Origin of the sequence: Psychrobacter pocilloporae, assembly GCF_029872915.1 — a bacterium.
GTDB classification, from domain to species: Bacteria; Pseudomonadota; Gammaproteobacteria; order Pseudomonadales; family Moraxellaceae; genus Psychrobacter; species Psychrobacter pacificensis.
Genome location: NZ_PGFT01000001.1, coordinates 2,249,186 through 2,306,856 on the forward strand (window position 1 = coordinate 2,249,186; position 57,671 = coordinate 2,306,856).

Annotated in this window: 50 protein-coding genes, 3 tRNA genes, 1 other RNA gene and 1 pseudogene (2 of these 55 running past the window's edge); 22 read left to right on the top strand and 33 right to left on the bottom strand. The window is 44.0% G+C overall.

Annotation, left to right across the window (positions count from 1 at the left end; translation table 11 throughout):
- Positions 1-47: transfer RNA gene (locus tag CUR83_RS09565), tRNA-Asn, on the top strand (it extends 29 nt beyond the left edge of the window).
- Between the two features lie 131 nt (positions 48-178).
- Here the strand turns inward: CUR83_RS09565 and CUR83_RS09570 are convergent.
- The 9 genes from CUR83_RS09570 to msrB all read right to left on the bottom strand — a co-directional run bounded on the left by CUR83_RS09570 (position 179) and on the right by msrB (position 5,547).
- Positions 179-1,486 (bottom strand): arsenic transporter, encoded by a 1,308-nt coding sequence (locus CUR83_RS09570; protein ID WP_071001947.1) that lies wholly within the window; start codon positions 1,484-1,486, stop codon positions 179-181.
- Between the two features lie 68 nt (positions 1,487-1,554).
- A complete protein-coding gene (arsH, locus tag CUR83_RS09575; protein WP_223333026.1) occupies positions 1,555-2,328 on the bottom strand; it encodes an arsenical resistance protein ArsH in 774 nt (257 codons plus the stop codon).
- Complete coding sequence (gene arsC, locus CUR83_RS09580) at positions 2,315-2,722, bottom strand: arsenate reductase (glutaredoxin) (protein WP_093068772.1); 408 nt, start codon at positions 2,720-2,722, stop codon at positions 2,315-2,317. The genes arsH and arsC overlap by 14 nt, the downstream gene beginning before the upstream one ends.
- A 48-nt stretch (positions 2,723-2,770) precedes the next feature.
- Positions 2,771-3,133, bottom strand: a complete 363-nt coding sequence (locus CUR83_RS09585) for an ArsR/SmtB family transcription factor (RefSeq protein WP_093068769.1) — start codon at positions 3,131-3,133, stop codon at positions 2,771-2,773.
- Positions 3,134-3,355: 222 nt separating this feature from the next.
- The gene (locus CUR83_RS13465; RefSeq protein WP_197496725.1) at positions 3,356-3,511 is read right to left on the bottom strand and encodes a YrhK family protein; all 156 of its coding nucleotides are present in this window, start codon (positions 3,509-3,511) and stop codon (positions 3,356-3,358) included.
- Positions 3,512-3,971: 460 nt separating this feature from the next.
- Positions 3,972-4,048, bottom strand: a tRNA-Asp gene (locus tag CUR83_RS09590).
- Positions 4,049-4,100: 52 nt separating this feature from the next.
- Positions 4,101-4,176, bottom strand: a tRNA-Val gene (locus tag CUR83_RS09595).
- A 327-nt stretch (positions 4,177-4,503) separates the two neighbouring features.
- Positions 4,504-4,989 (bottom strand): glutathione peroxidase, encoded by a 486-nt coding sequence (locus tag CUR83_RS09600; RefSeq protein WP_277077698.1) that lies wholly within the window; start codon positions 4,987-4,989, stop codon positions 4,504-4,506.
- Positions 4,990-5,121: 132 nt separating this feature from the next.
- The gene (gene msrB / locus CUR83_RS09605) at positions 5,122-5,547 is read right to left on the bottom strand and encodes a peptide-methionine (R)-S-oxide reductase MsrB (RefSeq protein ID WP_058025889.1); all 426 of its coding nucleotides are present in this window, start codon (positions 5,545-5,547) and stop codon (positions 5,122-5,124) included.
- A 400-nt stretch (positions 5,548-5,947) separates the two neighbouring features.
- On the opposite strand from msrB, the gene CUR83_RS09610 reads away from it, so the two are divergent.
- The gene (locus tag CUR83_RS09610) at positions 5,948-7,591 is read left to right on the top strand and encodes an aminotransferase class I/II-fold pyridoxal phosphate-dependent enzyme (RefSeq protein ID WP_212564346.1); all 1,644 of its coding nucleotides are present in this window, start codon (positions 5,948-5,950) and stop codon (positions 7,589-7,591) included.
- A gap of 100 nt (positions 7,592-7,691) precedes the next feature.
- On the opposite strand, the gene CUR83_RS09615 is transcribed toward CUR83_RS09610, so the two are convergent.
- Positions 7,692-9,299 (bottom strand): inorganic phosphate transporter, encoded by a 1,608-nt coding sequence (locus CUR83_RS09615; protein WP_277077591.1) that lies wholly within the window; start codon positions 9,297-9,299, stop codon positions 7,692-7,694.
- Between the two features lie 640 nt (positions 9,300-9,939).
- Positions 9,940-11,628, bottom strand: coding sequence for an ATPase (locus tag CUR83_RS09620; protein WP_284719544.1), 1,689 nt, complete (start codon positions 11,626-11,628; stop codon positions 9,940-9,942).
- A gap of 338 nt (positions 11,629-11,966) precedes the next feature.
- Here CUR83_RS09620 and CUR83_RS09625 point away from each other — a divergent pair, with 338 nt between their 5' ends.
- The 5 genes and pseudogenes from CUR83_RS09625 to CUR83_RS09645 form a co-directional block, all read left to right on the top strand.
- Positions 11,967-12,671 (top strand): FFLEELY motif protein, encoded by a 705-nt coding sequence (locus tag CUR83_RS09625; protein ID WP_071001955.1) that lies wholly within the window; start codon positions 11,967-11,969, stop codon positions 12,669-12,671.
- Positions 12,672-12,755: 84 nt separating this feature from the next.
- A complete protein-coding gene (ubiE, locus tag CUR83_RS09630) occupies positions 12,756-13,805 on the top strand; it encodes a bifunctional demethylmenaquinone methyltransferase/2-methoxy-6-polyprenyl-1,4-benzoquinol methylase UbiE (protein WP_071001956.1) in 1,050 nt (349 codons plus the stop codon).
- Positions 13,806-13,885: 80 nt separating this feature from the next.
- Entirely contained in the window at positions 13,886-14,590 is a 705-nt protein-coding gene (locus tag CUR83_RS09635; protein WP_071001957.1) for a ubiquinone biosynthesis accessory factor UbiJ, read from the top strand.
- Positions 14,591-14,708: 118 nt separating this feature from the next.
- Complete coding sequence (locus CUR83_RS09640) at positions 14,709-16,367, top strand: ABC1 kinase family protein (RefSeq protein ID WP_284719545.1); 1,659 nt, start codon at positions 14,709-14,711, stop codon at positions 16,365-16,367.
- 93 nt (positions 16,368-16,460) lie between these two features.
- Positions 16,461-17,078: pseudogene (locus CUR83_RS09645) on the top strand (FAD-binding oxidoreductase); the annotation flags it as partial.
- 88 nt (positions 17,079-17,166) lie between these two features.
- Here the strand turns inward: CUR83_RS09645 and ruvB are convergent.
- From ruvB to CUR83_RS09670, 5 genes are all read right to left on the bottom strand, one after another.
- Positions 17,167-18,147 (bottom strand): Holliday junction branch migration DNA helicase RuvB, encoded by a 981-nt coding sequence (gene ruvB / locus CUR83_RS09650; RefSeq protein WP_058025939.1) that lies wholly within the window; start codon positions 18,145-18,147, stop codon positions 17,167-17,169.
- A gap of 173 nt (positions 18,148-18,320) precedes the next feature.
- Positions 18,321-18,941: a Holliday junction branch migration protein RuvA gene (gene ruvA / locus CUR83_RS09655; protein WP_277077588.1), complete on the bottom strand. Its 621-nt coding sequence runs from the start codon at positions 18,939-18,941 to the stop codon at positions 18,321-18,323.
- 99 nt (positions 18,942-19,040) lie between these two features.
- On the bottom strand, positions 19,041-20,078 hold the full coding sequence (gene fba / locus CUR83_RS09660; protein WP_212564345.1) for a class II fructose-bisphosphate aldolase: 1,038 nt from the start codon (positions 20,076-20,078) through the stop codon (positions 19,041-19,043).
- A 536-nt stretch (positions 20,079-20,614) separates the two neighbouring features.
- Positions 20,615-21,001 carry a hypothetical protein gene (locus CUR83_RS09665; RefSeq protein ID WP_093068760.1) on the bottom strand — a complete coding sequence of 129 codons (387 nt, stop codon included), beginning with the start codon at positions 20,999-21,001 and terminating at the stop codon, positions 20,615-20,617.
- Positions 21,002-21,255: 254 nt separating this feature from the next.
- Positions 21,256-22,470 carry a phosphoglycerate kinase gene (locus CUR83_RS09670; protein ID WP_277077454.1) on the bottom strand — a complete coding sequence of 405 codons (1,215 nt, stop codon included), beginning with the start codon at positions 22,468-22,470 and terminating at the stop codon, positions 21,256-21,258.
- A 441-nt stretch (positions 22,471-22,911) separates the two neighbouring features.
- Between CUR83_RS09670 and CUR83_RS09675 the strand changes: the two genes are divergently transcribed.
- Entirely contained in the window at positions 22,912-23,241 is a 330-nt protein-coding gene (locus CUR83_RS09675) for a TraR/DksA family transcriptional regulator (protein ID WP_284719547.1), read from the top strand.
- Positions 23,242-23,267: 26 nt separating this feature from the next.
- On the opposite strand, the gene CUR83_RS09680 is transcribed toward CUR83_RS09675, so the two are convergent.
- Positions 23,268-23,939, bottom strand: coding sequence for a thiamine phosphate synthase (locus CUR83_RS09680; protein WP_284719548.1), 672 nt, complete (start codon positions 23,937-23,939; stop codon positions 23,268-23,270).
- Positions 23,940-24,026: 87 nt separating this feature from the next.
- Positions 24,027-25,103: a serine hydrolase gene (locus CUR83_RS09685; RefSeq protein ID WP_284719549.1), complete on the bottom strand. Its 1,077-nt coding sequence runs from the start codon at positions 25,101-25,103 to the stop codon at positions 24,027-24,029.
- Between the two features lie 435 nt (positions 25,104-25,538).
- On the opposite strand from CUR83_RS09685, the gene CUR83_RS09690 reads away from it, so the two are divergent.
- From CUR83_RS09690 to CUR83_RS09700, 3 genes are all read left to right on the top strand, one after another.
- Positions 25,539-26,174, top strand: a complete 636-nt coding sequence (locus CUR83_RS09690) for a response regulator (protein ID WP_058025905.1) — start codon at positions 25,539-25,541, stop codon at positions 26,172-26,174.
- Positions 26,175-26,210: 36 nt separating this feature from the next.
- On the top strand, positions 26,211-27,959 hold the full coding sequence (locus CUR83_RS09695; RefSeq protein ID WP_284719550.1) for a sensor histidine kinase: 1,749 nt from the start codon (positions 26,211-26,213) through the stop codon (positions 27,957-27,959).
- 171 nt (positions 27,960-28,130) lie between these two features.
- Positions 28,131-29,837, top strand: coding sequence for a sigma-54-dependent transcriptional regulator (locus CUR83_RS09700; RefSeq protein ID WP_284719551.1), 1,707 nt, complete (start codon positions 28,131-28,133; stop codon positions 29,835-29,837).
- An 82-nt stretch (positions 29,838-29,919) separates the two neighbouring features.
- Here the strand turns inward: CUR83_RS09700 and CUR83_RS09705 are convergent, their stop codons facing one another.
- Positions 29,920-31,125, bottom strand: coding sequence for a S41 family peptidase (locus CUR83_RS09705; RefSeq protein ID WP_425301327.1), 1,206 nt, complete (start codon positions 31,123-31,125; stop codon positions 29,920-29,922).
- A 502-nt stretch (positions 31,126-31,627) separates the two neighbouring features.
- Positions 31,628-33,292, bottom strand: coding sequence for a 2,3-bisphosphoglycerate-independent phosphoglycerate mutase (gene gpmI, locus CUR83_RS09710; RefSeq protein ID WP_093068742.1), 1,665 nt, complete (start codon positions 33,290-33,292; stop codon positions 31,628-31,630).
- A gap of 233 nt (positions 33,293-33,525) precedes the next feature.
- Between gpmI and ssrS the strand changes: the two genes are divergently transcribed.
- A non-coding RNA gene (ssrS, locus tag CUR83_RS09715) (6S RNA) lies at positions 33,526-33,721 on the top strand.
- 113 nt (positions 33,722-33,834) lie between these two features.
- Here ssrS and CUR83_RS09720 read toward each other — a convergent pair.
- A complete protein-coding gene (locus tag CUR83_RS09720) occupies positions 33,835-34,392 on the bottom strand; it encodes an FxsA family protein (RefSeq protein WP_284719553.1) in 558 nt (185 codons plus the stop codon).
- A gap of 153 nt (positions 34,393-34,545) precedes the next feature.
- On the opposite strand from CUR83_RS09720, the gene ruvC reads away from it, so the two are divergent.
- A complete protein-coding gene (gene ruvC, locus CUR83_RS09725) occupies positions 34,546-35,130 on the top strand; it encodes a crossover junction endodeoxyribonuclease RuvC (RefSeq protein WP_093068736.1) in 585 nt (194 codons plus the stop codon).
- 142 nt (positions 35,131-35,272) lie between these two features.
- Here ruvC and CUR83_RS09730 read toward each other — a convergent pair whose 3' ends face one another.
- The 5 genes from CUR83_RS09730 to CUR83_RS09750 all read right to left on the bottom strand — a co-directional run bounded on the left by CUR83_RS09730 (position 35,273) and on the right by CUR83_RS09750 (position 40,942).
- Positions 35,273-36,211: an META domain-containing protein gene (locus CUR83_RS09730; RefSeq protein WP_223333048.1), complete on the bottom strand. Its 939-nt coding sequence runs from the start codon at positions 36,209-36,211 to the stop codon at positions 35,273-35,275.
- A 334-nt stretch (positions 36,212-36,545) separates the two neighbouring features.
- Positions 36,546-37,208, bottom strand: coding sequence for a glutathione S-transferase family protein (locus CUR83_RS09735; RefSeq protein WP_223333049.1), 663 nt, complete (start codon positions 37,206-37,208; stop codon positions 36,546-36,548).
- 223 nt (positions 37,209-37,431) lie between these two features.
- Complete coding sequence (locus tag CUR83_RS09740) at positions 37,432-38,070, bottom strand: peroxiredoxin (protein ID WP_223333050.1); 639 nt, start codon at positions 38,068-38,070, stop codon at positions 37,432-37,434.
- A gap of 226 nt (positions 38,071-38,296) precedes the next feature.
- Positions 38,297-39,040: a phospholipase D family protein gene (locus CUR83_RS09745; protein ID WP_223333051.1), complete on the bottom strand. Its 744-nt coding sequence runs from the start codon at positions 39,038-39,040 to the stop codon at positions 38,297-38,299.
- Between the two features lie 162 nt (positions 39,041-39,202).
- On the bottom strand, positions 39,203-40,942 hold the full coding sequence (locus CUR83_RS09750) for a glutamine--tRNA ligase/YqeY domain fusion protein (RefSeq protein ID WP_212564334.1): 1,740 nt from the start codon (positions 40,940-40,942) through the stop codon (positions 39,203-39,205).
- 314 nt (positions 40,943-41,256) lie between these two features.
- On the opposite strand from CUR83_RS09750, the gene CUR83_RS09755 reads away from it, so the two are divergent.
- Both CUR83_RS09755 and CUR83_RS09760 read left to right on the top strand, forming a co-directional pair.
- Positions 41,257-41,772, top strand: a complete 516-nt coding sequence (locus tag CUR83_RS09755; protein ID WP_071001973.1) for a peptidylprolyl isomerase — start codon at positions 41,257-41,259, stop codon at positions 41,770-41,772.
- A 57-nt stretch (positions 41,773-41,829) separates the two neighbouring features.
- Positions 41,830-42,717 (top strand): UDP-2,3-diacylglucosamine diphosphatase, encoded by an 888-nt coding sequence (locus CUR83_RS09760; protein ID WP_284719554.1) that lies wholly within the window; start codon positions 41,830-41,832, stop codon positions 42,715-42,717.
- Between the two features lie 103 nt (positions 42,718-42,820).
- Here CUR83_RS09760 and orn read toward each other — a convergent pair whose 3' ends face one another.
- Positions 42,821-43,423, bottom strand: a complete 603-nt coding sequence (gene orn / locus CUR83_RS09765; protein ID WP_212564332.1) for an oligoribonuclease — start codon at positions 43,421-43,423, stop codon at positions 42,821-42,823.
- A gap of 247 nt (positions 43,424-43,670) precedes the next feature.
- Between orn and rsgA the strand changes: the two genes are divergently transcribed.
- The 4 genes from rsgA (at position 43,671) to secB (ending at position 46,584) form a co-directional block, all read left to right on the top strand.
- Positions 43,671-44,774 (top strand): ribosome small subunit-dependent GTPase A, encoded by a 1,104-nt coding sequence (gene rsgA / locus CUR83_RS09770; RefSeq protein WP_284719555.1) that lies wholly within the window; start codon positions 43,671-43,673, stop codon positions 44,772-44,774.
- A 161-nt stretch (positions 44,775-44,935) separates the two neighbouring features.
- Positions 44,936-45,391 carry a rhodanese-like domain-containing protein gene (locus CUR83_RS09775; RefSeq protein ID WP_058025919.1) on the top strand — a complete coding sequence of 152 codons (456 nt, stop codon included), beginning with the start codon at positions 44,936-44,938 and terminating at the stop codon, positions 45,389-45,391.
- Positions 45,392-45,689: 298 nt separating this feature from the next.
- A complete protein-coding gene (grxC, locus tag CUR83_RS09780; protein WP_058025920.1) occupies positions 45,690-45,953 on the top strand; it encodes a glutaredoxin 3 in 264 nt (87 codons plus the stop codon).
- 178 nt (positions 45,954-46,131) lie between these two features.
- Positions 46,132-46,584, top strand: coding sequence for a protein-export chaperone SecB (secB, locus tag CUR83_RS09785; protein WP_058025921.1), 453 nt, complete (start codon positions 46,132-46,134; stop codon positions 46,582-46,584).
- 244 nt (positions 46,585-46,828) lie between these two features.
- On the opposite strand, the gene adk is transcribed toward secB, so the two are convergent.
- From adk to CUR83_RS09815, 6 genes are all read right to left on the bottom strand, one after another.
- A complete protein-coding gene (gene adk / locus CUR83_RS09790) occupies positions 46,829-47,485 on the bottom strand; it encodes an adenylate kinase (RefSeq protein WP_284719556.1) in 657 nt (218 codons plus the stop codon).
- Positions 47,486-47,701: 216 nt separating this feature from the next.
- Positions 47,702-48,982 carry a c-type cytochrome biogenesis protein CcmI gene (gene ccmI / locus CUR83_RS09795; RefSeq protein ID WP_186474121.1) on the bottom strand — a complete coding sequence of 427 codons (1,281 nt, stop codon included), beginning with the start codon at positions 48,980-48,982 and terminating at the stop codon, positions 47,702-47,704.
- The gene (locus tag CUR83_RS09800) at positions 48,979-49,467 is read right to left on the bottom strand and encodes a cytochrome c-type biogenesis protein (RefSeq protein ID WP_379542903.1); all 489 of its coding nucleotides are present in this window, start codon (positions 49,465-49,467) and stop codon (positions 48,979-48,981) included. The genes ccmI and CUR83_RS09800 overlap by 4 nt, the downstream gene beginning before the upstream one ends.
- A 65-nt stretch (positions 49,468-49,532) precedes the next feature.
- The gene (locus CUR83_RS09805; protein ID WP_083328848.1) at positions 49,533-50,183 is read right to left on the bottom strand and encodes a DsbE family thiol:disulfide interchange protein; all 651 of its coding nucleotides are present in this window, start codon (positions 50,181-50,183) and stop codon (positions 49,533-49,535) included.
- Position 50,184: 1 nt separating this feature from the next.
- On the bottom strand, positions 50,185-52,215 hold the full coding sequence (locus CUR83_RS09810; protein WP_284719557.1) for a heme lyase CcmF/NrfE family subunit: 2,031 nt from the start codon (positions 52,213-52,215) through the stop codon (positions 50,185-50,187).
- 290 nt (positions 52,216-52,505) lie between these two features.
- Positions 52,506-53,840 (bottom strand): DUF445 domain-containing protein, encoded by a 1,335-nt coding sequence (locus CUR83_RS09815; protein ID WP_071001980.1) that lies wholly within the window; start codon positions 53,838-53,840, stop codon positions 52,506-52,508.
- Positions 53,841-54,335: 495 nt separating this feature from the next.
- On the opposite strand from CUR83_RS09815, the gene mrdA reads away from it, so the two are divergent.
- The 3 genes from mrdA to rplM form a co-directional block, all read left to right on the top strand.
- Positions 54,336-56,327, top strand: a complete 1,992-nt coding sequence (mrdA, locus tag CUR83_RS09820; RefSeq protein WP_284719558.1) for a penicillin-binding protein 2 — start codon at positions 54,336-54,338, stop codon at positions 56,325-56,327.
- An 89-nt stretch (positions 56,328-56,416) separates the two neighbouring features.
- Positions 56,417-57,100, top strand: a complete 684-nt coding sequence (rsmD, locus tag CUR83_RS09825) for a 16S rRNA (guanine(966)-N(2))-methyltransferase RsmD (RefSeq protein WP_284719559.1) — start codon at positions 56,417-56,419, stop codon at positions 57,098-57,100.
- A 252-nt stretch (positions 57,101-57,352) separates the two neighbouring features.
- On the top strand, positions 57,353-57,671 hold the 5' portion of the coding sequence (rplM, locus tag CUR83_RS09830; protein WP_058025928.1) for a 50S ribosomal protein L13. The gene runs 110 nt beyond the window's last position; 319 of the gene's 429 nt are visible here — the first part of the coding sequence; it begins with the start codon at positions 57,353-57,355; its stop codon lies beyond the right edge, outside the window.

Here is a 57,671-nt window from a genome sequence, read left to right on the forward strand (position 1 = left end):
GACTGTTAATCCGTGTGTCCCTGGTTCGAGCCCAGGTTGGAGAGCCACATTTTAGTAGTAAACCTTTTGAGTCACTATAGATTCAATTATGGCATTTGCCAAAACCCCCATCAGTTTGATGGGGGTTTTTTTATGGCTTGTATTTGAAAGCAACTCTGCACTGACTCTACTGTCTTAATTAGCTTGGCAGCATAGGCAGCCAAACAACCAAGGCCAAAAGCGTCACTAGTAACACAGGAGGCGTAATCAGCAGGCCTATTTTTATATATTGTCCCCAGCTAATTTTGTAGTTTTTTTCTGCCAATACATGCAACCATAATAACGTCGCAAGACTGCCAATCGGTGTAAACTTAGGGCCCAAATCGTTGCCGATTACATTGGCATAAATCATCAGTTCTCGCGTCGCAGCGGGCACTTGCGCCTGATCAATCGCGAGCGCACCGACCAAAGTCGCTGGCATATTATTCATGATAGACGCGACAATGGCAGATAAAAACCCAGTCCCTACTGTGGCAATGACTGCGCCCTGCCCTCCTAGCCAGTTAAGCACGCGCGCGCCATAGGCGGTAAGACCTGCATTGCCCAAGCCATACACCACCAAATACATACCAATCGAAAACAGGACGATTTGCCAAGGAGCTTTGCGTACGACATCACTGACAGAAATCACCGCGCCGCGTCCGCCTTGCCACAAACGACCAGCGATGGCCATTAGCAACAATGCGATAGCGCCAGTGACAAGTGAAATAGGTAACCCTAGCGGCTCGGTCGCAAAATAAGCAACCAGTAGCAAACCCAACAATGGAAAAGCGGCGCGAAAGACCAATGGATCGGTAATAGCGGATGCAGGGGCACTTAGATTATCGACTGGATAGTGCTTAGGAATATGACGGGCATAGACCATCCACAATACCAGTAGCGTCGCCAATACGGACACAATATTCACGGGCACCATAACTGCCGCATAACGCCCAAAACCAATATCAAAATAATTGGCGCTAACGATATTAACTAAATTTGAGGTGACCAAGGGCAGACTTGCTGTATCAGCGATAAAACCCGTCGCGATGATAAAAGCTAAAGCGGAAGGTGGTGCAAAATTTAGGCGCAGCAAGATCGCAATCACAATGGGCGTCAGTAATAGCGCCGCCCCATCATTGGCAAAAAACGCAGAAATAAACGCACCCAATATAACAATCATCGGAAACAGCAGTCGCCCTTGCCCATTGCCAAGGCGTGCCACATGCAGCGCTGCCCAACCAAAAAATCCTGCTCTATCCAAGATAAGCGAGATGATGATCAGCGCCACAAAAGTAAAGGTCGCATCCCAAACAATATCCCACACGATACCGACATCTGATAGCTGCACGACGCCAAGCGCTAACGCGACCAAGGCGCCGCCCATCGCACTCCAACCGATACCCAACCCTTTCGGTTGCCATATTACCAGCACCAGAGTGACAACAAAAATAGCGAACGCAAGCATGGCACAGCCTTACTTAAATAATAATGTTAATGTGATTGTATTGGGGTAACAGTCTTAGCGTATCCGTATCAAAGCGACTTTTGATTGACGCGGTTCGATACTTCTTCAGCGCTCTCGACGCGTTCTGAATAGCGATCGGTAAGATACGCTGAGCGTCCGCGGGTAAGCCAAGTAAATTTCACCAACTCTTCGCAGACATCGACAAGACGCAGATATAACGGCGACATATCCATGCGATTGTTATCGTTAAATTCTAAAAAGGCTTTGGGTATAGAGGACTGATTAGGGATAGTGATCATCCGCATCCAACGTCCAAGAATACGCATCTGATTGACCGTATTAAAGCTTTGACTGCCGCCACTGACTTGCATTAGTGCTAAGGTTTTACCCTGTGTTGGACGCACGCCACCCAAAGACAGCGGAATCCAATCGATTTGCGCTTTCATGATACTGGTGATACTGCCATGACGCTCTGGACTCACCCAAAGCATCCCTTCTGACCACTGCGCCAACTCTCGTAGCTCTTGCACTTTTGGATGATCTGAATCTACATCGTCAGGCAGTGGCAAGCCTGATGGGTCAAACATCCGCACCTCACAACCATACCAGCGTAACAGTCGGCTCGACTCTTCCGCGGCCAATCTAGAGAATGAGCGCGCGCGGACAGAGCCGTACAACACCAATATTTTGGGCGCATGACGTGGGTCATTAGGCGCGATCAACGACTCAATGTCGATTGGTTGAATATTGTCGACATCGATATTGGGTAAATCGTCAAAGCTAGAATTTGCTGAAGCAGTAGACTCCGTTATTGATGCTGGTTCGGCCTTAGTGTTTGCCATGATAAATGACCTCTCCATCTTCTTTTGTGAAGCTACTGACAGGGTTTGCTAGCAGTTCAAACACGCGCTCTGAAGGACGACATAAGGCCGCACCTTTATCAGTCACCACGATCGGACGATTGATCAAAATAGGATGCGCGATCATGGCATCGATGATGTGATCATCAGAGAGCTCAGGGTTGTCTAGGCCAAGCTCATCATTAACCACCTCTTTACTTCTTAGCAACTCTCTTGGAGAGATTTGCATTTGGGCTAATAACTCAACTAAGCGTGCTCGTGTTGGTGGGTTTTTTAGATATTCCACCACTTCTGGCGTCTCTCCTGATGCTTTCATAATGGCAAGTGTGTTGCGAGAGGTTCCACAATTAGGGTTATGCAAAATTAAAGGTTTCATCGTCATCTTACCTATTTTATCAGTATGTTTATTGAATCGATTATTGGTTTAATGATTATCTTGCTCAGCAGACTCATTTACCCTGCATCCACTTAAACTGTCGATGAGTGAGGCACACAATTCTGGATGGCCTGCACAGCAGTCTTGTAATAAAAATTGAATGACGCTATCCATATGTGAGAGCGACGCCCGATAGATAATTTGCCGACTCTGTCGCTGTGAGACCACCCACCCTGCTCTTGACAGCACTGCTAGATGCGCCGACATGGTATTGTGCGGCACAGAGAGCTGACGGGCTACCTCACCCGCAGGGAGTCCTTCAGGCTCGTGGCTGACCAGCAACCTAAAAGCCTTTAGACGAGTGTCTTGAGAAAGTGCTGCAAAGCTTGCAGTAGCATTAGTTATTTCCATATGTCCAATAATATAGACATATGGAAATAATTCAATGATTTTTGGATGAAATTTTTTCTTTTGGAAGTATCAAAGAACACTCACTATCGTTCAATGAGCCAAACTACTTCTAGCACTAGTGGCTATTATCCTTGGGAGTAATACTGGATAAATTGATTGTATTTGTATTTATAGTTACAGCTTATGGGTTATAACAAGCGCGGTATTACCTAACGCTATAACTTACCGCTGATTTGATAGGTTGTATACTCGACCGACATGAATCAAGCTGATCAGCTTGATCAGTGGCTTTATAAGTAGCTGTGCACTACCAAGAATAAACAGCCACGTCCCATCTGTGGTGAGCGACTCTTTTAAAAAGAAAGACCTACCAATCAAAAACTAAATAGCGATAAGTAAATCATTGACTGCGCCCAACGCATCGTAACGTCGCTGTATCACAATATGATCTTGTCCAACCCCTAAATCTAGCTTTTTACTATCACTCAAAATGCATCCCTTATATATCTATATTTATTAGGCAAACAGATATATCAGGCTGCAAATGCCGCTGTCAACAGAAGGCGCTGTAAGGCGTACGAAAATAAAGAGATTAATACCTGCTATGGCTTATTTATCCAATAATTTTAAGACTAATTTTTACTTATATTACATATTACTGAAAATAGTGGCAAAAAGGATTTTCGATTGATGATCGTGCTATCGTGGGTGGCTCATCTGCAATATACCAAAATATGATGACATTAAGCAAAAACACCTAAACACAAAAAAACCCCAAGTAAACTAATACTTGAGGCGAAACTTGCTTAAACTTTACAGTCTAAATTCGTTTTAAATATGGCGCAGCGGACGGGACTCGAACCCGCGACCCCCGGCGTGACAGGCCGGTATTCTAACCAACTGAACTACCGCTGCTTAGGTCGTCTTAGCTTCTTGCTCTTATTTAAAGAGCCCACTTGCTAAAAAGTGGTGGGTGATGACGGATTCGAACCGCCGACATTCTGCGTGTAAGGCAGACGCTCTACCAACTGAGCTAATCACCCTGAGAACCGTTAAAAAATTGCACTGCAATTTTAGGTTCGCAAGAGAAAATTCCTTAAAGGGAATTTTCTGAAGCTTTTAAAGCAATCAAGCTTTTCAACTTCTAAAGCTATCATCAGCTGTCACACTCAATGTTAACTTAATCAGCTGGGCTTATCTAAGTAAGTCCTCTTGCTGTGGGTGTGTATTATATAGATTTACACTTGGCTGTCAAACGCTATTTTTCAATTTTTTAAATATTTTTCAATTTTATATCGAAATTTTTAGCAAGCATATGTTTTTATTGATTTTATATTTTCATAAAAAATCATTTTTTTTAGACTCGATACTTACTTATTGGTTAATGCTTGCTCAATGTCTTTTTTGATGGCATCTGGCTTGGTCGTTGGCGCATAACGATCGATGACCTGCCCTTTGCTATCGATTAAAAACTTGGTGAAATTCCATTTGATGCCATCTGTCAGTAGGCCACCTTTTTGGTCTTTAAGCCAGTCATAGATAGGATGAGCGTCTGCACCATTGACATCAATTTTCGCCATCATAGGAAAGCTGACACCATAGTTTTTTTGACAAAACGCGCCGATCTCGTCATTGCTACCGGGATCTTGGCTGCCAAATTGATTACAAGGAAAGCCGATAACGACTAGCCCTTGATCTTTGTATTGTTGATATAACGATTCTAACCCTTCGAACTGCGGAGTGAATCCACATTTGCTTGCCGTATTAACGATTAGCAATACTTTATCTTTATACTCAGAAAACGCTTGCGAGCTGCCGTCCATACGCTCAGCGCTAAAATCATAGATCGTACTCATCATTTATCCTTAAATTATTGAGGTTTATATCATTTTACATAGATATTTAGAACTTTTGCATACTTATTCATATGAGTAAAAGGGAAGCACTCTGTACTTCCCCTCTCACACTTCTAAAATCAGATAAAGGACTTACTTCTCAGATTTATCCAAATCAATAGATACTGAGTTGATACAATAGCGCATACCTGTCGTCTCACGTGGACCATCAGGGAACACGTGCCCTAAATGTGCACCGCAGTTGCTACAGGTGACTTCGGTACGAATCATACCCAATGAGTTGTCAACATGCTCGTCTATCGCGCTGTTATCAATCCCTTGATCGAAACTTGGCCAACCACAACCCGCATCAAACTTGTTGCTTGAATCAAACAAACTGGCACCGCAGCCTTTGCAGCGATAAACACCATCATCAGTTGCATCGTTATAAACGCCTGTAAATGGACGCTCTGTGCCCTTTTCACGCATCACATGATACTCGTCAGCGCTCAAACGCTCTTTCCAGTCAGCTTCGGTCAATTGGCTGATTTCTTCTTTACTCAATTGATTGTCTTGCATAATGTACCCTTATTCGATTATTTATTATTGATAACTATTTTATCGCCATATTATTATAAAAACGATGAGTTATATGTGAAGGTTCACAACTCACTATTCAAGGCATATTTAAAAAGAGTACTGCCAATGCTATGTGATTTACAGTGCTTTGGGCAGCACCCTTTGAATAAAATACAGTCAATAATATTCGCTTATCTATAGATGTGAGCAAGATATGAGCATCCAGGAAAGGGGAAAAGACACAATATTGCAAGTTATTCTTGCATTTTATAAAAAGCGTTTCTATCTCTTGCAATATGTTTTGCAATGCAATAATATCTTGCATTGGTAAGTTATGAAAACAATATTCAATTTTGTATCATCTATACACGTTCACTGATTGATAAAGGCTCAAATAACAATGTCCGATAGCAATAGTAAAAGCACGCAAGCAGAGCGGCTAGTACAGCTACGCCGAGACAAAGGATTTACCGCAGAGCAGCTAGCACAGGCAATGACAGCCGCTGGTGCAAAGGTCAGTCGCGGCGCTATCTCCAACTGGGAGCGCGGCACTAATGGTATTGTCTCATCCAAGCTACCGACACTGGCTCGTATTTTAGGTTGTAGCGAAGGCTATCTCTTGCGCGGTGATCTTCAAAGTGAAGATACTAATATGTTTTTATCCGAAGACAACTATTTATCTCAAAGTATGGATTTAGAGACAGCTCCCGCTTCAGCTAGCTCATCAGACAATGGGGCAGCTAAGACTCAGCTTGAGACTTTTCCCGACACCGATAAACATTCACAAACCTACCCGACAAAGGGTCACGCTATGAACACCATAAAAAAATCCGATAAATTACAAAACGTCTGCTACGACATTCGCGGCCCCCTACTCCAAACTGCCAATAGAATGGAAGCAGAGGGTAAGCGCATACTGAAGCTAAATGTAGGCAATCCAGCGCCGTTTGGTTTAGAAGCGCCTCATGAAATCTTGCGTGACGTGGCAATGAATTTATCTGAGGCAACGGGTTATTCGGACTCACAAGGGATTTTTTCGGCGCGCAAAGCCATTTTGCAATATTACCAGTCTAAAGGCCTCTTATCAGCAGTTGATGTGCGTGACGTCTATCTGGGTAATGGTGTCTCTGAGTTGATTGTGATGACCATGCAAGCATTAATGAACGATGGCGATGAAGTGCTGATTCCGATGCCAGATTACCCACTTTGGACAGCAGCGGCTAACCTCGCTGGCGGCACCGCTGTGCATTATCGCTGTAATGAAGCGGACAACTGGCATCCTGATGTTGAGGATATTAAATCTAAAATCACTAGCAAAACAAAGGGCATCGTGGTTATCAACCCCAATAACCCGACAGGCTCCCTTTATAGCGATGAGTTATTAAAACAAATTATCGAAGTTGCTAAAGAGCACAACTTAATCATCATGGCGGACGAGATTTACGATCGTATTCTCTATGATGATAATGTACATACACCGATGAGCACCTTGACCGATGAAGTACTGGTACTCTCATACAATGGCTTGTCAAAATCACACCGTATTGCCGGATTTCGCTCAGGCTGGATGATGGTGTCTGGACGCAAGCAACACGCGACTGACTTTATTGAAGGCTTGGATATGCTGGCATCCATGCGCCTTTGCTCGAATGTTCAAGGACAGTATGCCATCCAAACAGCGATGGGCGGTCATCAGAGTATGCAAGACTTGACCTCCGAAACAGGTCGCCTATATAAACAGCGCGAAATGGCGGTTTCACGTCTCAATGCGATTAAAGGCATTTCTTGTACCATGCCGCAAGGTGCGTTTTACTGTTTTCCAAAAATGGATCCAGAGGTTTACCCTATCACGGATGATATGGACTTTATGATGGACTTACTCGTCGAAGAAAACGTGTTGATGGTGCAAGGCACAGGCTTCAACTGGGACAAACCCGATCATTTTCGTTTGGTCTTTTTGCCTAACTTGCTTGATTTAGAAAATGCGATGGATAGATTGGACCGATTTTTTGCAAAAAAACGCCAGCAGTTTGGCACTGAGTAAATATTCATATGACATTAAAAAACGCTTATCGGCATCATGCTGATAAGCGTTTTTTATGGCTCTAGAATAAGATTTAGTGCAGAGCTCTAGCGCCTTAAGATTAAAAAATATTGCTCAATACAATATAGCTGATTGCTGATAGACCAGCAGCAACTGGCAAGGTGATGACCCATGCCAAACCGATTGGTTTCATAAGCGCCCAATTGGTATCTTTATTGACCATACCAATACCCAATACAGCCCCAACCAAGGTATGCGTGCTTGATACAGGAAGACCCATCGTTGATGCGCCCATAACGACAGCAGCAGCGGCCAGCTCAGCTGAGAATCCAGAAGCTGGATGCATCTTCGCCAGATTGGTACCGACAGTTTGAATGACTTCTTTACCGATAAACCAAAGACCAACAATCAGTGCCACACCAAAAGTCAGCATAACAGCAGGTGGTACAGCCGCTTCGGTCGAGATGCTATTGGTACGAATGACATCCATAATCGCAGCAAAAGGACCAACCGCGTTGGCAATATCGTTTGAGCCGTGACTAAAAGCAAATGCTGACGCGGTAAAGACCTGCATCCAGCTAAACATAATAAAGGTGGCTTTGGTCAGATCCTCTTTGTGCTTGCCGCGGATACTTTTGGTATAAATATAAGTCGCAAGCCAAACGAGGGCTGCTATCATCCCCATGATTAAAAAGCCTTGCAGCGTCGTCATACCGTTATTGATGTTTTTCAAACCTTTAAAGATGACCAAGGAGGCCATCACTGCACCGCCCGCAGCCGCAATAATAGGCACCCATTGCTTCAATGCTTTTAAGGTATCGAGGTTGCTGCGCTCGTTTTCAAGCTTATAAAGTTCTTTGTAATAATCTGTCTCTAAATCTTCAACCAAGCAATCATCATCTTTATAGATTTCTTGATCTCGTAGCATCGCTGACGTATAAGCCAACTGCTCTGACTCGGTTAGACCATCCAAAAACTCTTTATGGTTTTGCTTTAATACTTTTTTATTGGCTTTTAGCTCACCAATATGCGCTTCTGTTCTATCATTATATTCAATGATATTTTTCTTGATTTGGCCATATAGTAGATAAGACAAAACGCCGCCTAGTAACGGTGATAGAACCCAAGAGATAGCGATAGTGCCAATCTTGCTCCAACTTACCGTTGATAACGCCATTTCAGTACCACCTAACGTGATACCCAATACGATGGAGCTACCCACCACGCCGCCAATAATCGCATGGGTGGTCGACACTGGCAGACCTTTTTTGGTAGCAAATAACAACCAAAACGCAGCAGCAAACAACGCTGAGAGCATGACATAAATAAACTGGTTGGGCTCGACTGAGAGGCCGTCTAAATCGACAATACCGCTTCGGATGGTATCGGTTACTTCACCACCTGCCAGTACGGCGCCCGACACCTCAAATATCGCTGCGATACCCAATGCTTGCGGGATAGTCAGCGTTCCTGCACCCACTGAAGTACCAAAGGAGTTGGCGACATCGTTACCACCGATATTGAATGCCATAAAGACACCAAACGCGGTCGCTATAATAAACAGCGTCGTTTGCTGACGCATGGTGTAATCTAAACCCCACCACAAAAAGTAGATGGTCATCGCAATCAATAAAATGGCAAAAAATAGATTTACTTTCGTAGAGCCGACTGATTGGGTTGGCCCTGTAGAACTGTTGCTAATACCCATACGTTAATACGTCCTGCGTAAGCTGATTGAAATTATATGCGATTAGTAACATTGCGCAGCCATACATGTGAGTTTTAAAACCACACACTAAAGTAGCATGATGATAAATACGCAACGTGCTTTTTAAACAATGAATGCTAAACAATAATATTTAGCGGATTTTGCTGCCGTACCTTAGAATCATTCATCTATGCTTGATTCAGGGCGTTGATACGCTTCTCTGTAAAAACACATCACATATCAAAAAGCCGCAAAGTATATTGCCCAATCATTTGATTACAGCATCTTGCGGCTTATCTTTCTGGTGATGTTACGGTCTTTATCAGTACATTTTTTATCAATACAGTGTTTATCAATACTTAGATACGGCGATAATGTCTTTTAAATATCTGTACTCATCATAAAATATGCATCTGTCAGCGCATTTTATGACAGGGTAAAGACAATTGCGGCCCTATTATATTAAATATAATCACATAATGCATAATGATATTGCAAGATTTGTAACTGTGAGCGTGTCCACAGAATTCATCCTTTATCAATGACAGATTAAATTTCGTATGTTTCCCTAAGCAAAATTGGGAAAGGATGGTTTTTTAAAAGTATAAGCAACCTGTAAATCTTAGTTATTTTGTGATAGCTAATTGCCATCAGATGCTTCCGATAACTGCTGTATAGCATGATCTAAGACGTCTAAACGCGCTTGTCGCTTTTCATTGGTCGCGATAATACACCACGGCGCTGTTTTTGTATCGGTGCGTGCCAGCATATCTGCTGCAGATTGCACGTAATCTGACCATTTATCACGATTGCGCCAATCATCATCAGTGAGTTTGAATTGCTTGTGCGGTGTGTCTTTACGAGCTTCAAAACGCTTGAGTTGCTCTTTTTTATCAATCGCCAACCAGTATTTAATGACCAACGTTCCAGCTGTTGTTAAGTCGGATTCGAAACGATTGATTTCATCATACGCGCGTTGCCACTCCTCATCGGTGGCAAACCCCTCAACACGCTCAACCAATACTCTGCCATACCAAGTGCGATCGAAGATAGCGATACGGCTAACACGGTTGGTTTGTTCATTAGGTAACTTTGTCCAAAAGCGCCATAAATAAGGGTGCTGAGTCTCGTATAACATCGGTGCGCCGATATTGTAAATTTGATATTCACGTGGATCGAGCGCGGCAACTAGCCTTTTGATTGCGCCTCCTTTCCCAGCCGCATCCATGCCCTCAAAAGCAAAGACAACATGACGACCTTGACGCGCCCGTAGTAACTCAGCGAGACGTGTTTGCTTCTTTGCCAAAGCATCATTATATTCAGACTTACTAATCTTTGAATCATCAATATTGGTCAAGCTTTTTGGTATCTTTACCGGTTCAAACGGCGCCTGTTCAACTTTTGGTTTGGATTTTTTTGTCTTGGACGGTGGTTTTTTTTCTGTAGATTCAGTTGTACTGGTACGACTACTAACGAGCGCCATTTGCATCGCATGTAAGACTTCATGACAAAAATCGTCAGCCGCTGCCGATTTATCATCACCATCAATGATGATCCAGTCATCTTGTTGCCGTAAGAGAGTGGCTGCAACCTCGTTAAATTTTTCGATCACTGTTTTGCTGTTCCAGTCAATTTGATACAAAAACTGCGGATCAGCCTCACTATCTTGTAGACGGCTATGCAGTGTTTCCATATCCACATGGAACCAGCATTTCAGTAGCCTAGTGTGATTGGCTACAAGATCCTGCTCAAATGCTTTGAGCTCAGCTAGCTGCTGCTGTAAATAGGCTTGCCATTTCGCAATAGGAAGCGCATTTTTATCGATATGTTTTTGATTTTTTGACTGCTTCTTTTTATCTTCTTTATCTTCATTATTTGATGTTGCTATGCGCATGACGTTGTATAACAAGTCAGCATACCAATTACCAAAATAAACCATCACATCGCCATGGCGCGGCATCGCGCCGGTATGAACTTGCCAAATAGGCTGATAGCTTAGCGGCGCATGGCCGACGGTTGCCTCAACTTTAAGCAATCTTGGATCGACCCATTGCCTCAATTGCTTAACAGCGGTACCCTTGCCTGCCTGCTCCATCCCATTAACGAGTACCAGCAGCCCCGTTGGTTTATTGAGCGTTGGCGGTGTCTGTTGCCGGGTGGCTCTTAGCGCATACTGCGCCGTAACCAAGGCGAGCCTAAGGGCATTCTTGTCCATAGAAAACTGACTCAAAGGATTGGGCGTTAGGCGCTCCTCGACGACTTGCTCACTAAACTGCGAACTGACCGCTTGTGGTGCCTCTGGTTCAGTAGTATCATTTTTTTGGGACATGATTGGACTCACTTTTATTGTTATTGAATGATATTGTTATTACACTGCTTTGCCATTGAATGATATTAGATACTCTCGCTTGGCAGACTCTTTTTGACACTGCATTTTATGCTAGAGTAATTTCATAAAGCTATTTCATCATAGCATTGCGCCAATCGAGTAAATAATATTGCTATGTAACAGTTTGGCATTTGTATTCTCATTTATTTTCTTTTATGGTGAACACAATTTTTAATACTTGCTAAAATAGCTATTCAAAAGCCTATGCGGTTAAACAACCACAATAACGCTGCCTCAAATTTTCAATATTATCTATTTTTATTATAGGATTTACTGCCATGACCGCTCTAGCCGACTTGCAACAGCATTTGACACGTTTTTGGGCTCTGCCTCACCATGAAAATGACGTATTGAGAGCCAAGCTCAACGAAGTACAAACATGGCAACAAGTACGTATCCGTCACACCCATCGTGCACTGTTTGAACAACCCAAAAACCAGCTAATGGCAGATTATTTTTTAACGAAGCTATATGGTGGTGATGAGTTCGAGATACTAGCAAAACAACTGGCCCGTATCCTGCCAAAAGCCAAAAAACTAGAACGTCTTGCCAAAGAGTCTGCATTAGAGGCTGGCAGCATGGGTATTCAAGCAGCAATTTTGGCCATTGAGCTCGATCTACATTTGGCTGAGTGGCTACTCGATCAAAACTTACCAGTGAACGCAGACAATATGCTAGCTGCCTACCGTGCGGTTGATGAGGAAGCTGAACGCCGAGTACAGATTGCCAACCTAAAAGACGTTTGTTACCGCACTGACAAACACTTAAATACCTTTATGCTCAAAAAGGCCTTTGCATTGGCAAAAAGTGCTGCTTATCGCAGCAATTACCAGCCACTTTATGATTTCATCGACGCAGGCTTCAAAGCTATGAAACCTTTAAGTAGTGTAAGCAGTTTTATTGAACCGTTTTGTGAACGTGAACTGCTAATTGTTGATGAAGTACATAATGGCGGTAAGCCAGTAGGGTTTGGTGTATCATAGAATCAATACGCTAAATAGCTAATTAATTCTTGGCATATCTCAGGCTGTACATAGCATAATAAAAACAAACCTTAGGATAATGTGATGACCGACACATCAAGTAATAACAACGCTCATTTGCAGAACAAATTGGTAAAAGACAGTATCGATCACAACCAAGATATCAGCGCGCAAATATTACGCGCGCAGACAGCTGCATCTAATAAAGATAACAGCAATAATGACTTTACTAAAGTCCAAGACCTACCAACTGGAACGCCACAAGGCCAACAAACGACTATGCCAAATACCGAAAAACCAACCAGCACGGATACTTCAGTACGCACAGAAAGGCAAGCGCTTTTCAATCAGCGTGATGATATCAATAACCCACATACGCCTGAAACTGATGGCAATGAGCAAACTCACTTTGGCTATAAGACGGTCAACAAAGCCGAAAAACAAGCACGTGTGGCTGATGTATTCACCTCTGTCGCCAAAAAATACGACATCATGAATGATTTCATGTCATTTGGTATTCATCGTCTATGGAAGCGCTACGCCATTAGCCTATCAGGGGTTCGTGCCGGTCAGCATGTACTCGATATCGCGGGCGGTACAGGCGACTTAGCCAAAGTATTCAGCCGTGAAGTCGGTAGAAATGGCCATGTTGTATTATCTGATATCAATGCTGCCATGCTAGAAGTGGGCCGCGAGCGCTTAATCAATGCTGGCTGCAATAACGTTGATTTTATATTGGCGAACGCTGAGACGTTGGCACCATTTGATGACAACAGCTTTGATTTGGTCACCATCAGCTTTGGTTTACGTAATGTCACCGACAAAGATGCAGCGCTGCGTGCGATGTACCGTGTCCTAAAGCCGGGTGGTCGCTTATTGATTTTAGAATTCTCAAAGCCCGTGTTTGAGCCATTATCTAAAGCATATGACTTGTATTCATTCACAGCGCTGCCAATGATGGGCAAGCTGATTGCTAATGATTCTGAAAGCTATCAATACTTGGCGGAGTCGATTCGCATGCATCCTGATCAGCAGACGCTCAAACAGATGATGCAACAAGCTGGCTTTGAGAACTGTGATTATCATAACTTGACTGCTGGCATTGTCGCTGTACATCGTGGCTTTAAAGCGTAAAGTACGATTAGCAATACTATATTAAACCAAACATACTACGCGCTGACTCAAAGGCGCTCACTTAATGATGCGAGAGCCTTATGCTGACTGTCTTACTATTGGCTGGTGCCGAAAAGCTGATTAACATTGCTATTGCGAGTGACGAGATTACCAAGGCAGGGTTAGCGCCGCTTGCTGGTAAAGTACTGCGTCTCAACATGGGTATGCCTGACATTCATTTGGACGTGTTGTTCACTCATGAACGGTTGCGTTTTGAGCCAGTCACGACAGACAGTGTCTTTGAGCCAAGTGGTCAGATGAATGAGCGCCAAAAAGCCAGTATGGAGCGCGCCCGTTTTGGTCATAGCCGTCCGGACTGTACCATTACAGTCGATAATCCAGCGCAGCTACTCAATCTGATGCGCGGCGCGGAGGGTAACTTACCAATCGCGGGCGATTACAAAATACTGATGCAGCTCAAACAGCTGGTGGCTGGCTTCGATCCTGATTTGGCTGGGCAGCTTGAGCCATTAATCGGCAAACCAATGGCCAGTCAATTACATCTTCTTATCTCTCAGCTTAAAGGTAGCTGGCGTCATAGTGCCAAACGTGCATTTGATGATGTCAGCGATTGGGCTAATGATGTGGCAGGCAATAGCGCGCCTGACCCTATTGAGGTCGCTGAAGTCAACGATCTCAAACAGCAGATTCTAAAGTTGCGTGCTGATGTCGAACGTGAAGAGGCCAAACTTGCGGCTATCAAAGCAGAGCAAGCACTTTCCCACAATAACTCGTTTCACCAGTAGTTTGTTTTATTAGTAGCTTGTCTTATCAATGATGAGCACACGCTATTACTGATAGCATTGTCTATAATGACGCATAGCGCCTACCCTATTTTCGTTTTTGTCCAGAGTACCCAATCCCATGCTATTATCTCACCGCGCCCGTCTACTAGAGCTTTGGCGTATCGCCGCAACTTATCGCCTTGATACCCATTTATCTGTCGAAGAAGCGCCGCAACTGCAACCTTTAGCACGCTTAATTCGTACGCATCCAGCAGCATGGGGTAAAAAGCATCAGCCAAATGGAATCAAGTACGCGCTTGAAGAGATGGGTACACTGTTTCTCAAATTGGGTCAATTACTCTCAACGCGTCGCGACTTGGTACCGCCTGAGATTATCGCTCAGTTAGTACAGCTACAGGATAAAGTTAAACCTTTCGACGCTGATATTGCTGTCGCTCAAATTGAGCATCCAAAACATGGCCTCGGTCAATCCATCGATACATTGTTTGCACGATTTGATATTAAACCACTAGCGGCAGCCTCTATCGCCCAAGTCCATACTGCAGCTCTGCATGATGGGCGTGAAGTGGTGGTTAAAGTCGTGCGTCCTGATATTCGCACGGTGATTGTCTCTGATTTTGAATTATTGCGAGAACTGGCAAGTTGGGCATCGGCGCGTATCGAAGCGGCGCGTGCTGTTCATATCATCGATATTGTTGAAGACTATCGACAAGTAATGCTCAATGAGCTGGATTTGACCCTTGAGGCGGACAACACTACCCAGATGCGCAATAACTTCTTGGGTTCAGCATTGATGTATGTGCCTGAAGTATATGATGCTGCCAAAAACGTGATGGTCATGGAGCGTATCCAAGGCGTTCCCATCTCACAAGTTGAGGTGTTTGATCAGTTGGGTTATGACCGTGGCGCGCTTGCAGAGAAAGGCTTGACGATATTTTTCACCCAAGTCTTTCGGGATAACTTTTTTCATGCTGATATGCATCCGGGCAATGTGTTTGTTGAGACGCCACCTGTCAAAACATTACATGCAGATATGGCAGCGGTTGATTTGGGTCATCAGCCACGCTATATCGGGCTTGATTGTGCCATCATGGGTACCCTGTCAAAAGATGATCAGCTTATCGTGGCACGTATGTTACTTGCAGTCATGAATAACAACTTTACCGCGGTCGTCGACATCGTTAGCCGTGCAGGTTGGATACCACCAAATGCTGATAAACATGCGCTGATGCGTGATATGAAGCGTACCGTAGGCCCCATGCTACAAAAATCAATCAACGATATCGATTTTGCTGGTGTGCTGATGCAGATTTTAGACATTGCTCGTCGCCATCATATGAGTATCCCGCCGCAGCTGATGCTATTACTCAAAACCTTGGTACATGTAGAAGGGCTCGGTCGTGACCTCTATCCTGATCTTGATATCTGGTCACTTGCCAAACCAATCTTAAGTAGCTGGATTAAAGAGCAGTTAGACCCGATGCGTAACTTACAACAGTTGCGCCAACAGTTACCTGAGCTACTCTTATCTACTACCGACATTCCAAAGCTACTGGATCAAGGGCTACAAAGCCTTGCCTCACAAGGCTCACGGCAAGACAGCCAACTGCGTGAAATACAACAAATACGCGCCGATATGCTCAACGACCGTCGCCGCGACTGGTTGGCATTGGCAGGATTCGGAATCAATATTGGCATTGCGACTCAAGTAGGCTGGTTTGCACCTTTCTTTTATTTGTTAGCTATTGTGGTGGTCATTTGGCGTATCCTAGCTTAATTACCATAGGACAAATTCCTGTCAATGACACATATTAAATAGATATTGAATATGCTTTAATGCTAAATAGTCGCATTATCTATAGGATTCATCATGTCATCACTACCATTGTCACAGACTCATAATACTATCAAGCCAGACCATAGCTTGGCTATTACAGCCTTACAGGAACGTTTTGGCAAACAACTGAGTGTGAATTCGACAGTGCGTGAGCAGCATGGCCATACAATGACGTGGCTCACCAATCAGCCACCAGATGCAGTATTAACGGTACAGGACAAACAGGAAGTAGCAGCGGCGGTCGAGATTTGTAATCAGTATGAGATGCCAGTGATTGCTTTTGGTATCGGTTCATCTTTGGAAGGCCAGCTCAATGCACCTTATGGTGGGTTATGCATCGACATGCACGCAATGAATGCCATTTTGCAGGTTCATAATGAAGATTTGACCGTTACCGTTCAGCCTGGCGTGACGCGTGAGCAACTGAACCATTATCTGCGCGATACAGGGCTGTTTTTTCCGATAGATCCTGGCGCTAATGCCAGTATCGGTGGTATGGTCGCCACTCGTGCGTCGGGCACCAATGCGGTACGCTACGGTACCATGAAAGATGTGGTACTCGCACTCGAGGTTGTCACTGCGAGCGGAGATATCGTAAGAACAGGCACACGAGCCAAAAAATCTGCCGCAGGCTATGATTTAACACGGCTGAAATCAAAACATACATAGAGTCAAAGCAATAATCAAAAAAAATGCGCCTGCTTTTAATTAGAAGCAGGCGCATTTTTAATGCTCATTGTCATAACATTTGATCAATTGCCATCTGTGTTAGCACCCGTCCACGAGCAGTACGCAATACATACCCTTGTTGAATAAGGTAAGGCTCAATCACGTCCTCAAGCGTACCTCTATCCTCAGCCATTGCCGCTGCTACGGCTTCGACCCCAGCAGGACCACCATCAAAGCGCTCGTGTAATATCTCTATATAGCGTCTATCCAGATGATCGAGTCCTCGTCTGTCCACTGCTAACATATCTAGCGCACTACCTGCAATCGCACCATTGATACTACCATCGCCTTTTACCTCAGCATAATCACGCACACGGCGTAACAGGCGGTTAGCAATCCTTGGTGTACCGCGTGCACGGCGGGCAATCTCTATAGCGCCATCCTCACTCATTGGTACACGCATCAAGCGTGCTGCTCGGCTCACAATTGTTGTGAGATCCGCAATATTATAGAACTCTAAACGCTGTACGATACCAAAACGATCACGCAGCGGTGAGGTCAATAGCCCAGCTCTGGTAGTTGCTGCCACCAATGTAAACGGTGGCAGGTCAAGTTTAATAGAACGTGCGGCAGGCCCTTCACCAATCATAATATCCAGCTGAAAATCTTCCATCGCTGGATAGAGTATCTCTTCAATGACCGAGCTCAAACGGTGGATCTCATCAATAAATAATACGTCACCCGCTTCCAGATTGGTCAGCATAGCAGCCAAATCCCCTGGACGCTCAAGCACAGGCCCTGAGGTAGAGCGCAGATTACCCCCCATTTCACGAGCAATGATATTGGCAAGGGTCGTTTTACCCAGCCCAGGTGGACCAAATATCAGCGTATGATCTAAGGCTTCATCACGGCCTCTCGCCGCACCGATGAACACCTCCATTTGCTCACGTACCACTGGCTGACCAATATATTCAGCCAATAATGCTGGTCGAATATTGGCATCAGGTGCATCATTTGCGCCTTCTAGCGGATTAATTAAGCGATCTTGCATCATAGAATTTATCATTATATTAAAAAATTAGGTAACAAATAGCATAACCAAACGCTGCGCATAAGTCATGCAAAACCTCATAAAGTAGAGGCCAAAACGAAAATAAGCGACACTCAATGTCGCTTATTTTTTACTACATTATCAAATTGCTATCGATAGAGAGCGGATACGATCTAAAAACCAGATAGCTGCTGTAAGGTCGCTTTTAACAAACTTTGAGTATCGTTAAAGGTATCGCCTTTGCTTTTAGCCGCTTTGATGGCGAGCTGAGCTTCTTTTTCTTTGTAGCCCAAGCTAATCAGTGCCCCTTCTACTTCAGCAATGATACTGCCGTCGTGAGAAACAGCGGTTTGCTGAGGCATGAGCTCAAACGAACCGTTGTCCACTTCGATATTCTTTAGCTTATCTTTTAGCTCGATAAGTAAACGTTGCGCCGTCTTTTTACCAATACCCGGTATGCGCGTCAATGCCGCCTCTGACTCTTGCTCAACATGCATTTTTAGCTCAGCCGCTGACATTGCAGACAGCATCGCTAGCGCCATTTTTGCCCCAACGCCATTGATCTTAATCAATTGGCGAAAGACATCGCGCTCTTTACGGTCAATAAAACCATAAAGCAGTTGCGCATCCTCACGTACATGAAAATGTGTCCAAATACTCGCCTGCTCGTTAAGGTGCAATTGACAAAATGACGGCAATGGCAGCTCGATATCATAACCCACACCAGCGGTTGTCATGATACAAGCCGTTGGCGCCATTAAGTATTGCACCTGTCCGGTAATCAATCCAATCATCACTCACCTCTGTTGGTTATTATAAAGTTAAATCCGCTGCCATTTATTATGCAAGACCATCTTTCACTAGCATGGTCTATTGCTTATACACGCCTAGCCTTATTGGTAAAAATCGACCATGCCTTCAAGGCTAATTGGACGAATTTTATGCGCTTGACCAGCGGAACCAAACGCTTCAAAACGATTGGTGCAGATGCCTGACATCGCGACCATAGACGCTTTGAAGTATTTACGTGGATCGAATTCGCTTGGATTATTTGCCAAGAACTCACGGATAGCACCTGTTGATGCTAGACGCAGATCGGTATCAATATTTACTTTACGCACACCATGCTTGATCGCTTCTACGATCTGCTCAACCGGTACACCATACGTTTCGCCAATATCACCGCCGTTTTCATTGATGACTTTTAGCCATTCTTGCGGCACTGATGAAGAGCCATGCATGACAAGATGGGTGTTAGGGATACGGGCATGAATCTCTTTTACACGCTCAATCGACAAAATATCGCCTGTCGGTGGACGCGTGAATTTGTAAGCACCGTGACTCGTACCGATAGCAATCGCTAGCGCGTCAACATTGGTGTCTTTTACAAATTGCTCAGCTTCATCAGCACTGGTCAAAAGCTGCTCGTGATCTAATACGCCTTCTGCGCCAGAGCCATCTTCTTCGCCTGCCATACCGGTCTCAAGGCTACCTAGGCAACCGATTTCGCCTTCTACAGAGACACCGCACGCATGTGCCATTTTGACCACTTCACGAGTGACGCTGGCATTGTAATCATAATCCATTGGCGTTTTGCCATCTTCACCAAGTGAGCCGTCCATCATAACTGATGAGAAACCAAGCTGAATCGAGCGCTGGCAGATAGCTGGTGACATACCGTGATCTTGATGCATCACCACTGGAATATGTGGCCATTCTTCGATAGCAGCGATAATCAAATGACGTAAAAATGCCGACCCTGCATAGTTACGTGCGCCCGCACTGGCTTGAACAATAACAGGTGAATCACAAGCATCCGCAGCCATCATGATTGCGCGCATTTGCTCTAAGTTATTGACGTTAAAGGCAGGAACACCGTAGTTGTGTTCAGCGGCATGATCTAGAAGTTGACGTAAGGATATTAGGGCCATAAGACGCTCTCTGATTGGATTTTGAATAGTATTTTAAATGCAGCTTTGTAACAATCATTCCGCTATCTGCTCGACCATACTGACTGTATAGTCAATCCTAAATAAAACAGATACATTATATATCAAGGTGGAACTGGTCTAAATTGTCCTTGCGTGCTGTGCCTACGCTGCTCGATGCTGCGAGAAATTTATCCCAGTCCCACTGTATCGCTTTTATACTGAATTAACTATATATATCAGTCAAAGTCTGACTCATTTGGGATATGATTATCACGCGGTGATTATAGCAAAAATTGTGCTGTCTTCGTAGCAGTTGCCTGACTATTTGTCAGTCTAATCAGTCTCTTTCTCTCATTGATGTCTACGACAACTGAACCATTTTATCTATCATACTCATAGCACAGGACGCAAAAAGCCTTGGCAATCACCAAGGCTTTTCTAGTATTTCGAGGCTTATAGAGCAATGACTATGGTAATGAATGACTTATAATAGTATCCAAAAAGTCAGTCATTTAATTGCTTAGTTATGGCGTAGCTTAGTACTGTTGCTCTGCATCAACTGCAACATCGTTAGCACCATCAGCAACAGCATTGGCACCATCGGCAACTGCTTCAGCAGTATTTTCGACCGCTGTATTAGTACCTTCAGCGATAGCATCACCAGTGTTCTCTAGAGCGTCTGTTGCAGCTGCACCAGCAGTGTCTGCACTTTCAGCAACTTCAGCACCAGCGTTTTGAGCAGCAGCTTCAGCTTCAGCAGCAGCAGCGTCTACCTCGGCAGCAGCAGCATCAGCGTTTGCAGCAGCATCATCGCCAGCTGACTCAACAGCAGCTTCAGTGTTCTCTTCTGTTTGTTGGCTACATGCAGTAACTGCAAAAGTACCAGCAAGTATGCTAGCAAGTAACAAATGACGTTTTAACATAATAAACCTCTCGTAAATAATGCATGTCAAGATACATGGTCGCGCTATTTTATAGAGTGCGAATGAGACATGCAATAATAATTTTCAGTGTAGAAACAAATAATTACTGCTTAATAATCAATGACTATAAATTTTAGCTATACCAATATAAACAAGCCAAATGAAAGTCAAAATATTATTTTCACAGACTACCTTAGATGTTTACTGTTAGTTGTACGTCTAGTGTTACGAAAATACTGAGTAACGTTAATTAGTTAAGCGTTAATTTGTAATGCAGCAACTGCTGGAAGCACTTTACCTTCTACAAATTCTAAAAATGCACCGCCGCCCGTTGACATATAACTGACGCCATCAGCGACTTGATATTTATCAATAGCCGCCAAGGTATCACCACCACCCGCAATTGAAAAACCGTCGCTGTCTCTGACAGCTGTTGCTAGTATTTGTGTCCCTTGACCAAAAGCATCAACTTCAAAAACACCGACTGGACCATTCCACAAGATGGTTTTTGCATGAATAATAGCATCGGCAAGTTCCTTCGCGCTTTCTGGCGCGATATCCAATATCATGTCGTTATCACCAATAGCATCAACAGACTTGATTGTCGCAACTGCCTTTTGCAATGAACCAGTAAAGTCAGCAAAATCGATGTCGTCTTTATCAGCAACAACCACATACTCAGGTAGTAGTATCTCAGTCTTGGTCATGATATCGCGCGCAGTATCGATTAAATCTGCTTCGTATAGCGACGCGCCCACACTATGCCCTTGCGCCGCTAAGAAAGTATTGGCAATACCGCCACCAACGATAATTTGTGTACAGACTTCAGCTAAGCTATGTAGCACTTCTAACTTGGTAGACACTTTTGAGCCGCCAACGATGGCAAGCATAGGCAGAGCTGGTGTTTCAAGCGCCAGGCTCAAGGCATCAAGCTCAGCTGCCAACAAAGGCCCTGCACAAACAGTTTTTTCTGCTTGACGCATCGCTTGCGTCACGCCTTCTGTTGATGCTTGCGCACGGTGCGCGGTACCAAAGGCATCCATAACAAAGACATCACATAAATCCGCGTACTTCTTCGCTAACGTCGCATCGTTTTTCTTTTCACCATCGTTAAAGCGCACATTCTCTAGCAATACGACTTCGCCAGGTTTTACAGCAGCGCCTTGAGTCAAGTAATCATTATTCAGGCGCACTGGTGACGCTAATTGCGAGCCCAATTTGTCTGTCAAATAATCAGCAACTGGTGCCAATGAATAAATAGACTCAGGATTGCCTTCTGTTGGGCGTCCCAGATGTGAACAAACAATAACAGCAGCACCCTTCTCTAGCGCCATCTCAATAGTAGGTAGACTTGCTTGTAAGCGAGCATCACTGGTGACTTTACCGTCTTTAATAGGGACATTTAAATCTTCTCGAATCAATACCACTTTATCGGTTAAGTTCAGCTCGCTCATACGCAAAAAATTCATTACCTGCTCCTATGCATCAATATATCTATTAATTTACGATTACTATCATGATTGATATGACTGATAATTTTTTAACTATCATTTACTATATCTGCTCTAACAATGAGCCTCATTAGACTGCACACTTGTATCTTTCTCTGTCTTTATCACTGAGCATTCATACTAATTATCAAACTAAGTTACTGGAACCGATAAGTGAGTAGAAATCAGTGGCGGTGTATTCTATCAGTTTTCTATGAGATGCTCACAAGCAAACTTTCACGATTTTTAAAAACATGAAAATATTGAGTGAGTAATTTTACTCCAGCATTGATAGGAAACGGTTGTAACTGCTAGCTTTGAACTCATTCAATAAACAGTAACATTTCGTGGTGGTACTCAGCAGTCAGGCTCTTTATGATAGAAGCGTTGACAATAACAATAACTTTTTAGGGGAACACAATGAGTATCGACTTAGACACTGCAAAGCAAAATCTATTAAAACTAAAAGATGAGTACGAGTCTCGCATTGACAAAATCGAAGATCATATCCAAAACCCACAAGATGATCTCAATGAGCACTGGGAAGATCAGGCTATATCCTATCGTCAAAATGATATGCGCAAAAATTTAATGAGCGAGGCACATCAGAGCCTAATCTATGTCGAAAATGCCTTAAGTCGTATCGAAAATGGTACTTATGGCGAGTGCGAGGTTTGCGGTAAACCGATTGAAGAGCAACGTTTAGAAGCGCTGCCCTACGCTACTTTGTGTATGGAACATGCTGAATAGCTAATAAATTTCATCTAGAACACATTTTATACAGCAGGTGTCTTCCATTTAGAAAGTGCCTGCTGCCATTGATAGCAACGCTCGGCGATTTTTTCTACAGGCAAATCCATAATATCGCCTACTAGTGCCACAAGCGCAATTGGTATGCCTGCCAGCTCTGAAATATTTTCTACAGTTAATCCGCCTATCACACATATAGGTATGTCTTGTTGACAGCCTTCAATCAACTTCTGACGCGAGATAATATCAGCATTCGGTTTTGTGGTAGAGGTAAATATGGCACCCATCGCAGCGTAGCTTGCACCATCATCCTTTGCCTCTTTGACTAATTCAATATTCCCATGGCAAGTTCGACCAATTATTTGAGTCGATTCAAGAGACTGCAAAGCATCACCAATTTTGCCATCTCCTTGCCCAAGGTGTACACCAATACCAAGCTTGGCTGCTATTGCAATATCATCATTCATAACGACTGGAACGTCATGTGCTTTGGCCAGCTTAACAATCTGTTTGGCTTCTTCATAAAGCGTTATATGACCATCTGGTAGACTAAGTGTTTGCTTGCGCCGAATCTGCAACAATGCGATTAGCCCTGTTGATAAGGCGACATCTAACTTTTGATACAACAATTCAAATTCATCATCATTGGTCAGCAAATATAGCTTGGGTATCGCAGATGAGGTTGATGACTGTTTCATAAGGCAGATCCTTAATCTTAAACTCAACACAATAAAAAGGCTGTTATATGGTATAACAGCCTTTTTTACATATTTAAAACAGCGCGTCTATACGGTACGACGTGTCGCCAAGCTGTTTAGAATGTTTTTAGCATCGCCCCAACGTGTTGCTGAGCTGTTTGCCCCTAGGATGACGATAATTGCAGGGCGATTATTGACTCGCGTTTCCATCACAACACAGCGCCCAGCTTCGTTAATAAAACCTGTTTTTGAGATACCGATTGGGTAATCACCTGCACGAACCAAGCTACTAGTGTTGTTGGCTTTATAAGTGCGATTACCACTTGAGTAGTTTGAAACAAAGAAGTCATAGCTCTTGGTGGTAGAGAAGCGACGAATCACATCGTAGTTGCCAGCAGCACGAACCATTTTTACCAAATCATTCGATGAAGCAACGTTACGCTTATCAAGACCCGTTGGATCACCGAAAAACGCAGTAGTCATACCTAGATCTTGTGCTTTTCTGTTCATCGCACGGATAAAGGCATTGTAGCCGCCTGGATAGTTACGTGCCAAGCTCTTTGCGGCTGGGTTTTCAGACTTCATCAAAGCCATCAATAGCAACTCGGCACGGTTTAAACGATCACCTGATTTTAGGCGTGAGCTGGCGCGCTTAGGCCCTACAAAGTCTTCTGGATCAAGCGTGATTTCTTCACGCATATCGAGACCTGCATCTAGCACAACCATGGCTGTCATTATTTTAGTAATACTGGCCATAGGACGCGCGATGTCAGCGTCTTTTTCGTAGATAGATTCGCCCGTTTCAGCATCAATCACCGCGACACTGCGCGAGGCTGTACTGATTGGGATCATATCACTGCTACCAAATGCGCCGCGATAAGTCGTATTGTATCGAGCGGTATTGTTACTGCTAGCAAAACTGCTGCTGTTTGTGATATTGGTCGTACCATAGCCGTTGTCGACTTTTTTGATAGCAGAGCCATGAGACTTGTACATGATGTTACGCGCTTCAGACAAGCTATCAGCACCGCCCCAACTCAAGCGTGCACTAGAAGCTGTCTCAGTGCTACCATTAATTGTAAGTGCGGCTTGTGCAACACTGCCCAAACTCAATGAAATCATAGCAGCGATCAATTGCTGTTTGGTTAATAGTAGTTGCTTCATTATGCCTCCTGCTGTCGCTATCACGCCAGTTACATACTGCCTGACGCCAAGAACGTACGTAGCGTTTATAGATGTGTTTGTAAGTACTCACATAGAGATTTTGTATTTTTAGTGTATCATGGTTTACATTTAAGTTTAATCTATCAAACTGATTTAACGGTTTTTTTTAGCTTCATTCAAACTTTGATACAACTGATTTATATTTTAGAAACACTGATTAACAATACAGCAATATAACTTAACTTAGAATGTTATGATTCTTTGTACTTTATTATATTAAATGAAGATATTGATACAGCATATTGGCCGTATCCTGTGTATTTAAAATAAAAAAACTGCATTTAGAATCAAAAAACGGCTTATGTTAACGTTGTTTTTTGTGTTATTTAATCGTTGTAAAAACATTCATTCTGACAAACGATAAAGAGTATGGTTATGATTAAAGTGTTGGTGGTCGATGATCATGATTTAGTACGGATGGGTATTAGCCGTATGTTGTCAGACAGCCCCGATATCGAAGTAGTGGGGGAAGCAGATAGTGGTGATATGGCAATCAAGCAGGCCAAGCAGTTACGTCCTGACGTGGTATTGCTAGATGTCAACATGCCTAATATTGGTGGTCTTGAAGCAACCAAACGCTTGATTCAGCTCGATATGGGTATCAAGATTTTAGCTGTTAGTAGTATGTCTGCACAGCCCTACCCCTCAATGCTCATCAAAGCTGGTGTAAATGGTTATATCACAAAAGGTACGCCACTTGATGAGATGATACGCGCGGTCAAAAAAATCTATCAAGGTGGTCGCTATTTTAGCCAAGACGTTGCTGAACAATTGGCGGACGTCTTATTGTCTGATAATGCCAGCTCGCCTTTTGATTTGTTAAGTGATAGAGAAAAGCAAGTGGCTATGATGGTGGTCAATTGCCAAAGCCCGCAGCAGATTGCTGACCAATTATTTGTCAGCGTCAAAACCATCAATACGTATCGCTATCGTATTTATGAAAAAGTTGGCGTTGATAGTGATGTAAAATTAACGCATTTGGCCATTCGCCATGGTTTGATTCAACCATAAGTTGCTTAGTATCTCCTTTGTCATCATGGTCAATTTATGAAACCTGCCACCACCATCATTTCTGCCATCAGTCGCTATTTACACCACGATGATACACTTCCTTTGCCGCAGCTGCGCAGACTAGGCATTATTTATAGCAGTTATCGTTTTGTCGTCAGTATATTTTCTATGCTGATGGTATATATATCTGCACGCGCCGGTGATAGCGCCTCTCTCCCTAGTTTTTTACAGCAAACAGCCCTGAGCTTTTATGTGATGCTGAGCTTGATTTTGCTCGGGCTGTTTTACGTTGTCACAAAGCAGATGCGCCGACAGTTAGCGTTTGGGCTCGTATTAGACGTTATTATATTAAGTTTATTGCTGTATACAGCAGGTGAGCCGGACTTACAACTGACCATGCTCTATATGGTCGTTGTCGCCGCTAGCTTTATGCTATTGCATGGTTCACAAGCGCTAGTTATTACTTTGTTGGCTATTATTTTTGTTATCTATCAGCAGTTTTTTTATGCCATTGCCAATAGTATGAATTTGGCAAATTTGGGTGATGCTTTGTTGATGTCAGCAAGCTTCTTGGCAGTAGGGGGGTTGAGTTGGTCTATCTCACAACGTTTGGTACAGCTTGAGAAAGTTGCACAAAGTCATGCCAAAGAGGTTGAACGACTCAATGTCATCAATCAAGAAGTCATTACACAAATGGTCAATGGTGTGATTGTCATCGATAAACAGAATATCGTCCTTGCAAATCTTGCGGCTCACCAACTGCTCAGTATCACACAAGATTCATCATTGCCTGCATCTAGCACTTCAACCGATATAAAAGAAATGAGAGGCGATACGCCTCATGCCATTCTATCTAACTTTAAACAACAACTTAACAAACAGCATTCTCAGCTACTCCAAGCTTGCTTGTCAGTGGCAACAGGTCAGTCGCGTACGTTTACGTACGATGTGCCTGAGGTGGCAAACGCTTCGATATTTGGTAAGCTACGCGTACAAATCATCCCGCTAAAAGATGATAGCAAATTAATCCTATTGGAAGACTTACGCCGTGAGCAGGCCAGCGCCCAACAATTAAAACTGGCGTCGTTAGGACAACTCACTGCCAGTATTGCTCATGAAATTAGAAATCCTCTAGCCGCCATCTCACAAGCCAGCCAACTACTGATGGAAGACTTGACCGAAATTGAGGCAAATGCATCAAATGTCAACATGACAGGCAATCATGAGCTCTATGAAATGATATTTTCACAAACCAAACGCGTCAACCGTATTATTGAAGATATTTTAAAACTGTCTCGCCAGCAAGCGGCCTCTCAGCAAGCCATTGTTTTGGCTGAGTGGATGCCAGTATTTTTGGATAACTATTTTCAAGGGCACGACATTTTTCTGCATGTAAAAACCCAACCAACCATATCATTTGATCCTCATCAGTTAGAACAAATTTTGATTAATTTGATCAACAATGGCTTGCGTTATAGCAGCTATAGCCATCCTCACGCTTACGTAGAAATCGAGATTTACTGTGCAGACAGCGATGTTATAATTGACATATTGGATGATGGTGATGGTATTAAAACTGAGGATTTAAAACATTTGTTTAATCCATTTTTTACGACAGACAAAGCTGGCACGGGCTTGGGACTATATTTATCGCAAGCCTTTTGTGAAGCCAATCAGGCACGTTTGCTCTATATTCCTGAACATGAAAAAACGTGTTTTCGTTTTATTTCGCCTGCTATTGACTCTGAAAAAATCTTGCAAGCCGTGGAAGAAAATCTTTATTAATCCCAGTCATAAATCAAAATACTACTTAATCACAAATGTTTGAACATTACCTATTGGTAGCTAATAGCCACCGTACATGATTGATTTACAATTTTTTTTGTAAAAGAAGTTTACCCCTATTTAGACCTAGCTATTAATACTTTGCAGCCATTGAATTTGACGAGATAATGTATGACAACAAGCGCGCTAGTCGTTGATGACGAAGTGGATCTATGCCGATTGATGCAAATCACTTTGACTAAAATGGGCATCAAAATTGATGTGGCCTATACTTTGGCGCAAGCAAGATCATACTGGCAAGACAATACTTATGATTTTTGCCTCACTGACTTGAAACTACCTGACGGCTCAGGGTTGGAGCTGGTCAAAGAAATCAGCAACAGCTCGAATACACCGATAGCCGTCATCACTGCTCATGGAAGTATGGATCTGGCCATTGAAGCACTGAAGCTTGGTGCTTTTGACTTTGTCAATAAACCACTTGAGCTACCAAGATTACGTCAATTGGTAGAAAACGCTCTAAAGGTTATTCATCAGGATAATGGGGCACAAGCCACGCCTGAATCCTCACCTGAGCAAAAGATGCTGGACGCTAGGCTAATCGGTGATTCTGCGGTCATGCACCCTCTTAAAAACACCATATTAAAATTGGCACGCTCACAAGCGCCTGTTTTTTTATTTGGTGCGTCTGGTACAGGTAAAGAGGTCGTCGCTAGACTGATTCATGATTTAAGTCCGCGACGAGATGGCAGCTTTGTACCAGTGAACTGCGGTGCAATACCTTCTGAGCTGATGGAGTCAGAGTTTTTTGGTCATAAAAAAGGCAGTTTTACAGGGGCTGTGGCTGACAAGCAGGGATTGTTTCAGCAAGCCAATGGCGGTACTTTATTTTTAGATGAGGTGGCAGACTTACCATTAGCGATGCAGGTGAAGCTGTTGCGTGCTATTCAAGAAAAGACCGTGAGGGCCATTGGTGACACCAAAGAAGTACCAGTAGACATCCGCATTTTATCCGCTACTCATAAAGATTTGAGCCGCTTGGTACAGGATGGCGCATTTCGACAAGATTTGTATTATCGTATCAATGTGATTGAGCTTAAGCTACCGACATTGAATGATCGACGTGATGACATCCCTGTATTAGCAGAGCATTTTTTAGCCATGATTTCTGCTGAGTGGCAGCTAGAAATACCCCCATCTCTCACGCGTGAAGCCAGCGAACGTTTGCAGCGTCATGACTTTGCCGGTAACGTTCGTGAACTACGTAATTTACTTGAGCGTGCGGTGACGTTGGCGGAAACTTCGGACATTGATATCAGTCATTTAGGCCTACCTGATGTTAGTCACGACCTTAAAGATACGCAAGCTCACAGCAATGCGCAACAATCTAACCATTACGCAAATGAGCAAAACCAATCTCAACCAACTACCCAAACAATGTCTAAAGCAATAGAAAACCGTGAACAGACTCTTCAATCTGACAGTGAGATAACGCCTGTAAAGCACAAGCAAGAAACAACCAACTTGCACCCTTATCGTACTAATACCCAACACTACCCTTCAATGATACAGCGCTCAGTGCCCAATAATACAGAACCATCAACCAGCTCAAGTGATACGAATGAGAAAGTACCCCTCCATCGTCCTATTCAACCAAAAGAGAATGAGACTACAAGCCTGCAAGAACCGCTTGATGGTCAATTGCCAGCCCAAGGGTTGGAGCATTATCTACAGGAACAAGAAAAGCAATTAATCATCACAGCCCTCAAACAAACTGGCTGGAACAAAACCCAAGCAGCAGAACTACTTGGGACGACTTTTCGCTCATTACGTTATCGTATGAAAAAGTTAGAAATTGCAGAAGATCAATCTGAGTAAGTCTTCTATCGGGCCATTAGATATTTATTTCAGAGATTCAATGGCTGCCTGACGGTATATTGTTAAATCTATCAACAATATACTAATTTGCAGTAGTCTTTCGAATGAAGCGTATGCCAGAATCGAGCGCGCGGGGTTTTAATAAATCCAGTGCCTGCTGCTCCCATGAGCTCTCACTTCCTGACAAAGTAATGTCAGGCTCAACGCCGATGACATCGATCTGCCTGCCTGATGCTGTCATATAGTTAGCTACTGTCAACTTGACTGCTTGCTCGTCATTGAGTGGTATGACTGACTGTACTGAGCCTTTACCATAGCTTACTTCACCGATGATAGTAGCGCGTTTTTGTGCCTGTAAACTACTGGCCAAAACCTCTGCCGCTGATGCCGAGTAGCGATTTTGTAGAACAACCATAGGTAGAGACTTAAGTATCGCATCCCCTTGGGTGGTTAGTACGCGCGATTTGTCTTGACGTGCTTGTACTTGTACCACATCGGTATCATTCATAAATAAACTGGCAACGCTCACCGCCGATGTAAGAACACCGCCCGGATTGTCACGCAAATCAAGTAAAATACCTGAGATAGGTGCATCTAAATTAATCAAACCTTCCAACAGCTTTTCACGGCTATTGTTCTGGAATGCAGGTAGTTTAACAATCGCAATGCCATCGACGAGTTTTGTCTCGACAATTTGAGGGTGACTGTTATTCCGCTGCAATGTCGTCGTGTGCTTGCGGCGACCCGCTTTAGAAGTGATGATATCTACTTGGGTACCAGCAATCCCTGTTAATAGCTGCTCAACGTCATTACTTTGCCGATTTTCGTCAAGTTTGAATTCACCAACTTGGTGTAAATAATCGCCCACTGCGATGCCTTTTTTATCTGCAGGCGAATCATCAATAACTTCTGTGATGATCCAATAGCCTACCTCTGGCTCATAAGTAACTTGGATACCGATATCACCTACGTCCCCTTCGGTAAAAGCGCGTAGGTTTTCATAGGCCTCCGCATCCAAAAACTCAGCATGGCTATCGAGCTTAGTTAGCATACCGCTCATTGCATTATTAAATAACTCCTCATCATTGACCGCGTCAACATACTGACGGCGCACTAAATCAACAACAGCAACAAAGGTCTTTAATGTCTCAGGAGAAATTGCATTCAATGATACTTGCGCAACCTCTGATGGAATACTGGTATCGATATTATCATCATCGTCCATTACCGCACTTTCGTCTGGCATACTGTCTATTGAGTCATCTGATTCGTCGGCAGCATTCAGCATCTCAGTATCATCTTCAGCCACTATATCATCGGCATTCAAACTGATAAGCTGTAGGCTTGATGTCGGACTAGCATCACCGACTGAGGTCACTGCTGCTTGCGCGTCTATACTGACAACACACAATCCAAGCAAACCTATTGCTAGACTGGGCTTAAAGCCTATAAACTTGAAGTATACGGGTTTGGACATAATGGTCGCTAGCGACGACTTCATCATTCGTTGGTCTAATTGTTTAGACAAAGATGCGCACACAAAAGAGATAGGATGCATAAAAAACTCATTTAAATAATAGAATGTATAAAGTTATTGTTATGTATTACCGTATAAGTTAACACCAAAGGCCTCTCTCAAACTAGGGCAGTTTTGCAAATCGTCAAGCAAAATCCATCATAAAAAAAGGGAAAGGTAATAGCTACCCTTCCCTTTTCTGGTTTATATCATTCAGCTAACGAGCCATGTCTTTACAGATTATCCGATGTACGGATAATCTGAGACAACTGGCTTAAGATGCTGAAACCAATAAACTCTCACCAGTCATTTCGGTGGGTGCATCAACATTCATTAGTGCCAAAATAGTCGGTGCCACATCACTGAGCTTACCGCCACGACGTACCTGTAGTTTTTGTGTGCCTACGTAAATCAGCGGTACATGCTCTGTCGTATGCTGAGTATGTACTTGACCACTTTCGTAGTCTTGCATTTGCTCACAGTTACCGTGATCAGCTGTGATCAGCATATCGCCGCCAGCCGCTTTTACTGCCGACTCGATACGGCCCACACAGACATCCAACGCTTCGACCGCCTTTACCGCAGCATCAAAAACCCCTGTATGACCTACCATATCTCCATTGGCATAATTGACAACGAGCACATCATATTGGCCAGATTCAATCGCTTCTACTAATTTATCCGTCACTTCAGGCGCGCTCATCTCAGGCTTCAAGTCATAAGTGGCAACATCTGGAGAAGGTACTAGGATACGCGTTTCGCCATCATACTCTTCTTCACGGCCACCACTAAAGAAAAACGTCACATGCGCATACTTCTCAGTTTCTGCGATACGTAGTTGGGTTTTACCTTGATCCTGCAGATACTCTCCCAAGGTATTGGCCAAAGACGTTGGATAGTAAGCGATGCTGGTTTTTGGATTATCCGCCAATACATCAGAATACTTGGTCAACATCACAAAGGCGGCAAGTTTTGGCTGCTTTTGACGGGCAAAACCTGAAAACTCATGATCAGGTAAAACAAAGGCTTGGGCAAGCTCGCGAGCACGGTCGGCACGGAAGTTCATAAAGATCAGCGCATCATTGTCTTCGACGGTATAAGGCACCTCATCACGTCCGATGACAGTCGTCGGGCTGATAAATTCGTCAGTCTCACGTGCCTTATAAGCCGCTTGGACAGCACCGTCCGCACGTGTCGAAAAGCGATCTGCCTTACCTTCAGTGATCAGCTCATAAGCTTTTTGTACGCGATCCCAGCGGTTGTCTCGGTCCATTGCATAGTAGCGACCGATGATGCTGGCAATCTGTACGCGCCCGCCTTCATAATGAGCATTAAGCTTATCAATGTAATCGCGCAAACGATTGATATATTTATCCGCAGATTTGGGCGGGGTATCGCGGCCATCTAAGAAACAATGGATAAAGACGTTTTTGGCACCATGAACCAATGCTGAATGGCACATACCCTCGATATGGTCTTGATGTGAGTGAACACCGCCGTCTGAGAGCAGACCCATAATATGTACGTTACCGCCAAGCTCATTGGCCGCTTTTACTGCGTCAACCAATGCTTCGTTTTTGTAGAATTCGCGATTGGCAAGCTCATTTGAGATGCGAGTCGAGTCTTGATAAAGAACACGGCCAGCACCCAAATTCATGTGGCCAACTTCTGAGTTACCAAACTGACCATCTGGCAGACCTACATCTTCTCCTGAAGCAGAAATCAGTCCATGAGGGTATTTTTGGTAAATCCTATCTAGATTTGGCATATTTGCCGCAGCAATGGCGTTATCTTTATCTTCTTCACGATGACCGAAGCCGTCTAATATCATTAAGACATGCGGCGTTTTTTTATTCTGTGCGCCGTCTTCTTGCTTACTGCTGAGCTGCTGCGCCTGATTGTCGCCAATAGATTCTGATGCTTGCTGGGTACTGGTCATATATTACCGCTCCTCGAGTGAATGAACGCCTTCAATGCTATGTTAGGGTATGGAAAGCCCTATATATTAACACATATCTTAAAATAGCTGAAAAACTGACAATATTTTACTAATGAGCAGTCCTTTTACATAGTTATCTAGAGTACGACATATATCGCCTATACCAATCGTCAATACTGCGTATCAATCTGTAAATCCTACTTGCAATCATTCATCTCATTGGTTAAGATGAATCTATTCTGAAGTGTTGGCTAGTAGATGTTTATTCCCTGAGCCGATAATGCTTTACCAGGATGTGGTACCTATCGTCTCATTGTGTATGCCTGCACCGCTTGCGGTGTATCAGGAAACCTGCAGAGAGGATGACGCATCCGCCCTGAACTTCACGGTTCATGGGTCACCATCTTACAGCGGCACTTCGGTTGTTTTATTCGGCTAATCAATATATTAACGATGATTAACATATTGGCAACCACTAAAAAGCCCCTTTCGTTAATGACGGAAGGGGCTTTTTCTATGCCTAATGAATGACTAAATCACTGTTACTCGTCATTAGCAGATTTGGTAATTTTTTTCACATCTTTAGGGATGTTTTTGGCCGTACCATCAACAGTCGTATGCTGTTTGAATACGTCACCAAATGGGTTTTGCTGTTGTTGACCAAATGGATTTTGGCCGCCCATTTGACCACCCATCTGTTTTGCCATCATTTCCATCATTTTTTGCTGATTGTTCATGACATAGTTATTGGCAAAGTCCTTGAGTTTCTTTTGTACTGGTGGCAAGATCACGAGTAGCGCGAGCACATCACTCAGCACACCTGGAATAAGTAGCAAGATACCAGCGACTGCCATGGCAATGCTCTTAATCATGGTGGACTCTGGTGGACGCATTGCAGGATTCATCATACCACCTGCTTTCATCTGCTGAGCCATTGGATTCAAAGAAGCCATACCTTTGCGTATAAGAGAAATACCGATCACTGCTGCGACAATAAACCACATGAATACCCACCAGCCGCTCATAAACTGAGCAAGCAAATACCACAGTAGCATCTCGATAATAAACCAAACGATGGCTATACCAACTATCTGACCCATAAAGTGTCGTCCTATAAAATAAAAACCAATAAATTGAGCGCCATGCAAATTAAAATGGCTAACATATGATGTATATGGGGATTGGTTGCTATACTATCAAACTTACGGCTGATTTTTAAGCCATAAAACAAAATGTAAGCAAGACGGAATACTATGGCAATTATTATCGGGATCGACCCAGGGTCACGCATGACGGGTTATGGAATAGTCCAGCAGACGGGTGATAAGCTCACTTATATCGATGCAGGCACGATTCGCACAGATACCAAAGAGATGCCTGAACGCCTCAAGCGTATTTTTAATGGATTGACCCGCATTACGCAGCATCACTTAAAATACACTGACGAGCCTATCTATACGGCGATTGAACAAGTCTTTATGGCAGAAAACCCTGATTCTGCACTCAAGCTTGGGCAAGCACGAGGCGCGGCTATTGCAGCGATGGTCGCCTTGGATTTAGAAGTATCAGAGTATACTGCTCGGCAGATCAAACAAGCGGTGTGCGGCTATGGTGCTGCTGCTAAAGAGCAAGTGCAGGAGATGGTTTGCCGCATACTACAGTTAGAAGTCGTACCACAGCAGGATGCAGCCGATGGTCTTGCTTGTGCTATTTGTCATGCGCACTCAAGCCATTCTATGAATAAAATACTACTTAATAGCTCTATGCGAGGACGCGGTGGCTCTAAGAAAAAGGGTCGTTGGCGTTTGACCGAAGAAGATTTGGGTAACTTGCGTTAAAGATAGGCGTTAAAGCAGACAAGCTTTAAAACCAATAAGCATTAAAATAGTGAGACAATAAAAAAACACGCTATTGGATGCGTGTTTTTTTATGAGTACCAGCACTGTCACTTTATCATTTGCAAGACGAAATTATAGCGGACTACTCTACGACTGCACTTTCAATGACAGCGTCGAGTACATATGCATACTTTTCATCATCATTATCATTTTCTGTTGTCTCATCTGACTCTATTAATTCGTTAGTCTCTAATCGGTAGCGCTGCAATCGTAATACTTCTTCGTGCATACCGTCATGCTGGTATCCATCTATTTCTCCCGCAAATACTCTCCACTTCCCTTCACGAACTTTGACACCTTGGTCGTTGTAAGTGACGGGCCTAACTTGGAGACACTGCTTTTCACCGTTCATATCACAATTGACTTCTTTGGCATTCACTGCCCAAAATACCGTCTCGCCCTTACTGTTGTATTTCGCTTGAGGTGTGAGTCTGCCATTCCATACCAAAGTGACATTATCGTTGGTAAACTGAGTCAATACTGGGCTGTCACTTTGCTCTATTTTTAACTCACTATTTCCTAGCATCAATGCATACAATTTATTTTCTGCCATATCGAGTTCGCTACAGGAGATTTTGGTGCTCATTCCTTCCTCGATACTCAATGTATGTCCTTGCAGCTGATAAGCAGCGCTTATTGTATTACAACCGACACTATAGATAAGTGTTTCTGGATTAAATACCAGAGTCCCCTGACCATCGATATCTGTAAGCTCACTTATAGGCTGCTCATTGGCATCCGTTGCACTAACCAAGCTCCAACGATGACGAGACAAAGTATTCATCAGCTTTTCTTCGGGAGTAAATGTCGTCGAGCCAGATTCAGTAGTTGCTGAGTTGGTATCTGAGGCCCTATCCTCAATCGCTAATGAGTCTACTTTTTCACCAGTATTGGAGATACCTGATCCTTCATTGTCGTGAGCCGTGTTTTCTTTTTGACAAGCGCTCAGCGTCAAGCTCACCGCCACTATAATGGGCAATAAAAACGTTGTCAGTGCTGATTTTTTGGCTCTACCTACCATATTACGAACCTCTTAGTAAGCGTATATCAGTTTTCTCGATTACTTATTTCTATATACTTGCTGGTCTTGCATCTTTTGAAGAAACATTTAATTAACTGTTCTGGAATATCGTTATTATAATCACGTTAAATTAACCACTATAGACCGAGCATTATTAGCTTATGTAATAAAATGTTGATTTTTATTATGTTTGAAATTCTTTTATTATTTTGCTATCTAATGTCATCAATTTCATGGACAAAAAAAGGATAACTAATACATATTAGCTATCCCCGATATTATCTTTAATGAGCAAGCATCTAAAAGTAACAAAACTTGCGATGTATCTCTTTATCTAATCATTGATTTCTGCAGGCTTAGCTTTAGCCATGTTTTTGATGCTGAAGCGCTCATTCATCATTTGATAAAAACGGGCTAGGTTTTTGCCTTGCTCATTAGGATCAACCTTGAGCACTTTACCAAAATCTAAACCCAAATAGAGCACGATGTCAGCAAAGCTCAATTGCTCACCCACCAGATACTCATGACCTTCGAGGATTGTCTCAAAATACCCCATGGCTTTGACAGCACGGGCAATTGATGGCGCAACAAATTCTGGCACCTGTTCAACACGCTGGGCTTTGGATGGATGACTGTGCTGAAACGCTAGCATCAAATTATACATCACCTCAAACTCAGCAATACGGCGCATCGAGCACACTTGGGCACGCTGTATCACGTCATTGCCCATAACGGAACGCTCACCATAGACGCGATCCAGATATTCGCAGACCGCCTGTGAGTCATTGAGCACGGTACCGTCGTCTAGTGTTAAGACAGGCACTGTCTGCATCGGATTGATTTCAGTGAACGCTTCTGACATCTGCTCATTTTTGGCAAAATCAATATCAATCACATCAATGTCATCCATATCATCAACATCAATCCCTTTTGATGCCAATAAAATAAGGGCTTTGCGCGGGTTGGGTGCTATACGGGTGACGTATAATTTTTTCATGATGAACTCCTTGTAAGAATGATTGAATAGAAATTTAGCGCTGATACGCTTTATTATGATGGTGGCACTAATGAGCACCCTATCTATTGATACTCCATACCATAGTTATAGCCTACTCTGACCGTCATGGCAAAGGCTTATTATTCATGAGGTAAAAATAGCAAAAGCCCCATAACTTTAAGTCACGGGGCTTTATTTAATCATATTTATGCAACCAGTCCAGTTATTTATTAGGGGCTGGGGTCGTACGTAGGTACGGCTTGATTTCTTTATGACCTTTTGGGTATTTGGCAGCAATATCTTCGTTTTTGACACTTGGTGGAATGATTACGTCATCACCGTCCTTCCAATCTACAGGCGTCGCGATGTTATATTCATCCGATAATTGTAGCGCATCAATAACACGGATAATTTCATCGAAGTTACGACCACAGCTGGCTGGATAGGTCAGAGTCAGACGTACTTTTTTGTTTGGATCAATGATAAACACGCTGCGAACTGTCGCGGTGTTATCAGCATTTGGGTGAATCATATCATACAAATCCGCAACCGTGCGATCAGAGTCTGCAATGATAGGGAATTTCACCGCAGCGCCTTGTGTCTCTTCGATGTCGCTGACCCAGCCTTTGTGATCTTCTAAGCCGTCCACTGACAAAGCAATCGGCTTGACATTGCGTTTTTGGAACTCACCGCCCAATGCAGCGGTGCGGCCAAGCTCAGTGGTACAAACTGGCGTATAGTCAGCAGGATGCGAAAAAAATACCACCCAGCTATCACCCGCCCAATCATAAAAATTAATATCACCCTCTGTGGTGGTTGCATCAAAGTTTGGTGCGGTGTCGCCTAAACGTAAGTGTGCCATACTAAATTCCTTATTTATATGAATGATGAGCGCCGATCTTACTGTCTTATGCGCCCTATTATTATAAACCGATTATTGCAATGTGCGAGACGGTTTGATCATTTGCTTATCCCGTCTAATACATCAATAAAACTCACTTTATAGTACCAAACTGGTTATGAATGTCTTGTGACGGATTGTAATGCGGTTATTCCATTTAACCCTAAGTAGATATATCGATTATTTCTTAAACCACCATCCCTGCATCCCATAAGCAAAACTCACCAAACTTGCCTTTTTTGCTCACGCCTCCAGCCACACGCCCAGCATCAGTCAATACTAGCTCACCATCTTGCGCTTCTAAGTAACCCGCTGCAAGCAACTTATCATTTAACTCTTGGGTCTTGAGACCTAATCCTTTAGCAAGCTTGGCGGTGGTCAGTTTAGAATAACTAGGTGCGGCGTCTGTTGTAGACGTGATGGTTGCGTTGGTAGGATCGCTCATTGTTTTGGTGCTAGGTTCAGGCTGGTTCTCAGTTTCAGTGACTTTTTCAAGAGACATCCTAACTTCATCACTGATACGAATAATGCGTTGCGCTTCTTCATAAGTATCAGCATAAAGCTTAGCATCGTCATTACGATAAATCAGTACGCCCATCTCATTATTATTGACTTGGCTAAATTCGTACAGGTTCAAACTGGTAATAATGCACTCGTTTTCATTCAGGTAGCATTTCGCATGCAAGTTTTTGCAAAAGCTGGTACGAATAAACGTTAAGTTTTTTAACCAGTTTATTTCTTCTGGATGTAAGTCATTTTTGCCATAGACAATGCGAATATCGATTTTTAGACGGTTGCGATCTTCTAGCAGCTCTTTAATGCGTTCATTCAGCTTTAAATATGGGCTAATAATAATCAACCGATCAGACGCATTTTTAATCAATTCTTCTAAATGATAAGTCGTCCCACTGCTATTCAAAAATTTTGCCATGCTCACTTCCTTAGATATGACTGTCAAAAACTTCATAATTATTCACAAAAAAGCCCATCTCTAGCGTACTAGAAATGGGCTTGCTTGCAAACTACTATTGTTCAGTATTGTTTCAAAACATCATTTTAGCAACGACATTTTTAGAGACGGGGCCAACAGAGATTACGCGGGCTTATAGCTATCGCGCAAACTAACGATTTGGTTAAAGACTGGCTTATCAGTGCTATGATCTTCGCTATCGGTGATAAAGTACCCTTCACGCTCAAACTGGAAACGCGTGCCAGCGTCAGCATTGGCTAAAGATGGCTCAACGACAGCATCCAGCTCAGTGAGAGAGTCAGGGTTTAGCGCTTGATGAACATCAGCGACGCCACTTGGGTCTTCAGCACTGAATAGCTGCTCATACATGCGCACGGTCGCTGGTACACCTTGACTGGCTGATACCCAATGAATCACCCCTTTAACCTTGCGGCCTTCCGGATTGTTACCTAGCGTTGCGGGATCAATCGTTGCTTTTAGCTCAACGACATTGCCATTTTCATCAGTGATATGCTCAGTGACGGCTAGCACGTAAGTGTTACGCAGACGAATCTCTGGCTTTTCTGGAGACAGGCGCTTGTAGCCTGCTGGCGGTTCAATCTCGTAATCACCTTGATCGATATACAAAGTCTCGGTAAACGGAATCTCACGCTCACCCATATCGACGTTAGGATGGTTCGGCTGCGTCAACCAAAGCGTCTGCGTGGCATCATCAAAACGCGCGTTCACGCTATCGGCTTTTTGCGTCTCCCAACTACTAACCGCCTCGCTAAAGTTAGTAATCGTCACTTTTAATGGCTTTAGTACCGCCATGCCGCGACCAGTAGTCGTCTCTAATGACTGACGAACGCTAAACTCTAGTAAACGAAAATCAACCACGCTATCGGCTTTGGTCACGCCCACACGCTCACAAAAGTCACGCAAGCCCGCTGGCGTATAACCACGGCGGCGCATACCAGCGATAGTCGGCATACGGGGATCGTCCCAACCACTCACGATACCTTCATCAACGAGCTGCTTAAGCTTACGCTTACTGGTCAATGTATGATCCACATTTAAGCGGCTAAACTCGTACTGATGCGGCGGCACGTCAAAGCCGATCTTGGCGATGACCCAATCATAGAATGGACGATGGTCTTCAAACTCAAGCGTACATAGTGAATGGGTAATACCTTCGAGCGCATCAGAGAGTGGATGCGCAAAGTCATACATTGGATAAATGCACCATTTATCACCAGTCTGATGATGAGATTGGTGCATCACGCGGTAAATGACAGGGTCACGCAGGTTCATATTTGGGCTTGCCATATCGATCTTGGCGCGCAATACCGCCTTACCTTCAGCGTACTTACCGTCTTTCATATCATTGAACAGCGCTAGGTTTTCCTCGACACTAGCATCACGCTGCGGAGATGGCGTTCCCGCTTCATTGAATGAACCACGGTTGTCGCGAATCTGCTCAGGCGTTTGCAAATCGACATAGGCATCGCCTTGCTCAATCAACTGTATTGCCCATGCATGTAGCTGATCAAAATAACTTGACGCGTGATACGCCTCGCCTGCCCACTCAAAACCGAGCCACTTCACATCATTTTCGATATTGTCAATATAATCTTGTTTTTCTGCAGTTGGGTTGGTGTCATCAAAACGCAGGTTACACACCCCGCCGAACTCTTTGGCCACACCAAAGTTTAGGCAGATAGATTTTACGTGACCTAAGTGCAAGTAGCCATTTGGCTCAGGCGGAAAACGTGTGACAATTTGCTGGTATCTTTGCGCATTGACATCGTCACGAATGATATTACGAATAAAGTCGTTTTTTACTTCGTCTTTTTGTGCATTGTTGCTTGAGTGCTCACTCATCGGATATTGCTCCTAACGCAAATTGTCAATTTGTGATACGTGCCATCACGCATCACAAAACGTTCAAAATAAATTATTAAAATAAATTGGGATATAAAAACTCAGATAACGCGTCCGCATTATCACAATTTGTCAAAGCTGATCAAAAATGGCTAAAGTTGCGTTATTCTATCAGCTTTTGCAAACGCATTAACAGCCTGATACATGACACGGGATAAAAAAGCCGTTAGACTACCCGTAACTTTTTAACAACCAACTTTTAACCACCACTTGACAGCGTCATTTAAGGCGCTGCAATCAAAAAGGAATATCCCATGGTAGACATGCCACCAGTAGTAGAACTTGACACCAATATGGGTGCGATCGTTATCGAACTCAACGAAGAAAAAGCGCCAAAGACCGTAGAAAACTTTTTGAACTACGTAAAATCTGGTCAGTATGACGGTACGATTTTCCATCGCATTATTGATGGTTTCATGATTCAAGGCGGCGGAATGGACGCTGAGATGAATGAAAAACCAACCAACGCGCCTATCGAAAATGAAGCGGACAATGGTTTGAAAAACGACAAAGGTACTATCGCAATGGCGCGTACCCAAGATCCACATTCAGCAACTAGCCAGTTCTTCATCAACGTAAAAGACAATGATTTCCTAAACCACACTGGCAAAAATATGCAAGGTTGGGGTTACACTGTATTTGGTAAAGTCACCAGCGGTATGGATGTAATCGAAAAAATGAAAGGCGTCCCAACTGGTCGTTTCGGCATGCATGCTGATGTGCCAAAAGAGCCAGTTGTTATCAACTCTGCGACCATCGTTTCTCAGTAGGTCGTGATAAGTAAGTGTTACTGATAGTCTGACAATAGACGACAAGGATTATGATAAATGCAAACGTTTAATTATCTGATAACGACCCGCCCTCATCAAGTGCGGCAAGTATTGATTAGCGATTTGCATTTATCGCCTCAGGAGCCTGCCTTAGTGCAGGCTTTTTTGGCGCTGCTCGATGACTGTCTTGCTCTGCCCGCGCTCAAACGCCTCTTTATATTGGGTGACTGGTTTGAGATTTGGCTGGGTGATGATATGTATTTATCCCTATTAAAAGAAAAAAGGTCAGAAGACGAGCAGATGGCGCATTGGCTAACCCCATTGATTGCAAAGCTAAAACAGCTACGTATCAATGGCTGTGAAATATTAGTCATGCACGGCAACCGTGATTTTTTGTTAGGACAGCCGTTTTGCAATCTGTTCGGTGGGGAGCTGATAAGCGAGCCTTATACTTTGACTGTTGGTCAGCAGAATTACCGTTTAGAGCACGGTGACGCACTCTGCACCGATGACAAGAAATATCAACTCTTTCGCAAAATTATGCGTAATCGTCTGACTCAGTGGTATTTGCTTAATAAGTCGTTAGAGAAACGCTTAGCCATCGCAGACAACATGCGTAAAAGAAGCCAGCAGAACAATGCCAATAAAGCGGCTTATATCATGGATGTGAATGATGAGGCCGTACGTCAAGCCATTACTACTAGCGATGCTTTATTGCACGGACATACGCATCGTCCAGATATTCATCAGGCGACTGCTGATAAAAAACGCTACGTGCTTGGTGATTGGCGCTTGCTAGATAAAGACACTCGCCAGCCGAAAGTAAGCGCTGTGATTGGTGCAGTGACAGACGACCAGCATTCAAATGACCGTTTGAATAGTAATAATTTAAGCAGTGATGATGCTGAGTTTGGATTATTTGAGTTTGAATTTTTTATCCGCTGAATGGCGTTTTAGACAACGCATCTAAACAATATTTCTTCGATATAAAAAGGGTCTGTTGATCGTTCAACAGACCCTTTTTACGTTTACTACAATCTTGAACTGTTTATTGCTCGCTATCTAAATCCATCAATTTAAAGAAATGCTGACGATAATGCTTTAGCTCACGAATAGAGTCGCGGATATCGTCTAAGGCCAGATGACTGCCCCCTTTTTCAAAGTTCTTTAGAATGTCAGGACGCCAGCGGAAACACAGCTCTTTGATTGAGGACACATCAAGGTTGCGATAATGGAAGAAGCGCTCAAGCTCTGGCATTTGGCGCGCCATAAAGCGGCGATCTTGACAGATAGAGTTGCCGCACATTGGCGATTTACCACTATCGACCCATTTACTCAGAAACTTGATGGTTTCAGCTTCCGCTTCCGCCAATGTCACCGTGCTACGACGCACACGGTCGACCAATCCTGACTGACCATGTTGCTTGGTATTCCAGTCATCCATCTTATTTAAGACTTGATCCGATACCTTGATCGCAAACACAGGCCCTTCAGCAAGCACATTCAAATCTTCGTCAGTCACGACAGTGGCAATCTCGATAATCTCATCGTTTAAGGTATCAAGTCCGGTCATTTCTAAATCAATCCACACCAGCCCTTTTTTGCCTTGATTTTTGATTTTAATCTTATTGGGATGGTCACCGGTAGCCATAAAATATCCTATCATTCATAATTTTGAAAAAACAACTTTAAAAAAAACAACTTTAGAAAAACAATTGAAAAAACGTATTACACGTAGACACCCGTGCTCAGACAGTATTGCAACACGCTATTTGGTTTAGAAAACCTATAGAGTCGTACAATATTACAAAACCCCTGTCTGACGCAGACGCTTTAGGCTGTATGTTAGCAAATTTTCACGCTACACTTAGCAATATTTTTATAATAGGTTAAAACCCATGGCATTAATCCGGCAACGCAAACTGACCAAACAACAGATTCGTCGCATCGACAAGCAGCAATTGTTAAGTCAAGACAGCATCGATGACAGCTTGATGGATGGCGTGGTCATGGCGCATTACGGTAAGCAACTAGAAGTACAGGTAACAAGTCTACCTGCAGTGATACCTGAGCAGCCAGAGATTGCGCCTGATGATCCAGAGCCATTTTGGCAAGCGCTTGCGCTCGGCGATATTTGGCGCTGCCATGTACGCACTAACTTGCCGATGCTAGCCGCTGGTGACCAAGTGCGCTGGAGTGCCGACTCCAACACAGGCTTTGGCCGTATCGAAGCCGTCAAACCGCGTACCTCATTGGTCTCTCGCCCTGACCGTTATCATAAGCTCAAACCTGTTGCCGCCAATGTTGATATTCTGGCCATCGTCTTTGCGCCATTGCCTGCTGCCGCTCCTACTTTGATCGATCGCTATCTGGTCGTCTGCCATCACGCGGGCGTCAAACCACTGCTCGTCCTCAACAAAGCCGATCTGTTGGCACAAGAAAACGGCGTCGATACGAGTGAATTATTGGCACAATATGCTGCACTCGGTTATGAAAGTGTTCTGACGTCGGTCGATTGCCCTGAAAATATCGCCGAGAGTGACGAGCAAGAAGGTCTCGATGAGCTAAAACGCTACATAGACAAAAAGTTGGTCATTTTTGCAGGGCAGTCTGGTGTTGGCAAAAGCAGCCTTATTAACGCCCTACTTCCTGAGTCTGGTCAAAGCGTCAATATCATCTCGCAAAACTCTAAGCTTGGTCAGCATACGACAACGACAAGCCGATTGTTACCATTTAACCCCGAGGATTTGACGCAAGGTGGTATCGTCGATACACCAGGTATTCGCGAGTATGGTATTTGGCACCTCACACCTGACGATATCATCTCAGGCTTTATTGAGCTGGCACCACTAGCTGGCAGCTGCCAATTCCGTGACTGTCGTCATACCCATAACAGCAAAGGCTGCGCGCTGTGGCAAGCCGTGGCTGACGGTACCGTATTACAGCGCCGCGTTGAAAATCTCGTGACGCTACGAGAGGAAGCTGATACTAAGCCTTATTAAGCCCAATTAACATCATTTCAAAGGCAAAATGATAGATTGATTATTGACCGTGTCATCGCCCGTTTACTATAGATGACCTTATCGGTATAATAGCGCCTTGTTCACTATCATTGGGCTGGCTTCTCAGCTCAATAGAACACCTATTTTTTTGGAGGTATGGTTTGGATCGTGCGCTGGAATTTGTGGGCAACCACCCGTTTTTATTTGGTATATTAGCCGTACTTGCTATCCTGTTTTTTACCATTGAAAACAAACGTAGCGGTAGAAAAATATCGCCCAACACCCTTGGCATGATGGTCAACTCTCAGAACGCGCAGCTGATCGATATTCGCGCCAAGAAGAAGTTTGAATCAGGCTATATTCAAGGCAGCCGCAACATCCCGTTCACTGATCTCAAAGAGCGCTTAGCAGAGATTCGTGCGATTGAGCAGCCAGTGATTATTATCTGCGATATGGGTGTGCAAGCAGGCGCTGCGATTCAGATGATTGGTAAAGACAGTGTTTATCGCTTAGAGGGCGGTATTGGCGGCTGGCAAGGCGCTGGTATGCCATTGGTTGGTGTAAAAGACGCTAAATCAAAAAACAAAGCTAAGACCAAGCCTAGTTTAAGCAAATAATAGATTGGCTAAAATATAGCTTCTGACTAAAAAAAGCATCCGATTAACGATAGCAAAATAAAAAGACACCTTAGCAATAGGTGTCTTTTTTTATATCCTGTTTATACTGCTACTGAGGGTTTTAAACTAAGACGGCTTGAATTTGTCATGCTCATCCCCACTGTAGTAATGAGCACAGTTGAATACATGTGCACTTTACTCATTGATAACAGATTCTATCAATACTTAGACTATGATAATTTATCAGGCTATCTATAATAAGTTTGTTATCTCATAAATTTATAAATAAGGATTTACCATGACTGTATCTGTTAAAGTTTATACGACCCCTATCTGCCCATACTGCTCAAACGCCAAACAACTACTAAAAACCAAAGGCGTTGATTACGAAGAAATCAGCATGCATGACATGAGTAGTGAAGATCGTCAAGCGCTGATGAAAAAAACCAATAACTATCGCACTGTGCCACAAATTTTCGTTGGTGAAACCTTTGTCGGTGGCTTTGATGAACTCAACCAAATGAACCAGCAAGGCAAACTTGACGAGCTATTAGCGGGTTAATCTGCTACCTTGCTTTACTGTCTGTCTTTATTGGTTTGAAGATGGACAGTGGCAGACTCAAAAGCCATAGTGAGACGTAACCATAAAAAACATCGAGATTTGATCTTGGTTTATATTACAATGCTTTTTTAAAATCGTAGTTTGCCCCATTATTTGATTTAATTTTAGAGGATTTATCATGGCTGAAGAACAAGCACAACCACAATTGGCACTAGAGCGTATCTATGTAAAAGATATGTCACTTGAAGTACCAGGCGCAAGCGTATTCACCAAAGAGTGGAACCCAGAGCTTGATATCAATTTGTCTAGCAATGCTGAAAAATTAGATGACGATCATTACCAAATCGTCCTAACCGTTAGCGTCACGGCAAAAAATGCTGAAGAAGCGGCATTTATCGCTGAAGTGCATCAAGCAGGTATCTTCTTGTTAAAAGACATCCCAGAAGATCAAATCGGTCAAATCTTGGGTGCATACTGCCCTAACGTGCTGTTCCCATATGCCCGTGAAGTCATCAGCGACATCGTAACGCGCGGTAGCTTCCCGCAATTGCTACTAGCCCCTGTCAACTTTGATCAAGCGTACGCGCAAAGCCAGCAACAAGCACAAGTTGATGCCCAAGGTAATGCGTAAGGGATACTTGAAGGTATATGAGCCTATTGCGTCATATATTTTGATGAGAAAACCGTTTACTTATAATGAGTAAGCGGTTTTTTTGTGGGTGATTTTCAATCATGAGTCAGCAATATGCTGAATGCTTTTTATAGAAGATAAAATTATCCAATATATAAATATTAGCCATAAAAAAAACCCTGCTATTAAACAGGGTCTTCAACGACCACATCGACTGGCTAAATTAATTAGCTAAAATCAAACATCAGCCTTTTAACGCAGACAAAATCTGCTGCTTAACCTCTTCGATGTCTTGCGTGCCATCAAACTTATCGTAGTTTGGCGCATCTGCACCCTCTTTTGCTTTTTCTTGATAAAAACCAACCAATGCAGAGGTTTGCTCATGGTAAGTCGACAGACGGTCGCGAATGGTCGCTTCTTGATCGTCTTCACGCTGGATAAGTGCTTCGCCCGTTACGTCATCGATGCCCTCAACCTTTGGTGGGTTGTGCTGCACATGATATACACGGCCTGAACCTGGATGTTGACGACGACCAGACAGACGATTAACGATCTCATCATCGGGCACACTAATCTCTACCACGTGATCGATGGCAACATCAGCATCGGCAAGTGCTTGTGCTTGAGGAATCGTACGTGGAAAACCATCAAAAATACAGCCATTGGCACAATCAGGCTTTGCAATACGCTCTTTTACGAGATTGATAATGAGGTCATCAGAAACCAGACCACCAGCATTCATGATATCTTTAGCTTTTTTGCCAAGCTCGCTGCCTTCTTTGATAGCAGCACGTAGCATATCACCCGTCGATATCTGCGGAATATCATATTCCTGAGAAATAAACTGGGCTTGAGTACCTTTACCGGCGCCTGGTGGACCTAGCAAAATAATACGCATCATTACACGACTCTCCTGAATTCAATGGGATTTTGGGATTACTACAACTTAGGGATTAATTGATTGCCAAGACACCTTACCTTGTGACCTAACAAACCTCAAGTTTTTTTCTAATTAAGGTCATAAGTTGCCATGACTTATCTTTCCATATAACACTGCTAAGCCTTTTGTGGTCAACAGCATTTATATGAAAAATACTCACAATAACCAGCCATAATACTAGGGGATTTGTTGATTGATTTCTACATTGGCCTGATTTTGGTCAGCACGAATCACAACAGGATTACCTGATAAATCTCCTGACTCTGCGATAGCTGTGCCGCTGTGACTAATACGCGCAATAACAGCCAACTGAACCTTATCAGAACGGGCTGATCTTAGCGTACGCTCTGGCATCATCGCATCAAGATCGCTTAGGCTAATAGTAGCCTCGCCCTGCTTAATCGCACTAATTGGCAAACGCTTGGCAGCAAATGGCGGGCCACCATTCACATCACGAATCGCCACAAACAGCACGTCATCCGCTTTGACCAATGGCATTAGGCTTGAGTTGATCTTAACGGTCACCTCAATGCCCTCAGACGCTTGTTGCTGCTGCATGGTCACATTGGCACTGAGCTCATCTAGACTGGATAGCGCCTGCGTATGGTCGCCTGGTTTGGCAGAAATACTGTCACGCAAGCGTTTGATCCAGCCTTGTGCTTGATCAAAGTTATTTGCTCGCGCCTCACCCATTGCCATGAGCATTTGCGCGCCTTCATGCTGTGGGTTTTTGGCCAATACAGTTTCTAGCACTCGGCGACTATTTTCGTCTAGCTGACCCTTATTAGCAAAGAAATTAATCTGCGCGTAAGTAATCGCAATCTCTTCATTATCAGGTGACAAACGATAAGCACGTGATAAGGCCTCTAGTGCTGAATCGGTCGCCTCTAATGATAAGAACAACTCTGATAGGCGCATCCAACGATTGTAATCGTACGCATGGCGATAGACGTTGGTCTGCATGGCACTAATCAGCTGATTGCCATCTTCAATCGCCCAAGCAGGTGGCTGGTCAATCTTGCCAGTTAATAAGTCATCCGCCACTTGACCTACTTTGTCTTCGCTTGCCCAAAGCTCAAAAACAGGCGTGCGATCTCCGACCATCAAGTACGCCATGGCAGACAGCACAGGTACCCAAAAGACAATGATCAATCGGCTTTTGATACCAGGGGTCACCATCGGTGTCACTTCACGCTGAGCATCCAAAAGCTGGCGTTCAAGCTCAAGTTTTTGGTTTTGATAGTGATGCTCATCAATGATGCCACTGTCTTTATCTGTTTTCAGCTCTGCTAAGCGCTCACGAAATACGGCAACGTTGATACCTAATAGCTGATTGTCCAAAGGCTTACTATGCGTACGCGGTGCTCTCAACCATGGTTTGATGGCTATAACAGCAAGCAATAAGGCGGTCAGTAAGCTCAGCGCAATAAATAAGCCAACCGTAGAAAATATGGTCATTTTTTGCCCCCAAGGCTTGTAATATCGTGAACGTCTTTATTATCAGCACGTGACAATAAGCGCTCAAGCTCCGCTTTTTCGGCAACAGATAGCGCCTCAGCGGTATTATCTGCTGTCATGCCGCTTGCACCACTCGCAACAAGCTGACGTCGTTTACTTTGCCAAAACCAACCTACTAACAAGATGATGAGCAATAATGGTGGGAAAAACCATAAGATCCACGTTGAAGGACGCACTGGTGGCTTATAGCTGATAAAGTCGCCATAACGTTCCTGCATATAGGCACGAATCTCACCATCGCTACGACCATCTTTGACCAAATCGTAGGTTTTTTGCTTTAAGTCTTGGGCAATTGGGGCATCAGAGCCTGCTAGGTTTTGGTTCTGGCATTTTGGACAACGCAGCTCTTCGATAAGACCACGATACTGTGCCTCTTGCTGTACAGAGTCAAAATCATAGACATCAATAGCAGCAAAACTGGCCATACTGAATAGACAAGCGATAAGCAAGCTTGCTAACTTTATCGTAACGGATTTTATTTGATATGCTATCATTGACACGCCTCCTCAACCTGACTTGGCTCTAAACTGACGCCATTATTATTGGCATCATTAAGCACCATCAAGCAAGGCGCAATACGGCTTTGCCAGTTGCTCTCATTGACCTCACCGATAATATGCTGACGAATAATCCCTTCACCATCGACGACAAAAGTCTCAGGCGCGCCAGTCAGTCCCAAATCTAAAGCAAACTGCCCCGATAGATCCTGAATAGACATCGAAAACGGGTCGCCGCCTTTATTCAAATATCCTAAGGCATCCCCAATATCATCTTTATAGTTGACACCGACCAAATTGACACCGCGCTCCTCCAATTTCATTAAGAAAGGATGCTCGATGATGCAAGTAGGACACCATGATCCCCAGATATTCATCAAGAACGGCTCATCAGGCAGGTTATCATTGGTCATGATGCGACTGGTATCTGACAATAGCGGCAACTCAAAAGCCGGTACTGGGCGCTCAAGTGCTGTGTTCGTCACGATATCCGTCGGTTTGCCCAAGCGCATATACAGCATGGCAACCAGACCAATAAAAATCACCAGCGGAATCAAAAAACCTAATTTAAGCGACTTTTTGCGTTTGGTATTCTTATTGCTTTGCTGAGCCTGTTTATCAGGTGCATTGTTTGAGGTCGTCATATTACTGATCCCCTGTCTTGATAGCTTGCGATTCCAAATCTGCCACCGTAGCAAAGCCTGATTTTTTGGCAGCGATTTGCGCAGGTGTTCTGGTTTTCTTAATACGGTAACGCTTGTCTAGCATACTGAGCAATGCACCAAATGCCATAATCAGCGCACCTAGCCATATCCAGCGAATGAGCGGTTTGACATAGATACGAAATGCCCATTCGTTGCTGTTTTCGGCGATCGGCTCACCAAGAGCGACATACACATCACGCATAAGACTGGCATCGATTGCCGCCTCAGTCATCGGCATCATACTGATAATATAGTTACGTTTTTCAGGATGTAGCGTCGTCACCGTTTGACCGTCTTTACTGACCGTAACCTCAGCTTGTGTGGCGTCAAAGTTACTGCCTTTTACTTCACTGAAACCTTTTACAGTAAAGTCATACCCTTGGACATTGACACTATCATTTGGTCCCAGCGCCACATCACGCTCAATACTGAGCGTACTGGTAAATGCCACCCCAATAACTGCAACGATGACCCCAATATGGGCGATTTGTTGACCCCAATAGCTCAAACGCAGCTGACGTAATCCGTTTAATCGACTCGGTGCATTTTTGATTTTATCTTTAAAATCGATCACCATCCATAAAAGCACCCAAAAGCTCACTGCCAACGTGACGCCAATATTTAGCATCGCTGATGGACTCGTAAAATAGGCAATAATCGCCGCCAACACCAGACTGCTCACAGCGATAACCATGCCAGCACCCAATAGTGGGCGGCTGTCTTGTTTCCAGCGAATATTAGAGCCCATACCCATCGCCACGAGCAAAAGCCACGTTAAGGGTACAAATAGCGCGTTGAAATAGGGAGGGCCAACAGATACCTGACCTAAATTGAAAGAATCGGCAATAATAGGATATAGCGTGCCAAGCAACACCACCAAAGTCGAAATCAAAATAATAACGTTATTAATCACCAAGAATGACTCGCGTGAGATCAGTCGATATTGACTCTCAACCGTCAAGCGCCAACCACGTACCGCAAACATCAGCAGACCACCGCCGATAATGACGCCAAGAATGGCCAGAATAACGAGACCACGCGTCGGGTCAGCAGCAAATGAATGGACGGAAGTGATCACCCCTGAACGTACAAGGAATGTGCCTAGCAAACTAAGTGCAAAGGCAAAGATTGCCAGCATGATGGTCCACGCTTTGAACACACCGCGCTTTTCAGTGACCGCAAGTGAGTGTAGCAATGCCGTACCTGCCAGCCATGGCATCAGTGAGGCGTTCTCTACTGGATCCCAAAACCACCAGCCGCCCCAGCCAAGCTCATAATATGCCCACCATGAGCCAAGTGCGATACCAACCGTCAAGAAACCCCAAGCCGCCTGCGCCCACGGACGCGACCAGCGTGTCCACACCGCATCCAAGCGCCCTTCCCACAACGCTGCCATGCAAAAAGCAAATGGCACGACCATGCCTACGTAGCCCATGTAAAGCATCGGTGGATGAATAATCAAACCAAAATCTTGCAAGACAGGGTTTAGATCCGCGCCATCAACTGGCAAATTGGGCAAGGTACGATCAAATGGCGATGAGGTAAAGATCAACATCGCTAGCATCATCATCTGCACGCCTGCCAATATCACAAGAACACGCGCACGCATGGACAGCGGTAATCCGCGGCTAAAATAAGACACCAGCGCACACCAAGTGGCCATAATGGTCATCCAAAGCAGCAATGACCCTTCATGACCGCCCCACGTTGCAGATAGCTTATAATACCAAGGCAGTAACGTATTGGAGTGCTGAGTGACATAGACGAGGCTAAAGTCATTATAATAAAAGCCTGCCATCAGCGCAGCAAATGATGTGACCATGGCCGCAAATTGCGCCCATGCAAGACTTGGTGCTAGACGCTGCCAAGCGACGTGGTCGCGCATGACACCAATGGTTGGTAGTACCACCTGCAAAATCGCCAGTATAAAAGCGGCCAGCAAGGCAAAATAACCCAATTCTGTGATTAACATACGGTCTAACCTTGTTTACCTTGGATACCATTAAGGGTTCACCGATGGCATCGCTAGCCACTGGCAAACGCTAAATAGTCCCTTTATGCGGTCATAGTTTACGGTTAAAAACTGAGGTTTCGATAGCTGTAGAAGCACCTAAAACCCGCTACTATCATTGTGACGTATCAATCTGAATGATTGATACAAAATGCTGACCTATCATTGGCCTTGCATTGTTTTATTGACTCAAACTGTATGAGATATTGCTGTTTTTGACTATTTGAAAATACTGTTTATCGTGTTATTGCTTATGGCATCGAGGGGAAAAATACCAATACCAGATGTAACCACCCTGCCAAAAACCCAGTCAGACCACCCAAGATAATCAGCGTCATCTCATCCTCACGAAAAGCAGGACGCAGCAAATTCTGAAACTCGCTGGGCGTCAGCGCCCTTATTCTATCGCGAAACAGACCAAAAATCTTACTGGCGCGACTTTCATTGAGCTCAGGATCTCGCAGTGGCACCATAGTCGCCACAATCGACTTATCAATAATAGTGTTTTTGAGCTGTCCATAATCACGGCGGCCCAATCCCACACGTAATGTCGTACTAATAACTGGTGACTCAAGCACCGTATATAGATGCGACTTCATCAGCTCACGAGTTTGCGCTGAGCGATCACCATACATCATCTCGTTCATGATGTTCTCAAGGGTAACCAAATCTTTTACCACAATCTCAGCAAAAACTTCAGACACTTCCTCTTGGCGCTTCATAAAGCCGCCCTGCAGACGATACCTTGCGATATGAGGCATGACTGGCTTGATAAAGGGGAAGCGGCTCTGCACCGAAAAAAGCTTTAAATACGGGATAAAATGCGGCTCTATTGGATTAAATACCATCCAAATCGCAATCCAATTGGTCAAAAATCCCCAAATCGCAGCAAAAAATGGCACCGTCCAATGCTGCGGCACCACTAAAAATATAAACATTTGGATAATACCAAACACCAAGCCAATCAAAGCACTGATGTGCCAGATAAAATTGATCTCTTTTTGCCCAACCTTCAAGAACATATTGACCATCAGACGACGATCGTTCTCCATCGTATTGACGATCATCTTGCGCATATCGACCAGATCTTCGACATGATACGTCAAATCTGTCACCAGCGACTGCATGATACTAGGCAGTTCTTTGTGGGCTTGAGCATAGACGCGGCGTTTTACCGCATAAGGCAAGTTGCCCCACAGTGCGGGCGAATGATCCAGCATAATCTCATCAATCAATGGCTCAAGGTTTTTGTCCACCGTATCAGTGACAAATAGCGCCATTTGCTCAGGTTCCATCGCTTGGAAAAATTCATCTAATGAGCCGAGCTTTGACAATGTCTGATCAACGATAACCCCTGATATTTTGCCTGCCTTGCGTGGGACGATACCTTGCCAGCCGATACCTGGTAACCCAAAAAATGGAAAATTTGGAATACGAATACCCCAAAACTTAATGGGATAAAACAGCATCTTGAGCGCCATCCATACATGCACCCACGTAACAAATGCCGTCACTGGTGGAATAGTTAGCATGGCAAAAAACTCTGGGTGCTCAGCGATCGTCTGCCACAATGAATTTATGTCCATGACTTTTCTAGTTCCTGACAGGTTGATTGTCGTTGCTAATATGGTCGCGACTGATAACAAGCCGCTAGCAAAATTGAAACGTCTCAAAAAGACGCTCTGTCTCTAACCACTACTATAAAATAAATCGCCTGATTTTAGCATACTTGCCATTTTTTAGCACATGGACACCCTTGGCAAGTTGTGACTAAAGATAACATCTTTTAAATCCTATATTGAGCCATAAATATACTGAGATAGCGCATCGCTTATGCAATATATGACCACAACAAAATAAGCATCTGAGTACTGCGCCTTCTCATTTGTTCTGTTATAATTTGTAGTGCAAAAAGAAAGACTGCCTGCGTACTAGCTGACGCATTTTTATTTTGAGTCACACCCCCTCTATGTAATTGAAATACTTTGCATTATCCTTTAAACTCACCGCGTTTTGGTTAACCAACCTGCCCTTTTACCTCTTTATTATTGACTCACTGACCGATTGGGCTCTGATTTTCTATGAATAAACCGCTAACTCCCAATACCGAACAGGTCAACAGTACCTTTACCAACCGTATTATTATCTTTGGAATTTTAATATTGCTGGGTTTGGGCGGCCTGATAACGCGTTATGGTTATTTGCAAGTCTATGCCCATGATAAGTACACCACCCAGTCAGACAATAACCGCATTAAACTGATATCTGCACCGCCTAGCCGCGGTTATATTTATGATCGTAACGGGATAATTTTGGCGGATAACCAGCCAGTCTTTACCGCCATGCTAAGCCCTGATGAGGTTGATAACCCTGAGCGCACGCTCAGCTTGCTGGCGCCTATTTTTGATTTGACAGCAGAAGACATCACTGACATTTTGGCGCGCTTGAGCAAAAACAAAAACGACCCTGTGACCATCAAAATCGATCTCACAGAGGCACAGTTAGCTCAGTTTAGTGAGCGTAAGCCGTTCTTTCGCGGTGTTTCTATCCAAAGTAAGCTGACGCGTGATTATCCTTATGATGAGCTATTTGCTCATGTGATCGGTTACGTTGGTCGTATTAACGATAAAGAGTCTAAGCGTATTGATAAGGACCGCTATGCAGGTACTGATCTGATCGGTAAGATTGGTATTGAAGACTATTACGAAGATATTTTGCTTGGGCAACCAGGCTATCAGTCGGTAGAAACAGATGCTCACGGCAATATCCTACGTCAATTGGACACGAAACCGCCTACCTCTGGTAACGATATCACGTTGAGCTTGGATTATGGGCTGCAAAAGGTCGCCCAGCAGCAGCTAGATGGCCGCCGCGGTGCAATCGTCGCAATAGATCCCAAAAATGGCGATGTGCTGGCTTTTGTCAGTAACCCAAGCTATGATCCCAATCCTTTTATCTCAGGGATTTCGTTCAAAGACTATGATGCCCTGCGAGAAGATCTCGATCAGCCCTTGTACAATCGCGCCCTCCAAGGGACATACCCACCTGGCTCGACCATCAAACCATTCGAGGGTCTAGGTGGCATTCACTATGGCTTGCGAGATTGGAACAGCACTATTTATGATCCTGGCTATTTTAGTTTACCAGGAGACAGCCATCGGTTTCGTGATTGGAAACGTGGCGGTCATGGCACGGTCGATCTAAAGAAATCTATCCAAATGTCGGTTGATACTTACTATTATAAACTGGCCTATGAGATGGGTATTCAGCGTCTACACGACTGGATGGTGCGCTTTGGTTTTGGGGACAAGACTGGTATTGATCTTCCTAACGAAAAATCAGGCATCATGCCATCACCGAAATGGAAAAAAGACACGTATGATAAAGACTGGCTACCGGGTGAAACCATCTCTGTCAGTATTGGACAAGGCTATTTCTTAGCCACGCCACTACAGATTGCTAATGCCACTGCCATGACCGCCAGTAAAGGTAAACATATTACCCCGCATTTGCTCAAGAGCAGTGACGGCGCGGCAGAGGTAAAAGTGATCACCAAACCAGATGGCAAAATTGAATACAACGGTCAGCCCTCTGACTGGCTACGCATGCATGATGCAATGGAAAGCGTGGTAGAAAACGGCACAGGTCGCGGCATCTATACCCCGCGTTATCGTATCGCTGGCAAAACCGGCACCGCACAGGTCAAGTCTATTGCTCAAGGCAAACGCTATGATAAATCGGCAATCGATAAGCGTCATTGGGATCATGCGTGGTTCAATGGCTTTGCGCCCGTAGAAGATCCACAGATTGCACTTGCCGTATTGGTCGAAAACGGTGGCGGTGGTAGTACGACTGCCGCGCCTATCGGCCGTGCCCTATTTGACTACTGGATGCTACAACGCAAAACTGATCCGGTACTCCCGCCTTCAGCCGATGAGCTCAAAGTCATCAAGCGCCAAAAGGCCTTTGAGAAAGCCTTGAAGGATGCCTTGCGTGAAAAAGAGGCAAAAGCGTTAGCAGAACAGGAAGCAGCAGAAGCAGAGGCGCAAACAGCAGCAGTCACCTCTGAATAGCGACATTTTGATAGACATCTCTAACCATTACCCGTCATGTCTAATAAGTAGAGATGCCTCAAAAAAAAGACAATAAAAGAGACACGAGCATGAAAAAACCCACGAGCGGGCGCACAGCAAAAAAGAACCCTAAAGCAAAAAGTGCGGCGGGTGATGTTCGTATCATTGGTGGGCAGTTCAAGCGCCGTATTGTCAGCTTCATCGAGGCAGATGGCTTACGCCCAACGCCCGACCGCCTGCGAGAGACATTATTTAACTGGTTATTGGCCGATATTCACGGTGCACGCGTACTCGATAGCTGTGCTGGTAGTGGCGTATTAGGGTTTGAGGCGTTGTCCCGCGGCGCAGCTCACACCACTTTTATTGAAGTTAATACAGCACAAAGCAACATGCTACGTCAAAGTGCTGAGCAATTACGCCTTGATACCACAGCTTACACGGTTATCACTGGCACGGCTGAGCAAGTACTGAGTCAACACCAGCCGATTGAGCACCCGTTTGATATCGTATTCATCGATCCCCCTTATGCTCAGGATCTATGGCAGCTTATTTTGAGTACGCTGATTACCAATGCATTGATTGACCAATCAACGCTAATTTACTTAGAAGCGGATAAAGATTTAACACCTCAGCTTGAGCAACTAGAAGAGCAGCTTAATGAAAATCGCGACGCCCAACTAGAGACAACTCAGCAAATGATATGCTTTGAATGCGTAAAGCAAACCAAAGTTGGACAAGTTGTCGCTGGACTTTATCGGCTGTCACCGTCATAATTACACCCTAATTGCTAAGCGCATCATTAGCAGTTATTCGTTAAGCAATATTTAGTAAACCCTTCAATACCTGTAAAAATGTTTAAAACCGCTTAAAAACTAGCCAAACACTGCAGTTTAATGTATAAAGGCGAAAATAAACCCCAATGCAGCTTGCAAGCGTAGGCGCTACTGCTTATAATGTGCAGTCTGTTTTTTGAGAGCCCCGTTCCCAGCTAAACTCTCAACGAATTCTAATTTTAAGGTTTTATCATGAAAACACTTAGTGCAAAACCAGCTGAAGTGACCCATGACTGGTATGTCGTAGATGCTGACGGCAAAACCCTTGGTCGCTTAGCCACTCAAATCGCAACTCGCTTACGTGGCAAGCACAAGCCTTCTTATACTCCGCACGTAGATACTGGTGACTTCATTGTTGTCATCAACGCAGAAAAAATCGCGGTAACGGGTAAGAAAGCGCAAGACAAAAAGTACTATCGTCACAGTGGCTACCCAGGTGGTATTAAAGAAACCAACTTCACAAAGCTGATTGCACATAAGCCTGAAGATGTTCTACACAAAGCAGTTAAGG

Bases quoted from the DNA above. Each gene is read 5' to 3' on its own strand.
- CUR83_RS09570 (WP_071001947.1), bottom strand. From the start codon at position 1,486: ATGCTTGCGTTCGCTATTTTTGTTGTCACTCTGGTGCTGGTAATATGG.
- arsH (WP_223333026.1), bottom strand. From the start codon at position 2,328: ATGGCAAACACTAAGGCCGAACCAGCATCAATAACGGAGTCTACTGCT.
- arsC (WP_093068772.1), bottom strand. From the start codon at position 2,722: ATGAAACCTTTAATTTTGCATAACCCTAATTGTGGAACCTCTCGCAAC.
- CUR83_RS09585 (WP_093068769.1), bottom strand. From the start codon at position 3,133: ATGGAAATAACTAATGCTACTGCAAGCTTTGCAGCACTTTCTCAAGAC.
- CUR83_RS09600 (WP_277077698.1), bottom strand. From the start codon at position 4,989: ATGAGTACGATCTATGATTTTAGCGCTGAGCGTATGGACGGCAGCTCG.
- msrB (WP_058025889.1), bottom strand. From the start codon at position 5,547: ATGCAAGACAATCAATTGAGTAAAGAAGAAATCAGCCAATTGACCGAA.
- CUR83_RS09610 (WP_212564346.1), top strand. From the start codon at position 5,948: ATGTCCGATAGCAATAGTAAAAGCACGCAAGCAGAGCGGCTAGTACAG.
- CUR83_RS09615 (WP_277077591.1), bottom strand. From the start codon at position 9,299: ATGGGTATTAGCAACAGTTCTACAGGGCCAACCCAATCAGTCGGCTCT.
- CUR83_RS09620 (WP_284719544.1), bottom strand. From the start codon at position 11,628: ATGTCCCAAAAAAATGATACTACTGAACCAGAGGCACCACAAGCGGTC.
- CUR83_RS09625 (WP_071001955.1), top strand. From the start codon at position 11,967: ATGACCGCTCTAGCCGACTTGCAACAGCATTTGACACGTTTTTGGGCT.
- ubiE (WP_071001956.1), top strand. From the start codon at position 12,756: ATGACCGACACATCAAGTAATAACAACGCTCATTTGCAGAACAAATTG.
- CUR83_RS09635 (WP_071001957.1), top strand. From the start codon at position 13,886: ATGCTGACTGTCTTACTATTGGCTGGTGCCGAAAAGCTGATTAACATT.
- CUR83_RS09640 (WP_284719545.1), top strand. From the start codon at position 14,709: ATGCTATTATCTCACCGCGCCCGTCTACTAGAGCTTTGGCGTATCGCC.
- ruvB (WP_058025939.1), bottom strand. From the start codon at position 18,147: ATGCAAGATCGCTTAATTAATCCGCTAGAAGGCGCAAATGATGCACCT.
- ruvA (WP_277077588.1), bottom strand. From the start codon at position 18,941: ATGATTGGATTGATTACCGGACAGGTGCAATACTTAATGGCGCCAACG.
- fba (WP_212564345.1), bottom strand. From the start codon at position 20,078: ATGGCCCTAATATCCTTACGTCAACTTCTAGATCATGCCGCTGAACAC.
- CUR83_RS09665 (WP_093068760.1), bottom strand. From the start codon at position 21,001: ATGTTAAAACGTCATTTGTTACTTGCTAGCATACTTGCTGGTACTTTT.
- CUR83_RS09670 (WP_277077454.1), bottom strand. From the start codon at position 22,470: ATGAATTTTTTGCGTATGAGCGAGCTGAACTTAACCGATAAAGTGGTA.
- CUR83_RS09675 (WP_284719547.1), top strand. From the start codon at position 22,912: ATGAGTATCGACTTAGACACTGCAAAGCAAAATCTATTAAAACTAAAA.
- CUR83_RS09680 (WP_284719548.1), bottom strand. From the start codon at position 23,939: ATGAAACAGTCATCAACCTCATCTGCGATACCCAAGCTATATTTGCTG.
- CUR83_RS09685 (WP_284719549.1), bottom strand. From the start codon at position 25,103: ATGAAGCAACTACTATTAACCAAACAGCAATTGATCGCTGCTATGATT.
- CUR83_RS09690 (WP_058025905.1), top strand. From the start codon at position 25,539: ATGATTAAAGTGTTGGTGGTCGATGATCATGATTTAGTACGGATGGGT.
- CUR83_RS09695 (WP_284719550.1), top strand. From the start codon at position 26,211: ATGAAACCTGCCACCACCATCATTTCTGCCATCAGTCGCTATTTACAC.
- CUR83_RS09700 (WP_284719551.1), top strand. From the start codon at position 28,131: ATGACAACAAGCGCGCTAGTCGTTGATGACGAAGTGGATCTATGCCGA.
- CUR83_RS09705 (WP_425301327.1), bottom strand. From the start codon at position 31,125: ATGCTGAATGCTGCCGACGAATCAGATGACTCAATAGACAGTATGCCA.
- gpmI (WP_093068742.1), bottom strand. From the start codon at position 33,292: ATGACCAGTACCCAGCAAGCATCAGAATCTATTGGCGACAATCAGGCG.
- CUR83_RS09720 (WP_284719553.1), bottom strand. From the start codon at position 34,392: ATGGGTCAGATAGTTGGTATAGCCATCGTTTGGTTTATTATCGAGATG.
- ruvC (WP_093068736.1), top strand. From the start codon at position 34,546: ATGGCAATTATTATCGGGATCGACCCAGGGTCACGCATGACGGGTTAT.
- CUR83_RS09730 (WP_223333048.1), bottom strand. From the start codon at position 36,211: ATGGTAGGTAGAGCCAAAAAATCAGCACTGACAACGTTTTTATTGCCC.
- CUR83_RS09735 (WP_223333049.1), bottom strand. From the start codon at position 37,208: ATGAAAAAATTATACGTCACCCGTATAGCACCCAACCCGCGCAAAGCC.
- CUR83_RS09740 (WP_223333050.1), bottom strand. From the start codon at position 38,070: ATGGCACACTTACGTTTAGGCGACACCGCACCAAACTTTGATGCAACC.
- CUR83_RS09745 (WP_223333051.1), bottom strand. From the start codon at position 39,040: ATGGCAAAATTTTTGAATAGCAGTGGGACGACTTATCATTTAGAAGAA.
- CUR83_RS09750 (WP_212564334.1), bottom strand. From the start codon at position 40,942: ATGAGTGAGCACTCAAGCAACAATGCACAAAAAGACGAAGTAAAAAAC.
- CUR83_RS09755 (WP_071001973.1), top strand. From the start codon at position 41,257: ATGGTAGACATGCCACCAGTAGTAGAACTTGACACCAATATGGGTGCG.
- CUR83_RS09760 (WP_284719554.1), top strand. From the start codon at position 41,830: ATGCAAACGTTTAATTATCTGATAACGACCCGCCCTCATCAAGTGCGG.
- orn (WP_212564332.1), bottom strand. From the start codon at position 43,423: ATGGCTACCGGTGACCATCCCAATAAGATTAAAATCAAAAATCAAGGC.
- rsgA (WP_284719555.1), top strand. From the start codon at position 43,671: ATGGCATTAATCCGGCAACGCAAACTGACCAAACAACAGATTCGTCGC.
- grxC (WP_058025920.1), top strand. From the start codon at position 45,690: ATGACTGTATCTGTTAAAGTTTATACGACCCCTATCTGCCCATACTGC.
- secB (WP_058025921.1), top strand. From the start codon at position 46,132: ATGGCTGAAGAACAAGCACAACCACAATTGGCACTAGAGCGTATCTAT.
- adk (WP_284719556.1), bottom strand. From the start codon at position 47,485: ATGATGCGTATTATTTTGCTAGGTCCACCAGGCGCCGGTAAAGGTACT.
- ccmI (WP_186474121.1), bottom strand. From the start codon at position 48,982: ATGACCATATTTTCTACGGTTGGCTTATTTATTGCGCTGAGCTTACTG.
- CUR83_RS09800 (WP_379542903.1), bottom strand. From the start codon at position 49,467: ATGGCCAGTTTTGCTGCTATTGATGTCTATGATTTTGACTCTGTACAG.
- CUR83_RS09805 (WP_083328848.1), bottom strand. From the start codon at position 50,183: ATGACGACCTCAAACAATGCACCTGATAAACAGGCTCAGCAAAGCAAT.
- CUR83_RS09810 (WP_284719557.1), bottom strand. From the start codon at position 52,215: ATGTTAATCACAGAATTGGGTTATTTTGCCTTGCTGGCCGCTTTTATA.
- CUR83_RS09815 (WP_071001980.1), bottom strand. From the start codon at position 53,840: ATGGACATAAATTCATTGTGGCAGACGATCGCTGAGCACCCAGAGTTT.
- mrdA (WP_284719558.1), top strand. From the start codon at position 54,336: ATGAATAAACCGCTAACTCCCAATACCGAACAGGTCAACAGTACCTTT.
- rsmD (WP_284719559.1), top strand. From the start codon at position 56,417: ATGAAAAAACCCACGAGCGGGCGCACAGCAAAAAAGAACCCTAAAGCA.